At 46.1% G+C, this 51,537-nt stretch carries 48 protein-coding genes and 1 pseudogene; 6 read left to right on the forward strand and 43 right to left on the reverse strand.

Annotation, left to right across the window (positions count from 1 at the left end; all coding sequences use genetic code 11):
• The 10 genes from ABCM67_RS12040 to ABCM67_RS12085 form a co-directional block, all read right to left on the reverse strand.
• The coding region (locus ABCM67_RS12040) for a DNA translocase FtsK 4TM domain-containing protein (RefSeq protein ID WP_342992891.1) at window positions 1–1,690 on the reverse strand (1,690 nt) is incomplete at its 3' end.
• Between the two features lie 23 nt (window positions 1,691–1,713).
• Complete coding sequence (locus tag ABCM67_RS12045; RefSeq protein ID WP_147603006.1) at window positions 1,714–2,589, reverse strand: undecaprenyl-diphosphate phosphatase; 876 nt, start codon at window positions 2,587–2,589, stop codon at window positions 1,714–1,716.
• Between the two features lie 180 nt (window positions 2,590–2,769).
• The gene (gltA, locus tag ABCM67_RS12050) at window positions 2,770–4,164 is read right to left on the reverse strand and encodes an NADPH-dependent glutamate synthase (RefSeq protein WP_021650554.1); all 1,395 of its coding nucleotides are present in this window, start codon (window positions 4,162–4,164) and stop codon (window positions 2,770–2,772) included.
• On the reverse strand, window positions 4,164–5,051 hold the full coding sequence (locus ABCM67_RS12055; RefSeq protein ID WP_015524825.1) for a sulfide/dihydroorotate dehydrogenase-like FAD/NAD-binding protein: 888 nt from the start codon (window positions 5,049–5,051) through the stop codon (window positions 4,164–4,166). The genes gltA and ABCM67_RS12055 overlap by 1 nt, the downstream gene beginning before the upstream one ends.
• A gap of 165 nt (window positions 5,052–5,216) precedes the next feature.
• Window positions 5,217–5,930, reverse strand: coding sequence for an ATP-dependent Clp protease proteolytic subunit (locus ABCM67_RS12060; protein WP_015524824.1), 714 nt, complete (start codon window positions 5,928–5,930; stop codon window positions 5,217–5,219).
• 68 nt (window positions 5,931–5,998) lie between these two features.
• Window positions 5,999–6,742, reverse strand: coding sequence for a YebC/PmpR family DNA-binding transcriptional regulator (locus tag ABCM67_RS12065; protein WP_015524823.1), 744 nt, complete (start codon window positions 6,740–6,742; stop codon window positions 5,999–6,001).
• Between the two features lie 153 nt (window positions 6,743–6,895).
• The gene (locus tag ABCM67_RS12070) at window positions 6,896–7,243 is read right to left on the reverse strand and encodes a type II toxin-antitoxin system PemK/MazF family toxin (RefSeq protein ID WP_021650556.1); all 348 of its coding nucleotides are present in this window, start codon (window positions 7,241–7,243) and stop codon (window positions 6,896–6,898) included.
• Window positions 7,244–7,399: 156 nt separating this feature from the next.
• Window positions 7,400–8,569, reverse strand: a complete 1,170-nt coding sequence (gene alr / locus ABCM67_RS12075; protein WP_110102265.1) for an alanine racemase — start codon at window positions 8,567–8,569, stop codon at window positions 7,400–7,402.
• Window positions 8,566–10,083 carry an NAD(P)H-hydrate dehydratase gene (locus ABCM67_RS12080; RefSeq protein ID WP_114002417.1) on the reverse strand — a complete coding sequence of 506 codons (1,518 nt, stop codon included), beginning with the start codon at window positions 10,081–10,083 and terminating at the stop codon, window positions 8,566–8,568. Before ABCM67_RS12080 ends, alr begins: the two co-directional genes overlap by 4 nt.
• A 61-nt stretch (window positions 10,084–10,144) precedes the next feature.
• A complete protein-coding gene (locus tag ABCM67_RS12085) occupies window positions 10,145–10,792 on the reverse strand; it encodes a redox-sensing transcriptional repressor Rex (RefSeq protein WP_021650558.1) in 648 nt (215 codons plus the stop codon).
• A gap of 214 nt (window positions 10,793–11,006) precedes the next feature.
• Between ABCM67_RS12085 and ABCM67_RS12090 the strand changes: the two genes are divergently transcribed.
• Window positions 11,007–12,923 carry an ABC-F family ATP-binding cassette domain-containing protein gene (locus ABCM67_RS12090; RefSeq protein WP_147603007.1) on the forward strand — a complete coding sequence of 639 codons (1,917 nt, stop codon included), beginning with the start codon at window positions 11,007–11,009 and terminating at the stop codon, window positions 12,921–12,923.
• A gap of 30 nt (window positions 12,924–12,953) precedes the next feature.
• Here ABCM67_RS12090 and ABCM67_RS12095 read toward each other — a convergent pair whose 3' ends face one another.
• Window positions 12,954–13,820, reverse strand: a complete 867-nt coding sequence (locus ABCM67_RS12095) for a pyridoxamine kinase (RefSeq protein ID WP_021650560.1) — start codon at window positions 13,818–13,820, stop codon at window positions 12,954–12,956.
• A 92-nt stretch (window positions 13,821–13,912) separates the two neighbouring features.
• On the opposite strand from ABCM67_RS12095, the gene ABCM67_RS12100 reads away from it, so the two are divergent.
• Window positions 13,913–15,229, forward strand: coding sequence for a PLP-dependent aminotransferase family protein (locus ABCM67_RS12100; protein WP_147603008.1), 1,317 nt, complete (start codon window positions 13,913–13,915; stop codon window positions 15,227–15,229).
• Here ABCM67_RS12100 and ABCM67_RS12105 read toward each other — a convergent pair.
• The 25 genes and pseudogenes from ABCM67_RS12105 to ABCM67_RS12225 form a co-directional block, all read right to left on the reverse strand.
• Window positions 15,226–15,867 carry a precorrin-8X methylmutase gene (locus ABCM67_RS12105; protein ID WP_015524817.1) on the reverse strand — a complete coding sequence of 214 codons (642 nt, stop codon included), beginning with the start codon at window positions 15,865–15,867 and terminating at the stop codon, window positions 15,226–15,228. The genes ABCM67_RS12100 and ABCM67_RS12105 overlap by 4 nt on opposite strands.
• 2 nt (window positions 15,868–15,869) lie before the next feature.
• Complete coding sequence (locus ABCM67_RS12110) at window positions 15,870–17,390, reverse strand: cobyric acid synthase (RefSeq protein ID WP_021650563.1); 1,521 nt, start codon at window positions 17,388–17,390, stop codon at window positions 15,870–15,872.
• A complete protein-coding gene (gene cobD / locus ABCM67_RS12115; protein WP_110102259.1) occupies window positions 17,375–18,427 on the reverse strand; it encodes a threonine-phosphate decarboxylase CobD in 1,053 nt (350 codons plus the stop codon). Before cobD ends, ABCM67_RS12110 begins: the two co-directional genes overlap by 16 nt.
• A 27-nt stretch (window positions 18,428–18,454) precedes the next feature.
• Window positions 18,455–19,432, reverse strand: a complete 978-nt coding sequence (gene cbiB, locus ABCM67_RS12120) for an adenosylcobinamide-phosphate synthase CbiB (RefSeq protein ID WP_015524814.1) — start codon at window positions 19,430–19,432, stop codon at window positions 18,455–18,457.
• Window positions 19,419–20,822, reverse strand: coding sequence for a cobyrinate a,c-diamide synthase (locus tag ABCM67_RS12125; RefSeq protein ID WP_147603009.1), 1,404 nt, complete (start codon window positions 20,820–20,822; stop codon window positions 19,419–19,421). Before ABCM67_RS12125 ends, cbiB begins: the two co-directional genes overlap by 14 nt.
• On the reverse strand, window positions 20,823–22,796 hold the full coding sequence (cobK, locus tag ABCM67_RS12130) for a precorrin-6A reductase (RefSeq protein WP_147603010.1): 1,974 nt from the start codon (window positions 22,794–22,796) through the stop codon (window positions 20,823–20,825).
• Window positions 22,789–23,520, reverse strand: a complete 732-nt coding sequence (gene cobJ / locus ABCM67_RS12135; RefSeq protein ID WP_021650567.1) for a precorrin-3B C(17)-methyltransferase — start codon at window positions 23,518–23,520, stop codon at window positions 22,789–22,791. Before cobJ ends, cobK begins: the two co-directional genes overlap by 8 nt.
• Window positions 23,513–24,601 carry a cobalt-precorrin 5A hydrolase gene (locus ABCM67_RS12140; RefSeq protein ID WP_173745967.1) on the reverse strand — a complete coding sequence of 363 codons (1,089 nt, stop codon included), beginning with the start codon at window positions 24,599–24,601 and terminating at the stop codon, window positions 23,513–23,515. The genes cobJ and ABCM67_RS12140 overlap by 8 nt, the downstream gene beginning before the upstream one ends.
• 3 nt (window positions 24,602–24,604) lie before the next feature.
• Entirely contained in the window at window positions 24,605–25,363 is a 759-nt protein-coding gene (gene cobM / locus ABCM67_RS12145) for a precorrin-4 C(11)-methyltransferase (protein ID WP_173745966.1), read from the reverse strand.
• Window positions 25,364–25,366: 3 nt separating this feature from the next.
• Window positions 25,367–26,068, reverse strand: coding sequence for a precorrin-2 C(20)-methyltransferase (gene cobI / locus ABCM67_RS12150; protein WP_092069119.1), 702 nt, complete (start codon window positions 26,066–26,068; stop codon window positions 25,367–25,369).
• Window positions 26,069–26,176: 108 nt separating this feature from the next.
• On the reverse strand, window positions 26,177–27,394 hold the full coding sequence (gene cbiD, locus ABCM67_RS12155) for a cobalt-precorrin-5B (C(1))-methyltransferase CbiD (protein ID WP_147603012.1): 1,218 nt from the start codon (window positions 27,392–27,394) through the stop codon (window positions 26,177–26,179).
• Window positions 27,395–27,413: 19 nt separating this feature from the next.
• On the reverse strand, window positions 27,414–28,754 hold the full coding sequence (locus ABCM67_RS12160) for an MATE family efflux transporter (protein ID WP_021651731.1): 1,341 nt from the start codon (window positions 28,752–28,754) through the stop codon (window positions 27,414–27,416).
• A gap of 207 nt (window positions 28,755–28,961) precedes the next feature.
• Window positions 28,962–29,258: pseudogene (locus ABCM67_RS12165) on the reverse strand (AAA family ATPase); the annotation flags it as partial.
• A gap of 177 nt (window positions 29,259–29,435) precedes the next feature.
• Window positions 29,436–29,933 carry a hypothetical protein gene (locus tag ABCM67_RS12170; protein WP_173745965.1) on the reverse strand — a complete coding sequence of 166 codons (498 nt, stop codon included), beginning with the start codon at window positions 29,931–29,933 and terminating at the stop codon, window positions 29,436–29,438.
• A gap of 3 nt (window positions 29,934–29,936) precedes the next feature.
• Window positions 29,937–30,155 carry a hypothetical protein gene (locus ABCM67_RS12175; RefSeq protein ID WP_173745964.1) on the reverse strand — a complete coding sequence of 73 codons (219 nt, stop codon included), beginning with the start codon at window positions 30,153–30,155 and terminating at the stop codon, window positions 29,937–29,939.
• A 14-nt stretch (window positions 30,156–30,169) separates the two neighbouring features.
• On the reverse strand, window positions 30,170–30,553 hold the full coding sequence (locus tag ABCM67_RS12180; RefSeq protein WP_173745963.1) for a VOC family protein: 384 nt from the start codon (window positions 30,551–30,553) through the stop codon (window positions 30,170–30,172).
• Between the two features lie 215 nt (window positions 30,554–30,768).
• Entirely contained in the window at window positions 30,769–31,644 is an 876-nt protein-coding gene (locus ABCM67_RS12185) for a beta-1,6-N-acetylglucosaminyltransferase (protein WP_173745962.1), read from the reverse strand.
• A complete protein-coding gene (locus tag ABCM67_RS12190) occupies window positions 31,641–32,570 on the reverse strand; it encodes a glycosyltransferase (protein WP_173745961.1) in 930 nt (309 codons plus the stop codon). Before ABCM67_RS12190 ends, ABCM67_RS12185 begins: the two co-directional genes overlap by 4 nt.
• Before the next feature lie 11 nt (window positions 32,571–32,581).
• Complete coding sequence (locus tag ABCM67_RS12195) at window positions 32,582–33,904, reverse strand: DUF6418 domain-containing protein (RefSeq protein WP_173745960.1); 1,323 nt, start codon at window positions 33,902–33,904, stop codon at window positions 32,582–32,584.
• Between the two features lie 7 nt (window positions 33,905–33,911).
• Entirely contained in the window at window positions 33,912–35,369 is a 1,458-nt protein-coding gene (locus ABCM67_RS12200; protein WP_173745959.1) for a flippase, read from the reverse strand.
• The gene (locus tag ABCM67_RS12205; RefSeq protein WP_173745958.1) at window positions 35,369–36,118 is read right to left on the reverse strand and encodes a glycosyltransferase; all 750 of its coding nucleotides are present in this window, start codon (window positions 36,116–36,118) and stop codon (window positions 35,369–35,371) included. Before ABCM67_RS12205 ends, ABCM67_RS12200 begins: the two co-directional genes overlap by 1 nt.
• An 82-nt stretch (window positions 36,119–36,200) precedes the next feature.
• The gene (locus ABCM67_RS12210) at window positions 36,201–37,190 is read right to left on the reverse strand and encodes a glycosyltransferase family 2 protein (RefSeq protein WP_173745957.1); all 990 of its coding nucleotides are present in this window, start codon (window positions 37,188–37,190) and stop codon (window positions 36,201–36,203) included.
• Window positions 37,191–37,381: 191 nt separating this feature from the next.
• On the reverse strand, window positions 37,382–38,497 hold the full coding sequence (locus tag ABCM67_RS12215; RefSeq protein ID WP_173745956.1) for a glycosyltransferase: 1,116 nt from the start codon (window positions 38,495–38,497) through the stop codon (window positions 37,382–37,384).
• Between the two features lie 24 nt (window positions 38,498–38,521).
• Window positions 38,522–39,460, reverse strand: coding sequence for an NAD-dependent epimerase/dehydratase family protein (locus ABCM67_RS12220; protein WP_173745955.1), 939 nt, complete (start codon window positions 39,458–39,460; stop codon window positions 38,522–38,524).
• Window positions 39,461–39,933: 473 nt separating this feature from the next.
• Window positions 39,934–41,115 carry a zinc ribbon domain-containing protein gene (locus ABCM67_RS12225; protein WP_173745954.1) on the reverse strand — a complete coding sequence of 394 codons (1,182 nt, stop codon included), beginning with the start codon at window positions 41,113–41,115 and terminating at the stop codon, window positions 39,934–39,936.
• 561 nt (window positions 41,116–41,676) lie between these two features.
• On the opposite strand from ABCM67_RS12225, the gene ABCM67_RS12230 reads away from it, so the two are divergent.
• Complete coding sequence (locus tag ABCM67_RS12230; RefSeq protein WP_342992892.1) at window positions 41,677–42,570, forward strand: RluA family pseudouridine synthase; 894 nt, start codon at window positions 41,677–41,679, stop codon at window positions 42,568–42,570.
• A 60-nt stretch (window positions 42,571–42,630) separates the two neighbouring features.
• On the opposite strand, the gene ABCM67_RS12235 is transcribed toward ABCM67_RS12230, so the two are convergent.
• The 4 genes from ABCM67_RS12235 to ABCM67_RS12250 all read right to left on the reverse strand — a co-directional run bounded on the left by ABCM67_RS12235 (window position 42,631) and on the right by ABCM67_RS12250 (window position 46,276).
• Complete coding sequence (locus ABCM67_RS12235) at window positions 42,631–43,395, reverse strand: type III pantothenate kinase (protein WP_021651710.1); 765 nt, start codon at window positions 43,393–43,395, stop codon at window positions 42,631–42,633.
• Window positions 43,396–43,414: 19 nt separating this feature from the next.
• Window positions 43,415–44,053, reverse strand: coding sequence for an ECF transporter S component (locus tag ABCM67_RS12240; RefSeq protein WP_059085617.1), 639 nt, complete (start codon window positions 44,051–44,053; stop codon window positions 43,415–43,417).
• A gap of 154 nt (window positions 44,054–44,207) precedes the next feature.
• Window positions 44,208–45,413: a bifunctional phosphopantothenoylcysteine decarboxylase/phosphopantothenate--cysteine ligase CoaBC gene (gene coaBC / locus ABCM67_RS12245; protein ID WP_147603024.1), complete on the reverse strand. Its 1,206-nt coding sequence runs from the start codon at window positions 45,411–45,413 to the stop codon at window positions 44,208–44,210.
• 14 nt (window positions 45,414–45,427) lie between these two features.
• Window positions 45,428–46,276, reverse strand: a complete 849-nt coding sequence (locus ABCM67_RS12250) for a peptidylprolyl isomerase (RefSeq protein ID WP_342992893.1) — start codon at window positions 46,274–46,276, stop codon at window positions 45,428–45,430.
• 290 nt (window positions 46,277–46,566) lie between these two features.
• On the opposite strand from ABCM67_RS12250, the gene ABCM67_RS12255 reads away from it, so the two are divergent.
• Window positions 46,567–47,046, forward strand: a complete 480-nt coding sequence (locus tag ABCM67_RS12255) for an S-ribosylhomocysteine lyase (RefSeq protein WP_015524777.1) — start codon at window positions 46,567–46,569, stop codon at window positions 47,044–47,046.
• A 192-nt stretch (window positions 47,047–47,238) separates the two neighbouring features.
• Here ABCM67_RS12255 and ABCM67_RS12260 read toward each other — a convergent pair whose 3' ends face one another.
• From ABCM67_RS12260 to ABCM67_RS12270, 3 genes are all read right to left on the reverse strand, one after another.
• Window positions 47,239–47,793, reverse strand: coding sequence for an SH3 domain-containing protein (locus tag ABCM67_RS12260; protein ID WP_129974831.1), 555 nt, complete (start codon window positions 47,791–47,793; stop codon window positions 47,239–47,241).
• 91 nt (window positions 47,794–47,884) lie between these two features.
• Entirely contained in the window at window positions 47,885–48,889 is a 1,005-nt protein-coding gene (locus ABCM67_RS12265) for an XdhC/CoxI family protein (RefSeq protein ID WP_147603026.1), read from the reverse strand.
• Between the two features lie 32 nt (window positions 48,890–48,921).
• The gene (locus ABCM67_RS12270) at window positions 48,922–50,067 is read right to left on the reverse strand and encodes an aminotransferase class V-fold PLP-dependent enzyme (RefSeq protein ID WP_147603027.1); all 1,146 of its coding nucleotides are present in this window, start codon (window positions 50,065–50,067) and stop codon (window positions 48,922–48,924) included.
• A gap of 80 nt (window positions 50,068–50,147) precedes the next feature.
• Between ABCM67_RS12270 and ABCM67_RS12275 the strand changes: the two genes are divergently transcribed.
• A complete protein-coding gene (locus ABCM67_RS12275; RefSeq protein ID WP_147603028.1) occupies window positions 50,148–51,362 on the forward strand; it encodes a dicarboxylate/amino acid:cation symporter in 1,215 nt (404 codons plus the stop codon).
• Between the two features lie 68 nt (window positions 51,363–51,430).
• Window positions 51,431–51,537, forward strand: a 107-nt coding sequence (locus ABCM67_RS12280; RefSeq protein WP_129974604.1) for a MerR family DNA-binding transcriptional regulator, incomplete at its 3' end; no start/stop codon positions are given.

Raw genomic sequence — 51,537 nt, forward strand, 5'->3', positions numbered from 1 at the left:
CCTTACCTGCTGCAAAAGACAGCTTGGATTTTGCATTTTTAAACTCCTCTGACTGAAGAAGATCCCTCAGCATGACCGGGCTGTTCTCCTTGTTCGGAACCTCAATCCCCACGGCTGCCTTTCCCGGTATCGGTGCTTCGATGCGGATATCCGGTGTAGCAAGATTCAGCTTGATATCATCGGAAAGACCAACGATCTTGCTGACCTTCACACCCATTTCCGGCTGCAGCTCATAGCGGGTAACGGTAGGTCCGCAGCTCACATTGGTAACGGTTACATTGACGCCGAAATTATGCAGGGTTTCCTGAAGCTTCTGTGCTGTTTTGCGCAGATGTGCATCGGAATCTCCCTGAGATCTGCCATCTCCGCGCTTCAGAAGCTTCAGCGGCGGATACTGATATGGTTTCTTCTCCGGAGCTTCTCCCTGGCTGATCTCATGCTGGATATTTCTGATCCCATGCTCGATCTCTGTCTGAGATGACTTCGGGTTTCTGGAGGGCTGATGGGATGCCTTCTGTTCAGCTCCCGGCTGAGGATCCTCCTTTATCTCAGCGGGAACGGCTGCCTTTCCTGTTTCCCGGGAAGCTTTTGCTGCTGTCTCAGTTTTTGACGGCAGGACCTGCTGCATCTCGGGAATATCCACATCCTCATAACCGGAATAGGCATCTTCCTCTTCGGCTACCTGCATTTCTCTTTCGAAATCCGGCTCCTCCGACTCTTCCCGGGCCGGCTGGGACTGTGAACGGTGGATCTGGAATTCCAGCGGCTGAGCATGCTCCTCCGGTTTCTCATCAAGCCCTGGATCCTCTTCTGTCAGATCTGTATCTGCCGGAAGTACAGCCTTTTGTTCATCAAGGAAAGAAGGAAGATTAAATTCTCCTTCCCGGTTCGCCTTCACCGCAGCCTGTCTTTCTTTCTGCGATCTTCTTGTTTTTTTCTTTTGTTTTTTTGAGATATTTTCCGGATCTTTCTCTGTAAGGGCAAGTTCTTCTTCCTCCAGCTCTTCTTCCAGCCGGCGGATCTTCTCCGCTCTTTTTTCCGCACGGATCTTTCTGCGAAGCTCCTTCTGCTTTTCTCTGTCCGGCTGTCCCTCAAGATAAGCTTCTCTGCCCTCTCTTGCTGCATCTGTAAAAAAGTCCAGGATCTTATTCATAAATCCGAAGAAGGATCTCTGTGTTATGATGATCAGAGACACCAGAAGCACCAGAACGATGATCACAGTTCCGCCCACAACGCCAAAAGCGGATGCTGTGGAAATACATACTGCACCACCGAATACTCCACCGCCGGTACGGTATTCCGAACTCAGTGAATAATAATCCGAAAACGTGGTGCTTGGCGTATAGCCCTCTGTGATCAGCTGAAGAAAGCCGCAGAGGAACACAAAAAATACCACGCCCGCCAGTACCTTTTTGTAGGCAAGGCGGTTGGTATTGTTCACGATCAGGAACGTAACTCCGGCAAAAAGCAGGATCGGGAAAATATATGCACAAAGTCCCATGATGCCAAAGCATACGGCACTGATGGCATTTCCTACGATCCCTCCCATACCAAATGCACTGATCATCAGGATCAGGCAGGCCGCAAACATCACAAGGATCAGGATCTCTGTCTGAAAGCGGTTACCGACAGGCTGCTGCTTCGCCGCAGGTTTTCTTTTTCTTTTTTTTGTCGTTTTTGAAGCTGCCATTGTCAGACTCCTCCCAGTTGATATCAAATATAATTCGCTGCCAGAATAAGGATTCCGGCTGCAAAAGAATAAAATGCAAAATAACGCAGTCTGACCTGATTCGAAAGCTTAAGCATAAAACGGATCACCAGATAGCCTGTGATCCCGGCCACGATCATTCCAAGAACATAAGTAAATCCCTGGCCAACAGTCATATGAACAGAAGTAAACTCTCCCATCTCCACAAAAAAAGCTCCCAACACAGCCGGAATGCTCATCAGCAGCGAATATTTCACTGCAAACTTTCTTCCGAGGCCGCAGAAAAGTCCTGCGCTCATGGTAAGTCCAAGCCTGGAAAGTCCCGGAAACACAGAAAGGCCCTGGCAGATACCCATCCACATAGCATCTCCGAAGCTGGTTTCTTTTGTTCCCTTGCTGCCATTGACATTACTGTAGTCCACAACAAGGAGGATCACACCTGTAAGAAGGATTCCGATCCCGGAAAACATGTGTGAGGATGCGCTTCGCACAACAAGTCGTTTGCACTGATATCCGATCAGGACTGTAGGAATGGTGGATACCATGATCAGGGCAGTAAGCTTCCGGTAAGTTCCGCTTATGATCTTTGCGTAGGTAAGCTCTTTCCCAGTCCTACGGTTATAGAGAAAAATATTGGCATTTCCGATCAGATCCAGTATCATTCCGATCAGCTCGATCCCGATTTTCTTGATGTCCTTCAGAAAAACAAGGATCAGAGCTATCATAGTTCCCAGATGGAGCATCACTTCAAAAAGCACACCGGAGCCTCTGGTACCGCCCAAAAGATCCTGCACTCCACAGAGATGTCCGAAGCTGCTCACCGGCAGAAATTCGGTGATTCCCTGAATGATTCCCAATATAATCGCATGTATCACTGACATAATGATATTTCCTTTTCTTAAATTTTTTCCAACACATTATAGCATAACTGAGTAAAACTTACAATCTTCACTTGGCAAAAGTTTCAAACAAATGTTCTTTTTTTGATCTGCAAGAAAAAAAATCCTCCGGCTGCATCAGAAAACACAGTCGGAGGATCTGTTTATAAACAGACTTTCTGCTTATTTATTTTTCAGATATTCGTCGATACCTTTTGCACCAGCTTTACCTGCACCCATGGCAAGGATTACGGTAGCTGCACCTGTAACGGCATCACCACCGGCATATACGCCGTCCTTGGATGTCTTACCGGTTTCTTCCTCGGCAACGATACATCTTCTCTTGTTGATGTCAAGGCCCTTGGTTGTGGAAGAGATCAGCGGGTTCGGTGAAGTACCAAGAGACATGATGACAGTATCTACATCCATATCATACTCGGAACCAGGAATCTCTACCGGACGTCTTCTTCCGGATGCATCCGGCTCACCAAGCTCCATCTTGACAACCTTCATACCGTTTACGTGGCCGTTCTCATCAACGAGGATCTCCTTCGGATTTGTAAGAAGATCAAAGATGATGCCCTCTTCCTTAGCGTGATGAACTTCCTCTGCTCGTGCAGGAAGCTCTGCCTCACTTCTTCTGTATACGATATGTACCTCAGCACCAAGTCTCAGCGCTGTTCTTGCAGCATCCATGGCAACGTTACCGCCGCCGACAACTGCAACCTTTTTGCCTGCTGCGATCGGTGTATCATAGGAATCATCGAATGCTTTCATGAGGTTGCTTCTTGTCAGGTACTCGTTTGCAGAGAATACACCGCTTGCATTCTCACCCGGGATACCCATGAACATCGGAAGTCCTGCACCGGAACCGATGAATACAGCCTCAAATCCCTCATCCTCGATCAGCTGATCGATAGTAGTGGATTTACCGATGACAACGTTTGTCTCGAATTTAACGCCAAGCTCTTTGACCTTCTCGATCTCTTTCTTAACAACCTTCTGCTTCGGAAGACGGAACTCCGGAATACCGTAAACAAGAACACCGCCAAGCTCATGAAGAGCCTCGAATACAGTTACATCGTATCCTGCCTTTGCAAGGTCACCTGCACAGGTAAGTCCGGATGGACCGGAACCGATCACTGCAACCTTATGTCCGTTCTTAACCTCTGCTCCTGCAGGTTTGATATCATGCTCCAGAGCATAGTCTGCAACGAATCTCTCCAGCTTACCGATAGAAACAGCCTCGCCCTTCTTACCGCGGATACACTGTCCCTCACACTGGGATTCCTGCGGACATACACGACCACAGATAGCCGGAAGTGCGGAAGATAAACCGATCACCTTGTAAGCCTCTTCCATGTTGCCCTCTTTGATGTGCTCGATAAATCCCGGAATATTGATGGATACCGGACATCCCTCTACACATTTCGGTTTCTTACAGCCAAGGCATCTCTGTGCCTCTTCCATTGCTTCTTCCTGATTATATCCAAGACATACTTCCTCGAAGTTTGTCGCACGTACCTTCGGATCCTGCTCTCTTACAGGAACTTTTTTTAACATTTTTGCATCTGCCATTAGTTGTCACCTCCGCAATGTCCGCATCCACCGTGGTGGGTATCGCCTTCCTGAAGCTTCAGTAATGCACGGCCCTCCTGGGTCTTATACATCTGGCTTCTCTTCATAGCCTGATCGAAATCAACGAGATGTCCGTCGAACTCCGGTCCGTCTACGCAGGCAAATTTGATCTCATCACCGACCTGGAGACGACAAGCGCCGCACATACCGGTTCCGTCAACCATGATCGGGTTCATGCTGACAATTGTGTGGATACCAAGCTTCTTGGTAAGAAGACAGACAAATTTCATCATGATCATCGGTCCGATCGCTACACAGACGTCATAATGCTTGCCCTCGTTTGTCACAAGATCCTCAAGAGTCTTTGTTACCATACCGGAACGGCCATAGGAACCGTCATCTGTTGTAACATAAAGATTGGAAACAGCGCCAAGCTCTTTCTCAAGGATAACCATATCCTTAGTCTTGGAACCAAGGATAACATCCGCTGTGATGCCGTGCTCATGGAGCCATTTAACCTGCGGATAAACAGGTGCGGTACCGACACCACCGGCTACGAATACCATTTTTTTCTTCTTAAGTTCTTCGATATCCTCATGAACGAACTCAGACGGACATCCCAGAGGTCCTACGAAATCACGGAATGAATCTCCCGCCTTCAGTGCGGACATCTTAATGGTAGATGCTCCGATCTCCTGGAATACGATGGTAACTGTACCGGCCTCGCGATCGTAATCGCAGATGGTAAGCGGGATCCTTTCTCCCTTTTCGTCAAGTTTCACAATGATAAATTGTCCTGGCAGACAGTGGCTTGCCACACGTGGTGCATGCACAACCATAAGATGGATCTTAGCTGCCAGCGTTTCAGCTTTTAAAACCTTATACATGGTCTTCCTCCTCGCGCAAATTATAAACCTTTATTAATAATACGCTAAAAATCAGCATATGACAAGAGTAGATTTACAATTTCTGTCAAATTTCTTTACCACAGCACAGCGCAACCATGTTAGTCTTATGCAACTAGTATCATCAAAAGCCACATACAAAACTGGTTATTTCTGTGTTTTTTTCCTTTCGATAAGGGTATACAATCGGTCCAGTGCCTCCCGGATCCCTCCTACTTCATCGATGAGTCCTTCCTTTACCGCTTCCTCACCCTCCAGCATAGTCCCCACATCTTTTACAAGCTGGGAGGTATCCAGCATCAGCTCCTCCATCCGTTCTGCCGTGATATGTGAATGTCCGGATACAAAGGCAATGATCCGGTCCTGGATCTTTTCCATATTGCGGTAGGACTGCGCCACGCCGATGAACATTCCGTTCTGACGAACCGGATGGACCACCATGGTAGCACTTGGCACGATAAAGGAATAATCTGCTGATACCGCCATGGGTACACCTATGGAATGTCCCCCGCCCAGCACCAGGGAAACCGTAGGGATACTCAGAGACGCGATCATCTCCGCAATGGCAAGCCCTGCCTCCACATCTCCTCCTACCGTATTTAAAAGGATCAGAAGCCCCTCGATCTCCTCATCGTCCTCAATGAGAGCCAGCTTTGGCAGTACATGCTCATACTTGGTTGTTTTGCTGTGAGACGGCGCGGATTCATGACCTTCGATTTCCCCGATCACCGTCAGAAGCTCCACTTTATGCTTCCGGGAATTTCCATCGAGCACTGCCTGCCCGGTTTCCCGAATCTGTTCGTTCTGGCTCGCTTCCCGGTCCAGTTCCTTCTGTTTTCTCTCTTCGCTCTGTTTTTCCATAAAAAAATACCTCCGGAATCTGAAATTCTGGAGGTATTATATGCAAAATATTACTTTCTATTCAGAGATCATTCGTCCCAGTTTGTCCATACGTCAGTAACGTCGTCGTCATCATCAAGAAGATCCAGTGTTCTGTGAAGATCTTTGATAGCCTGATCATCCGTCAGCTCCACATAGGTCTGCGGGATCATGGCGATCTGTGCTTCTACAAGCGGGATTCCGGCTTTCTCAAGAGCCTCACGTACAGCACTGAAATCGTCCGGTGCTGTGATGATCTCAAAGCTGTCCTCTTCCTCGTTGAAGTCCTCAGCACCTGCATCCAGAGCTGTCATCATCAGCTCGTCCGCATCCATCTCGCCGCACTCATCCTCAAGCTCTTCCTTATCGATGATGATCTGGCCCTTCTGGTCGAACATAAAGGATACGCATCCCTGTGTTCCGATGCTTCCGTTACCCTTGGTAAACGCGTTACGTACATTACCTGCAGTACGGTTCTTGTTATCTGTAAGAGTCTCTACGATAATAGCAACACCGTTCGGACCATATCCCTCATATACAGCCTTCTCGTAGCTGTCTGCAGAATCCGCACCTGCTGCCTTCTTGATTCCACGATCGATCGTATCGTTCGGCATGTTGTTTGCTTTTGCTTTTGCGATGACATCACGAAGCTTGCTGTTGTTTGCAGGATCCGGGCCGCCGGCCTTTACTGCCATAACGATCTCACGGCCGATGACTGTGAAGATCTTACCCTTCTTGGCATCATTTTTCTCTTTCTTATGTTTGATGTTGGCAAATTTTGAATGTCCTGACATGGTATCTTCCTCTCCTTGTTACCGTATATTTTCTTTCGTGCCCTACTCATTTTGGGTACCGTTTTACATAATTGCAACTCGGTTTAATATAGCACTTATGAAAGATTTCGTCAAGAATCAGAAAACAAACCGGTCAAAATTCCTCATGTTCCCCTAAAAAGTCAGTTCCAGACTGATCTCAAGCGCATGATTCACCTTATCAAGCATAGCACTGTCCAGATGACACACCTTATCCTTCAGACGCCGCTTGTCGATGGTGCGGAGCTGTTCCAGAAGGATCACGGAATCCTTTTCGATCCCGTAGGCGGATGCATCGATCTCAATATGTGTCGGCAGCTTTGCCTTATTCATTTTTGATGTAATTGCCGCACAGATCACTGTGGGACTGTGACGGTTGCCCACATCGTTCTGGATGATCAGCACCGGACGGATGCCGCCCTGTTCACTGCCCACTACAGGTCTTAAGTCCGCGTAAAAAATATCCCCTCTTTTTATAACCACACAATTCACACTCCGATTCTGGTCCGGCTTATTTGCAAGCCGTATTCCTTTTTACAGATAAGTATTTCCACAATTTCTTTGTGTATACCATGCGTGGTACTTTTTTACCGGCCTTATGTCTGACCCGGCGTTTTCCGGATCCGGGTATTTACGGATCTACTGGAAAAAGCTCTCCTCTTCTCCGCATTCCTTACCGTCTTTGATATAAACCCGCGGAACACGTTTACTGATCCCACAGACAAATTCATAGGAAAATCTTCCGGAAAGATCTCCCAGTGTCTCCACACTGATAAATTCCTCTCCATCTCTTCCCATCAGGGTGACCTCGTCCCCGGCCTTCACCTCCGGGATATCTGTGACATCAACCATAAACTGATCCATGCAGACACGTCCGAGGATCGGAGCTTTTTTGCCCCGGATCAGGACCCAGCCCTTATTGGAAAGCTGTCTCGGATAGCCATCTGCATAACCTACGGGGATCGTTGCCATTCTGGTAAAGCGTTCTGTAACAAACGTTCCTCCATAGCTTACCGCTGTTCCACGTTCCACATTTTTCACATAGGATACATGACTTTTCAGCTCCATTGCAGGTGTCAGCTTCACAATATCACGTTCTACCTCCTCTGACGGATAAATACCGTAAATGGTGATACCGGCACGAACGACATTGAGATTTGCTTCCGGAACACGGATGATACCTGCACTGTTGGAGCAGTGACGTACCGGAATATGAACACCTCTTTTTTCCAGAAGCTCTGCAAAACGGAGATAACGGTCCAGCTGCACCAATGCAGGAGAACGGTCGGTCTCATCCGCCCTGGCAAAATGGGTAAACATTCCCTCGATCACCAGATTCGGGATTTTTGAGATTTTTTCGATCTTTATCGCATTTTCCGGAATATCCGCATATCCGATCCTTGTCATTCCCGTATCCAGAGCCAGATGAATATGTACATTTTTTCCAATGCGTGCACCTGCTTTTGCATATTCTGCCGCTGTATTAAGATCCGATATGGTGATTCGGATATCATTGGCTGCAAGCTCCTCATAATATTCCTCAAATACAAGGCCAAGGATCAGGACAGGCTTGGTGATCCCTGCATGCCGAAGCTCCAGTGCCTCCTCTGCAGTAGCTGTTGCAAATCCCCAGATATAGTCATAGTCCTGGATCAGACGGGCAATAGCTCTGGCACCATGGCCATAACCGTCTGCCTTGATCACAGCGATAATCTTTGTCCCTTCTTTGACATTTTTATGCATTTCCTCAAAATTGTGGGCAATGGCATCCAGTGATACCAGTGCTTTTACTCTCTCGTATTTTTTCATAATCCCGACTCCTCTTCACCTATAGCTAATGCCTTGGGCAGATATTCTATGATATCTCCTGCCAGCATACTGCGCTTTCCTTTTTCAGCGGCTGCAAGATCACCGCAAAGTCCGTGAAGATAAACACCTAACGCGGCCTTTAAAACCATGGGAGGCTGTTCCTCCGTTTTCAGATACATACATAACACTGCTGCCAGGATCCCGGAAAGCACATCTCCGCTTCCTGCAGTTGCCATTCCGGAATTACCGGAAAGATTCAGATACATCTGGCCTTTTTCATCTGCGATCACCGTACATGCATCCTTCAATACGCACACAGAGCCTGTTTCCGCAGCACATTTCAGTGCAGTATCTGCGATCTCATGCTGGATCTCCTGGATCGTTCTGCCACTGAGCCGGCTCATTTCTCCGATATGCGGTGTCAGGACTACATGCTCTCCCAGATACTGATACCACTGTGGATGTGCAGCCAGAAGGTTCAGGCCGTCCGCATCCAGGATCAGCGGCTTTTTCTCCCGGGCAGCCGCCGTGAGAAACCACTGTTCTCTCTCACGGCTGGCCACTGATGTTCCAAGTCCCGGTCCGATCACGATCACATCACACCAGGATAGAAGCTGTTCATTGGATTCCTGATCAAAGCGGCTGCAGACCATAGCCTCCGGAAGGAGTATCTGCAGTGGGATCCTGTTGGCTTCCACAGTCTGGATCTTTACCATTCCCGCACCGGCACGAAGTGCTGCACTGGCGCTTAAATAAGCGGCTCCACACATTCCCTCACTTCCGGTCACAAAGAGCACTTTTCCGAAGGTACCCTTGTTTCCGCCGGGATCACGTTCCGGAAACAGCTTCAGATCTTTATTTTCCAGACAGGCGGCAGATGCAGTCACAGCTTCCTGCTCATAGATCCCGATATCGGCGGTAACGATCCTTCCTGCATACAGTCTTCCCGGATAAAAGCAAAGACCTCTTTTCCGGTAGGCAAATGTGACAGTCAGATCGGCGCTGAAGGCAATTCCCATTTCCAGGCCAGTATCTCCGTTCACTCCTGACGGGATGTCAACTGCGATCTTTTTGGCCCTCGCACTGTTCATCTCATGGATGATATCAGCATAATGCCCCTCGATCGGACGCGTCAGGCCTACCCCAAACACGGCATCTACTATAGTAGTATATTCACTCCACTGCGGGTTATTCACCTCCGGGACACGATAACCGGAAGCGATCTTATACTGAAGAGCTGTCTCTCTGGTCATTTTATCTTTGTTTCCGACCATATAAAACTCTACCCGGATTCCCTTCAGATGGAACAATCTGGCAACAGCGATACCGTCACCGCCATTATTTCCGCTTCCGCAGACTACCAGGATCCTTTCGTCCTTCTGGAGATACTTTTCTGTTTCCTCTACCACCTTCAGTGCCGCCCGCTCCATCAGAACCTCGGAGGGAACTCCGATCTCACGGATCGTTGTGGAGTCCAGATCCTTCATTTCTTTGCAGGTAACAAGCTTCTTCATTCTGTCTTCTGCCTCCCCTCTGTCATAGAGAAAGCTGCCGTTTCCGGCAGCTTAACAATTCTTACTTATCCACATGTTCCTGCCTGTATTTGCTGAGATTATAAGACAGTGTCATCAGACTCTCGGAAAGATGAACGTTCTCTACGATCACATCATCCGGTGTCTCAAGATCGAGATGTGCAAAATTCCAGATTGCCTTGATCCCGTTCTCCACCAGGATATCTGCCATTTCCTTGGCTTTATTCTTGGGAAGTGTCAGGATCGCGATCTCCACGTTATTCTCTCTCAGGAAAAACGGAAGCTCACTGAGCATCTGGATCTCAAGTCCACGGACTGCGATGCCCTCAAGCACAGGATTTACGTCAAAGATACCAACCAGCCTGAAGCCACGCTTCTCAAAATCCACATAATTGGCAAGTGCCTGTCCCAGATTACCAGCACCCAGAATGATCATCGGATGAACGGTATCCAGTCCCAGGATCTTACCAATCTCTGTATAAAGATAATGTACATTATAGCCATACCCCTGCTGCCCAAAACCGCCGAAATTATTAAGATCCTGACGGATCTGAGAAGCTGTGGTATGCATCTTCTTACTTAACTCATTGGAAGAAATACGTTCTACATTGTCTTCCATCAGCTCTCCTAAGTAGCGGTAATAGCGTGGCAGACGCTTAATCACCGCTTTCGAGATTTGTTTTGTCTCCACGATAGTTTTCCTCCTTACCTTACACTAGGTTAATTATAACGAATTGACATTTTCCTGTCAATTAAAGTTGTCTATTCTGTACAAATTTCTTTTTATTTTTTCTAATAATTGATTTTTTCTTTGAAATCCCGGCAGTTTCCGTTATAATAGGTGGAGGATTTTTCCCTGTTCAGACATAAACAGGGGTGATTCTTTATACAGGAGGACAGTTTTTATGATTTTATCATGTCAGAATATATGCAAGGCCTTTGGCGAAAAAGTAATTTTAAATGATGCATCCTTTCACATTGAAGACCGTGAAAAGGCTGCTCTGATCGGATGCAACGGTGCAGGAAAGACCACACTGCTGCGTATCATCATGCAGGAGCTTTCTGCTGATTCCGGTACCGTGGTGCTTGCCCGGGATAAAAATATCGGCTATCTTGCCCAGTACCAGGATATCCACGGACATCATACCATCTACGAGGAGCTTCTTACCACCAAGCAGCACATCATCGATATGGAACGCCGTATCCGCAACATGGAACAGGAAATGAACACGGTGACCGGTGATGAGCTGAACCGTCTGATGGAAACCTATACCCGCCTGACCCATCAGTTTGAGCTGGAGAACGGATACGCTTACAAAAGTGAGCTGACCGGTGTCTTAAAGGGTCTCGGCTTCACGGAGGAAGATTATGACAAGCAGATCGAAACTCTTTCCGGCGGTCAGAAAACCCGCGTGGCGCTGGGCAAGATGCTTCTTTCCAAGCCGGATATCCTGCTTCTGGATGAGCCAACCAATCACCTGGATATGGAAAGCATCTCCTGGCTGGAAACTTATCTTCTGAATTATCCGGGAGCTGTTTTTATCGTCTCCCATGACCGTTATTTTCTGGATAAGGTGGTCACCAAGGTCATTGAGATCGAAGCCGGACAGACCCGCGTATACAGCGGCAACTACTCTGCCTATGCTCTCAAGAAGGCTCAGCTTCGTGACGCACAGTACAAGGCATACTTAAATCAGCAGCGGGATATCAAGCATCAGGAAGCCGTTATCGCCAAGCTGAAATCCTTTAACCGTGAAAAATCCATCAAGCGTGCGGAAAGCCGTGAAAAAATGCTGGACCGTGTACAGAGGATCGAAAAGCCTCTTGAGCTCCAGGACCGGATGCGTATCTCGCTGGAACCACGGGTGTTAAGCGGAAACGATGTGCTCCACGTGGAAGCGCTTTCCAAGGCCTTTCCGGGACAGACCCTGTTCTCCGATATCTCCTTTGATATCAAACGCGGCGAGCGTGTGGCACTGATCGGAAACAACGGAACCGGAAAGACCACCATGCTGAAGATCATCAACGGTCTTATTGAGGCAGATGCCGGCAAATTTTCCCTTGGTTCCAAGGTGCAGATCGGTTATTACGATCAGGAACATCATGTTCTGCATATGGACAAGACGATTTTCCAAGAGATCTCCGATACTTATCCGACTCTCACAGAGACCGAGATCCGAAATATGCTTGCCGCATTTCTCTTTACCGGAGATGATGTTTTCAAGGAGATCTCCGCACTTTCCGGTGGAGAAAGAGGCCGTGTTTCCCTTGCAAAGCTGATGCTTTCCGAAGCCAACTTCCTGATCCTTGACGAGCCTACCAACCATCTGGATATTGCCTCCAAGGAGATCCTGGAGGAAGCACTGGTCAGCTACACCGGTACAGTCCTTTATGTCTCCCATGACCGTTACTTTATCAATCAGACTGCGACCAGGATCATGGAGCTGACAAACCAGGCAGTGGTAAATTACATCGGTGATTATGATTACTATCTGGAAAAGAAGGAGGAGCTGACCAGTACCTATGCACCGGGAAGCACTTCTCCGGAGGCACCTGCCGAAGAAAAAGCGGTTTCCGAGAACAAGCTTTCCTGGCAGCAGATGAAGGAAGAACAGGCAAAGAAACGAAAACGGGAAGCCGAGCTGAAAAAAGTCGAAGCCCGTATCGAAGAGCTGGAAACAAGAGACAGCGAGATCGACGAAACCATGGTCCTTCCGGATGTCTGCACCAATGTAGCGGAATGTACAAAGCTGAGCCGCGAAAAAGCAGCCATCACTGAAGAACTGGAAGAGCTTTATGAAAAATGGGAAGAGCTGGCCTGACGGTCAGCTCTTTTTTATCCCCTTATGTTTTTACGGAAGCAGCATGCCGAGATGCTGTTCAAAGCATACACCATCGTTACGGTCTGTTCCTTCCTCCACCGCATCCCGGATCGATGCCGAGATAAAGTCCACGGCCAGCTCTGCACAGGTTTTCATGGAATATCTTTTTACCAGCCCTGCACTGAGCACGGATGCAAAAAGATCTCCTGTCCCGGAATAGCTTCCGCCGGATTTCTCTGCAAATACCCAGGAGCTGTTTCCGTTTTCCAGGACAAGATTCCCCATTTTCAGAGGCTGCCCCTCCTCCCTGTGATCCACTCCGGTGATCACAACGGCAGGAAGTGAAAATTTCCGGGCAAGTCCGCACCCGATCTCCCGGATCTCTTCCATCCGCCGGGCCTCTGATACCTTTTGCAGTTTATTCCAGATCTCCTCCATTTTTTCTTTTCCGTAGAGAAGAAGGAGGGCCTCCGTAAGGTTCGGTGTGATCACATAGGAACGACGTGTCAGTTCGCAGAACCGGCTGCGGAGCTCTTCTGTATAGATCGGATAAACCGCGCCGTCATCCCCCATCACCGGATCTGTAAGGATCAGAGTATCCTTCCCTGCAAACGCATCCATAAATTTCAGGATCCTGTCTGCCTGCTTATCGTCAGAAAGAAATCCTGTATAGATCCCATCCGGGAAAAATCCTCTTTTTTTCCACTGCTCCATATATGGTTCCATATGCTCTGTGAAATCCTCACAAAAATAACTTTCATAACCGGTCTGGTTGCTTAAAACAGCGGTGGGAAGTGGACACGCCTGGACTCCCATCACCGAGATCACCGGGATCGCTGCTGTCAGTGAACATTTCCCCAGCCCGGAAAGATCATTGATCACTGCTATTTTTTTCATGGTAATTCTCCAGTCTTGAGTTTTTTTCTGTAATATTATAGAATGAACTGTCAGGTTTACGCAATCATTTTTGGAAGGAAATCATCATACTTATGTTAAATATATCTGCAGAACACAAAAAAGAACACCTTTATCTGGAGGTTTACCACTATTATCGGAAGCTGATCCTGGAAGGCCGTCTCCTTCCCGGAAGCAAAATGCCCTCCCTCCGCAAATGCGCCCAGGAGCTGAAGCTGAGCCGTACCACCATTGAAAATGCCTATCTTCTGCTGGCAGCAGACGGCTATATCATCGCCAGGGCACAAAGCGGCTATTATGTCACCGGCATTGCTTCCAAGCAGCATCTGCTTACCCCCGAAAAACAGGATAAGGACATCACGCCCTGCCTTTATGATTTTGCCTCTTCCGGTGTTGACCGGGAAAGCTTCCGTTTTGATCTGTGGCAGCGTTACATCAAAAGCGCCCTCCGCCAGGGCGACCGTATGCTTTCTTATGGCGAACCCCAGGGCGAAAGCGATTTCCGGGAGGTTCTCGCAGACTATATCCGGGAACGCAGAAATGTGATCTGCTCCCCGGATGACATTGTAGTAGGGGCCGGTCTCCAGCCCCTTCTCCAGATCCTCTGCCCTCTGATCCATGAACGGAAAACCGTTTCGTTCCCCACACCGTCCTTCACCACATGCAGCACCATCTTTCAGGATTACGGCTTTGATGTCCATTACCGGGACAAAAGCTGCGATGTGATCTATGTTTCTCCTGCTCACATGACGAAATGGGGCGAGATCATGCCGGTAAAACGACGCCTGGAGCTGATCCGTCATGCGGAGATCAATGACCATCTGATCATTGAGGATGATTTCGAAAACGAATTTGTTTATTTCCAGAAGCCGACGCCTTCACTTTTCGGTCTTGCAGGTGGTGAAAACGTTGTCTATATCGGTTCCTTTTCCAGGCTGCTGCTGCCCTCCATCCGTGTCAGCTTCATGGTACTGCCGCGCTCTCTCCGGGAAAAATATACAAAAAAAGCAGCCTTTTATAATCAGACTGCTTCCAAGGCAGAACAGATCGCGCTCTGCCAGTTTATCCGCGACGGGCATCTGGCTTCTCAGACAAGAAAGCTCCGCCGCCTTTATTCCCAGAAGCTGAAGGCTCTTTCCCAGGCTGTCCGGGGAACCTTCGGCCAGGACTGCCAGATCCAAACAGGAGCCGCAGGAACCAGCCTTGCCCTTACTCTTCCCTGTTCTCTCACAGGCAGTGAACTGACAGACAGAGCCCGGAACCGTGGTCTGGGACTGGAGGTTCTCAGAGAAAACGGAGCCGAGGTCACCCTGGTCCTCTCCTGCTCCTCCATTCCATCCAAGGATTTTCTGCCTGCCTGTCAGCTTCTGAAGGAGGTTACCGGCTCCTAATCTCTCCGGTTATCGATCATGTAGAGCAGGGCATTTACAATGCACGCAGCGATGTTGCTTCCACCCTTGCGTCCTTTTGCCACAATATAAGGCACATCTGCGTGCATGATCAGCTCCTTGGACTGCACAACATTCACAAAGCCTACCGGCACACCGATGATCAGCTCAGGAGAAAGCTTTCCGTTCTCAATAAGCTCATAAAGACGTACCAGTGCGGTAGGTGCGTTTCCAATGGCAAAGATCAGCTTTTTATCCATCTCTGCTGCCTTGTCCATGCTGGCTGTGGCTCTGGTAGTCCCGTTCTTTTTTGCAAGGGCAGCCACATCCTCATCGGACATGAAGCAGTAAGCCTCACCGCCGTAGCGGGCAAGTGCACGCTTGTTGATCCCGGCCTTTGCCATCTGGGTATCTGTGACGATACAGGCACCGTTGCGGATGGCGTCCATGGCCATCTCCACTGCCCCCTCCGAGAAGCAGAGATTTTTTGCATAATCAAAATCTGCGCTTGTGTGGATGCAGCGTTTTACGATCAGCTCTGTTCCCGGGATCAGGGGAGTATCCCCCAGCTCTTCTGTGATGATCTCAAAGCTTCTTTTTTCGATCTCCATGGGTTTTACATTTTCAAGCTCAACTTTCATTTCTATTCTTCCTCCGTAATCCCGTTTTCCAGTATCTCATAGATTTTTTTCATATCCAGATGCTTCCGCAGCTCTGCAGCCAGGATATCATACTGCTGTTCCTTAAATGCCGCAAAATCCACGCCTGTCATATTTTCCACATCAATCCCTTTTTTCTCGCCGATCACGCGGATGATCGCCTCTGCAGATGCTTCCTTATCGAAAACGCCATGGATATAGGTTCCGCACACATTTCCCGCAAAAGCACCCTCTTCTTTTTTCTTACCGCTGACGCTGTCTGTAATCTTCGTGGCTGTTCCTGCATTGTCCTTCAGGATGCTTTCGCCCATATGAATCTCATAGCCCTCGATCTCCGCACCGGAAAGAGGAGCAAACACACCGGACAGCTGACCGAAATGCCCCTGCACCCTGGTCCTGGTTTTCTTTTCGGCAAATACCGTTTCCATGGGAAGAAGTCCCATTCCTTTCATGGAACCGCCATTTTCAACGCCATGAGGATCGCTTAAGGTTTCACCCAGCATCTGATAGCCGCCGCAGACACCAAAGATCAGCTTGCCTCTGGAGGCTTCCTTAAGAACTGCTGCCTCCATTCCGCTTTCCCGCATCCAGATCAGATCGCCCATGGTATTCTTGGTTCCAGGAAGGATGATCATATCCGGAGAGTGAAGATCTCTCGGGTGTTTTACATAGCGGAGAGAAACTCCGGGAATGCTCTCAAAAGGATTAAAATCCGTAAAGTTGGAGATCCTTGGTGTACGGACCACTGCGATATCAATGACACCGGCTTCCTGCTTCCGGTCAAAACGCTCCGTCAGGCTGTCCTCATCCTCCACCTGGATATCCAGATAAGGCGCCACCCCCACCACCGGGATCCCGCTTCTTTCCTCAAGCATGACAACACCAGGGTCCAGAATAGTCTTATCTCCGCGGAATTTGTTGATGATCAGCCCCTTTACCATAGCCTTCTCATCGTCCTCCAGAAGCTCCACCGTACCGATCAGCTGGGCAAAAACACCTCCACGGTCAATATCTCCCACAAGAAGGACCGGTGCCTTGGCCATCTTTGCCATACCCATATTTACAATATCCTCATCCTTGAGATTGATCTCGGCAGGACTTCCCGCACCTTCGATGACAATGATATCGTTTTCCGCTGCAAGAGCGTTGTACGCCTTCATCACATCCGGGACCAGGGTCTTCTTATATTTGAAATAATCCCTGGCACTCATGGTTCCAAGAACCTCTCCGTTTACGATCACCTGGGAGCCTACATCATTGGTAGGCTTCAGAAGGATGGGATTCATCAGGACAGACGGCCGGATCCCGGCTGCCTCTGCCTGCATGACCTGGGCCCGTCCCATCTCAAGACCATCCTCTGTGATAAAGGAATTCAGTGCCATATTTTGTGATTTAAAAGGAGCCACACGATATCCATCCTGCTTAAAGATTCTGCAAAGTCCCGCAGCCAGCAGGCTTTTTCCGGCATTGGACATGGTTCCCTGTACCATTATTGCTTTTGCCATAATATACCTCCCTCAAGTACTTCGATCAGTTTTACATTTTCTTCATGGCGCTTTACCGCGATCCGGTAATACCCCTTTGTAAGTCCCGGATAATTGCTGCAGTCACGGATCAGGATCCGCTTGCGCAGACAGAAGTCAAAGAGCTCCTCCGGTCCTTTAAAGAAAATATAATTTGCTTCCGACGGAAATACTTTATACCCAATGCGGACCAGCTCATCCTTCAGCCACTGTGCCTCCCGAAAAACAAGCTGTCTTCCCTCCTCTACATATTCCGTCTCTGTAAGTGCCTGGAGCCCGGCTGCCTGGGCCATGGTGGAAACATTCCATGGCTGAACGCAGAGCTCCATCCTTTCCATCAGCTTTCTGTCAGAACAGAGGCCATAGCCCAGCCGCACACCGGCCATGGCATATCTTTTTGTAAATGCCTTCAGGATAAAAAGATTATTGAACCCGGAAAGAGAACGCTTCAGAGAATACTCTTCCGGTTCCTTTACAAAATCAAGGAAACATTCATCTACCACCAGCAGGATATCCAGCTTTCTGCATTTTTCCAGGATCCTTTTCAGAAGCCTGTGGGGGATCAGCATGCCGGTAGGATTGTTGGGGTTACATAAGAAAGCCATATCCAATCCCTTATGAAGGATATCCAGATATGCTTCACTGAGCACAAAACCGTCATTTTCCGTCAGCATGTAATATTCCAGCTCACAGCCAGTGCTGGCCAGAGCCTGTCCGTATTCCGCAAAAGTAGGCGCCGGGATCAGAGCCCGCTTTGGCTTTACTGCATGACAGAGAGTAAAGATCACTTCTGCTGCTCCGTTACCGCATATTACCTCTTCCGCTTTTACCCCTTCCGATTCTGCGATCCTTTCCCTGAGAACGCCACATCCCACCTGGGGATACTGTGCAATATGATCCAGACTGTGGATAATGGCCTGCTTCACACTTTCCGGTGTTCCCAAAGGATTCAGATTTGCCGAAAAATCCAGGCAGTCTTTATGTTTATATACGTCTCCTCCATGTATGTGTTTTGTCATTGGTCATTCTCCTGTCTGTATTTATTGTTACCTTAATAACCCGAACCGGATCCCCGCACTGAGCAGTCCAAATACAACCACACCCAGTATGGATGCCGCGTACATCAGCCGGTTAGCTCTTTTGATATCCTCCGGCTCCACCGGGCGGATCGGATCCCCGATCGTGGGTTTTTCATATAATTTCCCGAAATAATATGCATTTCCCGCAAGCTGTACATCCAGCGCTCCGGCCATGGCAGCCTCTGTCTGAGCAGAGTTGGGGCTTGCATGATTTCTCCGGTCACGTTTGTAGATCTTTGCCGCGTTTTTTGTATCCATTCCTGTAAAAACAGTTCCTGCCACCATCAGCCATCCGGAGATCCTCGCAGGGATATAATTGGCCACATCATCCAGCTTTGCCGCAATACGGCCGAAATAAAGATATTTGTCATTTTTATATCCAAGCATGGAATCCATGGTATTGATACCCTTATACAAAAACATCAGCGGCACCCCGCCGATAGCCATATAAAGCATGGGGGCGATCACGCCGTCGGATGCATTTTCCGCAACGGTTTCCACAGCAGCCTTTGTCACGCCGGTTTCCGTAAGCTCTCTGGTATCACGGCCTACGATCATGGACACCGCATAGCGTGCCTCGTCCAGAGTTCCGTTTTTCAGCCGGTCATAAACCTTCATACTCTCATCTTTCAGGGAACGAGTGGCAAGAAGCTGATAGCACCAGAAAACCTCCAGCACAAATCCGGCCACCGGCAGATACCGGTAAAGATAATAAAGCACCAGAAGCGGCACCCCGCCGCTGAACAGACAGACAAGCACTACGATCAGAAAGCCTCCTGTCAGCTCACCGCCGTGATTTTTCGGAAAGATCTTCCGGATCACCTTTTCCAGCACTGCGATCAGATTGCCGATGACACAGATCGGATGATAAAGCCATCTGGGATCCCCGATCAGAAGATCCAGCACAAATCCTATGACCAGTGCAGGAAGACTATATTTCAGCATCTTTTTTCTGCCTCCGTTCTTTCTTATATTCCAGTGCGTTCTTCAGGAAGCGTGCCGGAACCCTGGGATTTCCGTAATAATAAAGATGCGGAAATCCTGCCATCAGCCTGCCCCGGTCATGGATACAATCCCATCCTCTTTTAGATGCCGGCTTTGCCGCATGAAAATCCTCTCCGCAATCTGTGGAATCAAAATAATGGAATTCATGAGCCGGGATCTCACCAAGTCCGGTATCCTGTTTTTCCGTAAGGGTGATATAGCCGAACCGGTTCAGCTTCGGTGTCCGGTAAGCCCTTCCAGGGATCACCCCGCAGACTCTGCGCTGCTTTCCTTCCATATCCTCCATCTCCTGATGAAGATACATGAATCCGCCACATTCTGCCAGACAGGGCATTCCGTCCAGGATGACTTCCCGGATCTGGGTGCACATTTCCTGATTTTCTTCCAGCGCCTCCCCGTTTAATTCCGGGTAACCGCCGCTTAAAAGAAGCCCGTCCAGATCCTCTGGAAGCTCTCTGTCATGAATGGGTGAAAAACGTACCAGCTCCGCTCCCATCTGCTCCAGAAGATTTAAATTATCCGCATAGAAAAAGCAGAAGGCTTCATCATCCGCCACACCAATCCGCACCTTTTCCTCTGTACGGTATCCGAAGGCAGTATCCTTCTGTATCAGCATTTCCGTCTCCGGTGCCGCAAGCTCCGGTGCTTCCCCTGCAAGCTCCAGGATCCCATCGATATCCAATGTTTTCTCCAGTACCTCGGAAAGCTTCTGCAGACGGCTTTTCAGCTCCGGGATCTCCTCCGGAAGCACCAGCCCCAGATGACGGCTTTCGATCACACAGTCCTCCACCTTCGGAACATATCCCAGCACCTTTACGGAAAGCTCCTCTTCCAGAAGCTTCTTCATCCTAGGATACAGCATGGGAGACATCTGGTTAAAGATCACGCCGCAGATATGACTGTCCTTTTTGTATTCCAGAAAGCCCTTTACATAGGCAGCCAGGGAAACACTCATACCACGACTGTTTACGATCAGGATCACCGGTGTATCTGTGGTGGAGGCCAGATCATAGGCGCTGGCTCTGGAGGTGATCCCTCCTACACCGTCATAATACCCCATAACTCCCTCCATCACTGCGATCTCACAGTCCGATGCGTTCTTTGCCAGAAGATACCGGGTTCTGTCTCCATCTGTAAAAAACGTATCCAGGTTTCGGGATCTTGTACCGATCACACGGCTGTGGAACATAGGATCTATGTAATCCGGGCCGCATTTAAAAGAAGCCACCTTAAGGCCACGATTCACCAGCGCCTGAAGCAGCCCGCAGGTGATCAGGGTTTTTCCGCTTCCGCTGGCACCTGCCGCAAGAAGTATTCTCGGGATCTTCACCTAAATCTCCTCCCCTCTTCCGCTGCAGGAAATGATATAGATCGGATTCTCACCCATCATCATATGATACCTTCCGATAGATTTTGATCTTGCCGCAGACAGCTGTACGATATCCACATCCGTCAGGCTGAAATCTCGTATGGCATTCATGGCTTCCGTCACCGTCTCCAGCGTGATGCAGTTGATCACGATCCGTACTTTTGGATTTTTGTCCAGAAGAAGCCGGATGATCTCATTCATATTTCCGGAAGACCCGCCGATAAAGGCATGTGTCGGAACAGGCAGTTCCACCATCGCTTCCGGCGCAGTACCTGGCACGATCTCCAGATTGTCTGTGGCAAATTTCCGCCTGTTCTCCTTCAGAAGAGCAAGGGCATCTTCCTTTTTCTCGATGGCATAGACCTGCCCCTTCCAGGCACGAAGCGCCATCTCAACGGAAACCGAGCCTGTGCCCGCTCCCACATCATAGCAGACAGAATCCTCCTGAAGACGAAGCTTGGACAGAGAAACCGTACGCACCTCTTCCTTTGTCATAGGCGCCTTCCCACGGAGAAATTCCTCATCACAGATCCCGTGAACTGCGGGCAAAGGTACTGCCTTTTCATTGCACGCAGTTACCACGCTTAACGCATCACCCCGGTATTCTGTAAGCTCTGCCGCACTGGCATGAAAGATCTTTTCATTTTCGTAGGAAAGATTTTCTCCCACATAGAGGGTCACATCACCCATTCCATACGCAACCAGACGAGAAGCCAGACGAGCTACCCCATCCTCTGTTCCCAGAATGGAAAAAACCTTGGGGTTATGCCGAATCAGGGCGATCAGATTACAGTCTCTTCCATGAGCGCTGACGATTCTGGCATCATCCCAGGAAAGACCGATCTTCGCCATAAAATAAACAACGGAAGAAATCCCGCAGATCACCTGGACATCGCCATCCAGAAGATCCATCAGCTTCCTTGCACCGCTGTAGAAGCCCACATCGCCGGAAAGGGCAATGGCTACGGTACGGTACTGTGGATGTGTCTTGATATACTCCACGATCTTATCACTGCGATACTCATGGAGAACCATCTGCCCCGGCCTCTGTACGGCATCTGTCATACGCTTTGCACCGATCAGAAGCTCCGCCTCATCAAAGGCCTTCTTTCCTTCCAGGGTCAGGGTTTTTTCCGCACCCATGCCGATGCCTACAAGAGAAACCCTCTGTGACAGGGTAAGGCCGAACAGCTTTGCCAGAAATACCCTTGCTTCCGGCAGGGACAGCCCCTCCTCCTGCAATGGTCTTCCGATGATCACAGGTGTGACGCCGCAGCGCTGACAGGCCTCCATCTTTTCCGGGAATCCACCTGCCAGACCGGTATCCTTGGTGACCAGATAGCTGCACTGAAACTGTCGAAGCATGGCTTCGTTGATCTCTGTAGAAAATGGCCCCTGCATACCGATGAGATGCTTTCCTTCGATTCCCAGCTCCGCACAGGAGCTGATCACGGAAGGGATGGACAGCACCCGGGCAAAAAGCCGCTCCTGGTAATCCGGAATCACTGTAAATTTAGACAGCTCCTTGCTTCCTGTGGTAAGAAAAATGTTCCCCTCTGTACCGGAAAGAAGCTCTGCCGCCTTCTCCGTGCTTTCCACATAGATGGCTTCCCTGTTCTTCTCCCCCTCCGGGCGAAGGACACGCTGATAGCGGATGCTTCCGTTCTCACAGGCAGTCCGGATATTTTTTGTCACCTCTGCTGCATAGGGATGAGTGGCGTCCAGAACGATCTCCGGCGCTTCCCTCCGGAAAAGCTCCTCCATATCTTCGGTTTTCAGCCTTCCGGCGCTGACATGGAGAAATTCATTTTCCTTCAGAAGGGAGCCGCCATATTCCGTGGCTGCACAGGCATAGACCGGAACATGATTTTCCGCAAGGAACTCACAGAGTGCATAGCCCTCGGTGGTCCCTGCAAAAACAATGGCTTTATACATTCTTATATCCCCTTGGTGTTACCATCTTGCCGTTTACATTCTTAGTCTGTGAATTTCCCACAAAAACGGTAGTAAACATATCCACTTCTGTATCACGGAGTTCCTTCAGTGTCATAACCTGTGCAGTCTCGCCGTCACGTGCGATCTGGGCAACCGTGCCGCAGACAGTATCCGGGGACTTGTATTTCATCATCAGATCACAGGCCTTCTGAAGATAATCCTTACGTTTTCTGCTGGACGGATTGTAAAGGCATACCACAAAATCCGCCTGTGCTGCTGCCAGAAGCCTTGCCTCGATCTTCTCCCACGGAGTCAGAAGATCACTTAAGCTGATCAGGCAGAAGTCATGGATCAGCGGTGCACCCAGCACTGCGGCGCCGCCTGTGGCTGCTGTCACACCCGGGATAATGGTCAGCTCCACATCCGGATAGTTTTCTCCCACCTCATACATCAGACCTGCCATGCCATAGACACCGGCGTCACCACTGCAGATCATGGAAACGGTTTTTCCTTTTTTTGCCTCGTCAAAAGCAAGTACACAGCGGTCTACCTCTTTTTTCATCGGTGTGGTCATGAACTCTTTGCCTGCAAAATACTCCTTTACAAGATCCACATACACCGTGTAACCGATGATCACATCACTTTCATTTAATGCACGGATCGCTCTTCCAGTCATCTGGTCATACGCACCCGGGCCAATTCCTACAACATAAATCTTACTCAAAACGTATCCTCCGATTTCCGGCTGCAAGGGCGGTGGTCACACCGTCCCGGCCTGTTTTTTTTCTGATCAGTGTACCCTGTCCGCAACCCAGAACCGCGCTTCTCTCACAGACATTCTCTACACCTGTTATCTTTTTTACAAATTGTGACGGGGTAAATTCACCCTGCACTGCCTTCAGCTCTTCCTCTGTAAAGGTCAGAAACGGAAGCTGCCAGGCTTCTGCCAGAGAAAGAAGTCCCACCTCTTCCTTCTTCAGATCGATACTGGCAATGGCTCTCAGTGCTTCTCTGTAAACATCCGATTCTCTCAGACATTCCTCTGCCGCCTTCCGGATGGAGGCTGCATCCTTTCCCCTGCGGCAGCCCATTCCCAGAACTGCAGAGGGCGGCACCACATGGACTGTATTTTTAAAGGGCAGGCAACCTCTGTGGATCGTCACCGCAATACCTGTTTCCGGTGCCTCACCGGCTTTCTCACCATTCTCCGGATCCGCTGCAGCTGAGGGCCTTCCGTCTTTCCCGCAAAGCACCAGACCCTCCGGCAGCTCTCCATCCCATGGAAACTCACTGTAAAAGCCAACGCTCTCTCCCGCAAGAAGGGCTGCAGAAGCCTCCTTTGCAGCCTTCATATGAAAAATAGCACAGCCATTCTTTTTTGCAAAAACATCCACTGCAAAACGGCTGTGAAGATCTGTGGCTGTTGTCACAACCGGCACCGCCTTAAGATATCCGGCACAGCGAAGAGCCAGCTCATTGGCTCCGCCCAGATGTCCGGAAAGAAGAGCAATGACAAATTTTCCACACTCATCGATCACCAGCACAGCCGGATCCGTCTTTTTTCCGGCAATGTAAGGTGCGATACTGCGCACTGCGATCCCGCAGGCGCCAATAAAGATCACACCCTCTTTTCCTGTCCGGAACTGTTCCCCTGCCCACTGGGAGGTGGAAACAGAGATCGGATCCGGAAGGTAACGGCTCTTTTTTGCAAGGGTGACACTCTCACCCTCTTTTTCCAGAGCCCTCTGAAGCCTTTCCCCTGTCTCCAGCCCTGTCATACTGAAGCAAATGATGGAAATGTTCATATTTTATTTCGTAGCCTCACGGAACTCTGTGGTAAAGCTCGGATCATACAGCTTGGATCTGTCATAGCTTGCAGCATTGACCGCATCGCCTACCAGCATAAGCGCTGTTTTTGTGATCTTGTTCTCTTTTGCTGTCTGCGCCAGAGTACCCACTGTACAGATAAACTTCTTCTCATCGGGCCAGGTTGCCTTGTAGACGATGGCAGCCGGTGTATCCTCACGGTATCCGCCCTCCACCAGTCTGCGGCTCAGCTCCTCCAGCATACCTGTACTGAGGAAAATAACCATAGTCGCATTATGAGCGGCAAAGGACTGAATACTCTCTTTTGCCGGCACCGGTGTCCTTCCTTCCATTCTTGTGATGATCACACTCTGGGAAATATCCGGAAGTGTATACTCCAGGTTCAGTGCAGATGCAGCTCCGCAGAAGGCACTGACACCCGGGCAGGAATCATAGGGGATTCCCTTTTCATCCAGGATATCCATCTGCTCACGGATCGCACCATAGATACATGGATCGCCGGTGTGGAGACGAACGGTCATCTTACCCTCAGCCTCTGCTCTCTCCATAACAGAGATCACTTCCTCAAGGGTCATCTTTGCACTGTTATGGATGGTGCACACATCCTTGGAATACTCCAGAAGCTGGGGATTTACAAGAGATCCCGCATAGATGATCACATCTGCCTCTTCCAGATACTGTTTACCTCTTACTGTGATAAGATCCGGTGCTCCCGGACCTGCTCCTACAAAATGTACCATAATCTATTCCTCTCTTCTGTCTTTGTTTTCTTTGATAATGATCAGGGAATAATATCCTGCATCCTCAGGGATCTCCTCCACGGTCCGGTAGATCTTTTCATCCGGCATTCCGCAGTTTTCGATCATCATGGCCTCTGCCCCCTGAGAAAGAAGCTCCGCCTTCACATCCTTCATTTTCTTTCCGGCCTTCATAAGGACCTTGGTACCGGAAAGCTTCAGCGCATCCTCGATCTGATAGGAAGCCGGGATCACGTGAAGAGGCTCTGCCTTCTCCACAAGTCCGGTGTTCAGACGGGCGGAAACTGCACAGAAGGATGTGATGCCACAGACGATCTCCGTCTCATAGCCCTGAGCCACAAGTCTGTGATGGATATAGAGATATGTGGAATACACGGTAGGATCTCCCAGTGTGAGAAATACCACATCTTTCCCCTGGTCCAGGACAGCCTTGACTTTTTCTGCTCCTGCATCGTGATAGCTCTTCAGCACCTCAGGATCCTTGGACATCGGAAAAGGAACTGCAAGAAGCTCCTTCTTTCCAAGCTCCGGATAAGCCCCCTCCACGATCTTAAACGCTACCGTATCCTCCGGAACCTGTCCCGGAAGTGCGATCACCTCTGCCTCCTTTACAAGACGAAGTGCTTTTAAGGTAAGAAGCTCCGGATCTCCCGGTCCTACACCTACACCATATAATTTACCTGCCATATTTCTTTCCTCCTAACTATATTTTCCAGACAGGATAAAACCTGTCTGTTATTTATATCAAATTTTGTCTTGAAATTAAAAAAATTCCATCCGGACCGGGGTTTCCTGTCATGAAATATCATCCACCCCGACTGCCTGCTCCTGTATCTTATGGATCAGCTCCTCTGCATCCCGGGTCTGCCCCAGCAGTCCGTATACATTGGAAAACACCACAGCACCCAGAAGGATCTGCTCATAGGATCTGTGGTCCAGATAAAACTGGATCTTCTCCATGACCACAGCCATAGTCTCTTTCAGGATACCATAGCTGTCAAGAACAGCCAGCGCCTCATCCGTAGTCCCCGCCTCCAGGATCTCTCTGGCACATTCCAGAGAGCCCCCTGCACGGATGGCACTTGCACAGAGAACCTCCATCCTTCCGTCAGCACAGTGGGAATGGGTATTCATGATCCCGGCGGCAACCTTTACAAACTTACCGATATGAGCCACAAAAAGAATGCCCTTTACGCCCATATCAATGGCCATGTCAATGGTCTCTCCTACATAATTGCTGCACTTGATATTGTTCTCAAAGGGAATGGACATATGCTCCCTGAGATAATCCGCACCGTAATTCCCCGGTGTCACCAGGATAAAATCTTCTCCCTGGCAGAAATGCTGCTTCATCTCCACATGGATGCTTTCGATCAGAGCCTTCTCACTCATGGGCTCTACGATCCCGCTGGTTCCAAGTATGGAGATCCCGCCAAGAATGCCAAGACGGGGATTAAAAGTTTTCTTCGCGATCTCCTCCCCCTGAGGGACGGATACGGTAAGCTTCAGACCGCCCTCGTAGTCATATTCCTGGGCCGCCTCTTCGGCTTCCCGCAGGATCATGGCTCTGGGAACCGGATTGATTGCCGCCTCGCCCACGTTCTGGGAAAGTCCCGGCTTGGTGACACGCCCCACACCGACCCCTCCGTCCAGGATGATCTGAGGCCGGGATCTCTCTGTTTTCCGTTCCTCCCCGTCCTGTTCTGCCGCTGAAACAGAAAACTTCTCCGCTTTTACATAGACCAGGATCCCATTGGTGGTATCCGGATCATCCCCTGCATCCTTCTGTACCGCACAGGAGACATAGGTTTCGCCCCGGGTAATATCGTGAAGCTGTAACGTGAGAGTGATCCCCTTTGGGGTATCAAGCTCTACCTCGGAAAGAGTCTCTCCCGAAAGCAGCATCCGGACTGCACCCCTGGCTGCCCCGGCTGCACAGGAACCTGTTGTGTAGCCATAACGGAGGCGCTTGTTGTTTTTTATGACATACTGGTCTTCCAGTCCATTCTTCATATATACGATGCCCTCCTTTTCAGATTACCTTGTGCTCCAGCCATTTACGGCTGTGGAAACGCCAGGTAAAAATGATCCCACGAACAGTCCAGTCTGCAAACATTCCGATCCAGACACCCATAGGCCCGAAGCCCAGGACACGGATCAGGAAAACACAGAGACAGAACCTGCATGCCCACATGGTACAGCAGGAGGTGATCATGGAAAACTTCACATCACCGGCTGCACGAAGACCATACCCCGGCACGAACGCCATTGTCCATACCACAGGCTTTACGATGGTGATCCATGTGATCATGTGGATGCACATTTCTGCACTGGTACTCTCCATTCCGCCAAGGATCGTCACCGGTCTGACCAAAATATACACGATCAGACAGCTTACGATAATAACTGCCTCTGCAATGACGCAGAGTTTTTTTATGTAATAGACCGCCTCATCCTTGCGACCGGCACCAAGACACTGGCCTACGATGGTCATCAGGCCCACACCTACTCCGATGGCTGCGATACCATTCAGGTTCTCAAGGATATTGGTCATTGCCTGCGCTGCAATGGCTGCTGTTCCCAGTGTGGAAACCGTAGACTGGATGGCAAGCTTTCCAAGCTGAAACATACTGTTCTCAATTCCCGAAGGGATCCCAAGTCCCAGGATCCGTCCGATCATGCTCCAGTCCGGTCGGATCTTCAGGTAATCCTTCACAACGACAGGCTGACGATCCTTACGCAGCTGCCAGAGAACAACCACTGCACAGAAAATACGGGAAACCAGTGTGGAGATCGCCGCTCCTGCAACACCAAGGTGGAAAACCCAGATCAGAACCGCGTTTCCGCCAATGTTCATGATATTGGAGATCATGGAGATGGCCATAGGCCCCTTGGTATTCTCCTGGGCACGAAAGATCGAAGCCGCAGAATCATAAGCCGCAATAAAGGGGAATGACAGTGCCGTGAAAAAGAAATAGGTTTCCGATGCACGCATAACATCCGCATCCACCGCACCGAAGATCAGCCTCAAAAGCGGCTTCTGGAAGATCAGACAGACTGCAGACACCACTACAGAGATCGCTGTGATGATAAAAAGCACCTGCCTGGCAGACATATTCGCCTTCTCATAATTCCTCTGTCCGATATACTGGGCGCAGACAATGGCGCCTCCCGCTGCCAGCGCCGAAAAAGCCTGGATCAGAAGCACATTGATGGAATCCACCAACGATACCGCAGAAAGAGCCGCAGATCCCACATTGCTGACCATCATGGTATCTGCGGTTCCCATTATCGAATTCAAAATCTGTTCCAGCACTACCGGCACCAGAAGATTACGGATCATCCGGTTGGTAAACATATGCTGCTGTTCCATTGTTACATCCTCCGCCTCACTTATTTATGACCTGACAAAGCAGAAAAAAACGTCTGTATTTTATCAATCACACTTTCTCTGACATTATACCCTTTTCCCGCTCTTTTTCCAATATATTTTCTGTGTTTTTTGTACAAACTGGAAAATGCCGCAGGCGCGAAACCTGCGGCAGTCTTTGTATTTTGTGTTTTTTATTATACAATTATGTTCCAAAGTCACTCGGATCACATCATACTTGTTAAGATGCTTTTTAAAGTCGGCCTCCCTGCTTATCTGCAATCCAGAAAACATCTGCTCAGAATCTGCGCCTTTGCTATAATACGCAGCCAACATATTAGCTGCATAAGATTTTCCGAACCGGCGCGGCCGACTATTGCAGATATAAGCATTTGTTGTATCAAGAACACTGTTTGTGTACTCGATCAGGCCAGTCTTATCCACATATATTCTGGAGTTAAGAGCAACCTGAAATGCACTGTTGTCCGGGTTCACAAATCTTCCCATGCTATTCAGACTCCTTTCTGAAGCTGTTCCTCAAGCACGAGGTTACAACTCACCTGTTTTATTTTGATTTTATCATTTCACAGAGCAAATAACAAGTTGATGGCTGTTTTACTTCATGCAACATATGCAAGCCCTGCTCGAACAGTACGTTCTTTCCCAGTTCTGTCAACCATTATTTCATTTTGATCTCGCTGTTATACGAACATCTGCTGATCCTTCTTCTGTTGGGGCATTCCTCCAACGCTTCATCGCTCTGTACCTCCGCTGCCGCTCGGCTCCAACACTGATCTTATCTGCCGGTGCTGTACCTGGAAAATACACACCCTTTTTGTACGGAAGATATGAAGTAACAGAGGACCTGGACAGGCCAAGAGCATTTGCAGTTGAAAGGACAGCAGCTTTATGATCCTGTGTTTTTCTGAAATCATCAAAGGTCACCTGCACCTTCTCCGCCATATCCGATACATACACACCAGCCGTGATAAGCAGCTTCCGAACCTTGATCGGGTTCAGACCCAGCTCATCAGCAATGGCCTGCAAAGACATCCCGGCATCATAAAGCACAACAGCAGAATCCATCAGCTCCTTAAGGATCTTCTCGGCATCATACTCCGGCTTTGATTTCCTGCGGCCACCTCCGGGCTTTCTTGGTTTATACGCTCTTTTCTCACCCATAGATCACAAAACCAGCGCATACATTTTGAAGGTCATCTCGCCGCCATCTGTCAGAACATACAGTTCTTTCTTATCAATACTGTTATGCAGCATTTCATCAGAAGGATGGATACCCTTCTTCCAATGTGGAAACGATGGATCCCCCTGCTCCTGGTCGATCAGCTCCCAGTACAGAGATTTTATGTTGTCAAAATCATCTTTTACTGCCTTACGAAATATCATTTGTTCCAATCCTCTTACTCATGCAGCTCCAGCGGCAATCCGTCCGGGTCATGAAAAAATGTCATCTTCTTGCCGGTAAAATCATCCACACGGATCGGCTCACATTCGATTCCGACCTCCGCCAACTCTTTCACCGTCTGCTCCACACTCTCCACACAGAAAGCAAGATGACGCAGACCACAAGCCTCCGGACGGTTCACCCGCTTCGGTGGATTTGGTTCTGCAAAAATCTCCAGCTCCGTGTGTTCATCCACACGCAGATCCAGCTTCCAGTCCCTGCGCTCTGAACGATAGTTTTCTCTGATGATGGAAAAGCCAAGCTTGTTTACGTAGAAATCCTTTGCGGATTCGTAGTTGGATACGATGATTGCGATGTGGTGTATTTTTGATAGGTTCATTTTTCTTGTACTCCTTTTTTTGTTTGTCTTATTTTCGTTATAAACTATATATTAGCATTTAAAATATGCCGTGTAAACTTTCAATTCTCTCTGGAATTCAGTCTACACGGAACTATTTTTTATTTCAGCTATTCTCTCATAATGATATTTATTTTTTCAATCGTAGTAGAAAGTATTCCTTACTTAATTTTACTTTGAATAAAATAGATTCGGTGCTATTTGTACATGTCAAATATCTTATCAACCAATTCTTTTTCTTCTGGTAATGATGTTCCAAATTTCCTGGCAAAAATACAATTAGAATTAACTAATACATTATAGTCCGCGATATTTAAAACAAATGGTGAAGGCCCATTAAATCTAGCATATCTTAAACATTCAGCATACGAATCTCCACTTTCTTTATTAAAGATATTCTCAGCAAAAGCACTATTTCCAATAATTGTCTGTATAAAGATTTCATCGCCACATATTGTTTCTTTAAAGCGATTTTTTGCCCATTCTCCATGATTCAATATATAAGTTGCCGCTTTTCCAGTTATACTAAACCATCCTGGCCCACCATAAAAATGAATTTTCTCATTCTTATATCTTTTATACCTAAACATCATTTCAATTTTTGTGATAATTCTTGATAGCACCCAAAGAATATTTTTCTTTTTCCCAATTTTATCTTGAAAAAACCAATGTAACTCATATCTTTTAGCAATGGAAGGGCTTTCTGCCCAATTCGGTGTAATACCTATAAATTCTTTTCCGTTGTTATTCTCAAAGAATGCCACCATATCTGAATGCTTTTTCAAAGGAAGGTCTACACCAGAAATCAAGTGATAATAATCATGTTGAGTTTTAAGTGCTTCTGCAAGAAGATCTAAAACAATATTTACTTGACTTACTCCTCCCCACGTCACATTTCGAGACGGTATTACTACCAAATGTGCCGAATTTGTGTAAAGAGCATCTTTGTTGATCAACTGCGATTTTTCATCTATATGAATGTATATGTCATTATCCGGATAATCTAACATTCGAATAAGCTTTTCCAATACATATGGCTCATTATGGGCCATAATCAAATAAGCAAATTTCATTCTTTCATCCCCAATCTGACAAGATAGTAATACAAATCACCTAAATACTTTTTAGGTTTCAAATAATATTTTTTCAAAGGCCACAATCTAATCCAGTAAACCAATTTCTTGTCAACAATAAGTTTTTTTCTAAAAGTACACCACTTTGTACAACATTCAATTGTTTTTCTTTTTTGCAAATCCCCATCATATGTACTTAAATACCATTCATTCACTAATGCAGTACGTTCTATCTCATTAACTTTATATTTATATCCATGTGATATATTCTTTGACGCATTAGAATCATGTCTTCTATATTCTATAAATGTCCCTTGATATAAATATAATCTCTGCTGTATCGAGGCAATCGTCCAAAGTAATGCATCATGCGGAGTACCTTCCTTCCATAAAGTTTTAAAAGCAGGCATGATTTCTTTTCGAAAAGCCATTGTACAACCTGGCCTGAGTATTTGATAGTATTTCTCGTCAAATACAATCTTACTTACTATATCTTCCGATTCCGTCCGTACATTTTGTTGAGTAGCCATTTTCCCGCCGTTTTCACTGAAGGCATGATATCCAGATACCAAAAGAAGAATGTCATCATTATTTTCAAACGCAGTTGACATTTTTTCAATTTTATCAAGATGCCATATATCATCCTGATCACATGGGAATATGATATCTCCTGTAGCTGTACTTATTCCATCTGTAAAATTTTTTTCCCATCCTTTGTTTTCTTTATTTACAACTAGTTTCCAATTATTCAACCTATATTTAGAAATATAAGTCTTTATTATCATTTGGCTTGAATCAGTTGAACGATCATCAAATATGAGAAGTTCATCAATAGCTCTAGTTTGTTTTCTCAATGATTCAAGCATCTCCAATAAATATTTAGAGCCATTATAGACTGTCATTATGACAGATGTTTTCATTTGCATATTCTTTCTCCTTAAATCGTTGTTTCTACTTGAGTTCGCCGTCCCAAAACTATTTTTGTGCTTCCAAAAAGAATTATAAAGAGTATCACCATTTTCCAACTCAAAATAATTGAAAGATTTCCAACTCTAAAATATTCATACATTCTTCTATATAATAAAAAACAGAAAAAAAGCATGACTAAATCTTTTCCTTTTAAATAGGTATAAAAAACTGCACATATACTTGCAGTAATATATCCAATGATAAAAGAATATGCAAAAGTAGCAATATACCCCGCATAGCTAAGAGATACTGTTAAAAAGCTTCCTGCAAATTGCACACCACTTCTTAACATATCATAAGCATATGTTGATTTAGTTACCAAATACATCACTCGCCCAATTCCAAAATCACCATTTGTTAACGAGGTTCCGGAAATACCAGCTAAAACTTCTTTACAAATCCAATCAAAGTCAAATGATAATTTTCCTTTTTGAGCTAAAAGATCAATTCCCCAAAAAGTGTGCGATTGAAGTGAAAAAATTCTGTTTAAAAGTGCAGCAAAAGGATCTGTGTTTAATCGTGCATATTGTTTATAACATATTCCTAATAGAATCCCTAAAATCACCAAAGTAATGAGAATATATTTAAAAGGGATTTTTGCTACACGTTTTTCATCAATTTTTTTCTTTATATACGTTCCAATTACAGGAATCGAAAACCAAATTGCATAATCGTATAATCCATAAAATTTATTATCCATTAAAATTTGAATAACCATAATTGAACCAGCTACAGCTAATGATTTATAGTATTCTTTACTTTTTCGCATACTTCTTGAAAATCTTATACCTGACAACAACATTGCAAATGGCATAATAAAATTATGTAATGTACTCGCCAATGGAAGTTTTGAAAATTTAGTATAATAGTCTATTTTATTAACACTACTACTTAATAATGGTATACCAGAAATCATTAAATCAAGGAAAATATATCCGACAGAAATTAAGCATAAATTCCAAATAATACTATCCAATGAGACTCCTGGAATTTCAAATTTAACAGTTTTGTACTGTTTACGTAATATTTTCTTTTGCAAAGTATATGGAAATACCAATGCAAATGGCAACATAAGTAATATGTATCTTATTGCAGCTCCAGTGGTATAAGAATCTCTTAATTGTTCTGTAATATATATACCACTATCAATCCATATAATTGATAATATCCCCCATGCAATTTCAATCAAAAAAATTATCGTGAATGGAAAGGCCAATGAGCACTTATTCCATATCCAGTAGGCATATATGATTAATCCCAATATCGCCAAAGGTATTGTTACAGCCACCATTTTCAATTTATCTCCTTCCCAATATTTTCCTAACTATCAAATTTTTCGCTTCAATCAGCAATTTATTTCTTGTCAAAATCAAAGTTACACCATATATTAAAACAGCTACTAGAATAATTTCTATAAACTGAAAAACAATCGAATTTGTAAATAGAAAATATTTTTTCACCCCTGCGATTCCTATTATCATCAATAAAATACTTAATCCAATACTTCCAACAAAAGATTTATCTTTTGAAATAGAGAAATTTTTCCTAGAATAAAAAATAAGTACAGAAGTAACCGTTACCTCTGACATCACAGATGCAATAATCGCACCATTTTCTGCATACTTCGGAATAAGGCATGTATTAAGTATTGCATTAAGTATTGCTCCAATTATTGTCGCTTTAAGAATATACTTTTCCTGCCCAGATGCCATAAGGATAACATGTCCGAGCAAATACGCTACTGAAAAAACAAAAACCAAACCACTAGAAACTTTCAAAACAGGAATAGAATTCATGTATTGATTTCCAAACAAAATTAGTATAATATACTTTGCAGTCGACATTAAACCAAACGCACATGGCAAGGCTATCAGCAAAATAATATCGAACCCCTTTTCAACAAGCTTATCACTTTCATTTCTCTTATCGTTTTGAATATAATATGCTATTCTAGGATAAAATGTTGCTACAAAAGCAATTACCATTGTATAAATCATTCTGACAATTTTAGTTGCATTAGAATAATATGCAACATTGGAACTACCATGGAAATACTCCAACATGACCGTATCCAGAGCCATATATAGTTCTGTAGCAATCGTAGAAGCTAGTAAGATAAATACTGGTTTGAGATGATGTCTAACATTTAAAATATATCTTTTGAATACAACAAATTTTCTAAGGATTACCATATTAAAAATATAGTTTCCAGCTGTTGCCATACAAAGAATTAGAGCATACTTTAGATAATCTTCTGGTTTTTTAACAAACAAAAGCATGGCTATAAAAGAAACTATCTTTACAACCATACCTCTAGTAGCTATAATTCCATATTCCTCAATTCCTTGATAGAACCAATCAACATTAAAAAAATTAAATACTAGCATTAATCCCATTGTATTAAGTGCTGGTTTCTGGTTTTGAAAATATGGGAACAGATTTACAAAAACATAATACAAAAATATACAAATAGCTGTAGAAACAAAATTTATAGAAAATAACTCAGAAAATGTTTTACTTCGTTTTTCAATGTTTTCTCCGCATTTTGAAATTTCTTTTACACCATAGTTAGGAATTCCAAGTGATGCAATGGTCGTAAAGTAAACAACTATAGTATTAGCATACGATACAAGACCCACTTTTTCAGGTAATAATGTTCGAGCAATATATGTGGTAGTTAAAAGTGGAAAAAGCGCTGTAAATCCTTTGTATGCCGTATTAAATATTGAATTTAACGCAATAGATTTTCTTGCCATTATCTTATACCTCTTGCTTGCAAAAAATCCCTTTTTAATACATGAAGTTCTCTCTTAATATAGTATAGCTCTCGAAGTCCCATTGTTGTTGGCGCACCTTCACAAGTCGTTGCCAGATACTTTACGGTCGCTTTATATCTCTTACTTATTCTATAAAATGTTACATTATAAGAGTGATCTGTTTTTCCTCCAGATAAATGTGTCAAATCAGCATCTACAACATATACTTTATTACCGCGTTCTAATGCTGCCAAGCATCTTTCGACTGCATACATATGCCATCCATTGCACAGTTTCTCTGAAAATGGATACCTTTTAAAGCACTCCGTATAACCACCAAAAAAGCATTCATCAACGGTATCACATTTTTCAATACCTTCTACTTTTCCACTAACTGCTCGTCTCTTGTCCCTTCCCTGTTTTATATTTCCAATTCTCTCTTTAGTTAATGAGCTTCGCCCTACTACGCCTACTATATCGTATAAATCAATTTTCCCAAAGTAATCAATTATGCGTGATAAACTATCATCTGTATTATATATTATATCTTGATGTGAAAAAATTACATATTTTGTGTGGATTTGATCCATGACTGAATTAAATGCCGCACTGCAAGACGAAAATCTTCCATCAGAATTATTAATCCCAATAATTTTCACTTTTTCCGACTGTTCGTTTAATGAGCGAATCATTTCGTTAAAAATTGATTTTTGATTATAACAACATACAATTGTCGCCCTTATTTCCATTAAGCAAACTTCTCCTTCTACTTTTTGATACATTACTTATTATTTAGATTTCGTTTATATTATCATCAAGTGTGAATATACATCAAATAACAGACTTCTGTGTACTTACATAAATTTTATACAAAAATTTATATCCCCCATATGAAAGAAGGGCCGCCACTCTTGCTTTCTTTCTTCCGTATCTATTTTTCAAAACACTATATCTATATTTTTTTATTTCATTCCATAACTCTTCTTGTTGCTGTTTAAATTCGGGACTTTGAATTTGAAATAAAATATTACATAAAACGCTAAAATATCTACATTCTGCCGCCTTTTTTAGCAATGGGTAGTTTACAGTAATAAAATTTCTAAAATCATTCATGTGATTTATAGCATCCATTTTCTGCAAGGAAAAATTTGCCTGAGCAATGCTTGTTTTTCTTTGAAAATAAAAGTAATCAATATTAGGGATAACTGCTATTTTTGTTACCTTTTCCACAAGCAAATATGTAGTAGGAATATCTTCATAAAGCTTTCCGGTAGGATATTCAACCCCTTTGAACAACTCTGCCTTGTATAGCTTTCCCCAAGCTGAAATTTCAACGCCATCCTGGTAAAGAAGTTTTTTATAGAACTCCTCTTTATTTAAAACTTGTACATCATTTATATCAAGTTTTTTTGACTCTGTGATATCATCACCTTCATAATAATCAACAAACCAGCTTGTAGCTATCTCACATTTACTTTCTTGTATTGCAGTCCATAAATTATCTATGAAAAATGGCGAAATAAAATCATCACTATCAATACAAGTGATGTATTCTCCCTGAGCTATTTTTATGCCAACATTCCTTGCATCCGAAAGTCCTCCATTTTTTTTGTGAATAACTTTTATTCGATTATCAGTATTCCTGTAAGCATCACAGATTTTCCCACAACTATCTGGGGATCCATCATCCACTAATATAATCTCCAAATTAGAGTAAGTCTGACATCTTATGCTCTCAACACATCTTCTTAAATATTTTTCAACATTGTATATTGGTACAACAACACTAATCAATGGATTATTATTCAATTTTAAAACCATACCTTTCCTCTGCGTAACAAAGCATAAATATAGAATTTAACTGTTTTATATTGTAGAAATCTCGTGATTTGTCATCAATTGAAGCAATCAACACTACCAACTTGCTGCATAAAAACATTTTATAGCAATACAATTTCGTCAATAACACACTCGAATTTCTTCAATCCTAAATTTACAACACCAACAAAAATTCAATTCATCGAAGCAATTAAACCTTCATAATACTTCAACAGTTCATTTGCCTCAACACTAGAATCGAATCCGGCCGCTTTTACTTCTTCGGTTTTTCCTTTTCTGATAGGTATATTCTTCTTTACAACTTGAAGAATTTCATCAGCCCACTCATCTGGGCTCTTTTCTAGCGAGATAAAGACACCCAAATCATCACACGCACTAGATTCCTTTGGAATTTCTGTTGAAAAAAACATAGGGAGTCCGCAATTTTCTGCTTCTACACCCACAACTGGCAAACCTTCATATAAACTTGGAAGCAGAAAACAATCCATCGCATTATAAAACTGAGGAATGTCTTCTCTTCTTCCCAAGTAAAGGACTTTATCCTTTATCCCATATTCATCGATTTTTGCAATCATTGCTTCACGAAGATTTCCATCGCCAATTATTAATAACTTTGCTTTTGGTTCTTTATTTACCAGTGCATTAAAGATATCAATAATGAAAAGTGTATTCTTTTGTTCTGTCAAACGACCAATATGTCCAATTACAATGTTATCCTCAACACCATATTTTTCCCGAGTTGCATTTCTGAGTTCCTCGTTATACTTATTAGCTTCGGTATTAATAACCGTTTTGAATACTCTAACTTTTCCTTCATCAAATAGCTTATCACCAAACTGCCAACGTCCACAAACTTCACCATTCGCCATGAAGTTAGTTGCGAATAATTTTGAAAATGGTTTCAAAATATTTTTGAGTATTGTTTTCTTATCAGCACTGTGCGCCATAGATATACTTTCACTAATACGAATTGGAATTCCACATTGCCAACCAACAAACATTGAGAACAAATTCATTGTTCCGTTATACGCATGCATGATCTTATAATTATTCTTTTTGCAAATAGTTTTCATCTGGCTCATATTTTTCAAAATGTTCTGATATGGTGCAATTTGATACACTCTGCCCCCCAACTTAGTAATCTCATCTTTTGGAATAGCATTCGAGTCTGTGTCACAGAAAAAATCAAACTGTATTTTTGTTTTATCAATATTTCTATAATACTCCATAACAAGATTCTTTTTCCCGCCGGAATGCATTTTACCCATTATAACTGCAACTCGTTCCATCTTATATCCTCTTAACTCTTATTTTTATAAACCATATTCTTTTTTCATAAAATCCGAAATTCTTTTAATTCCCTCTTCCAACGGAATTGGATTAAGTGCACCATAATATTTTTCATACCGACTAATATCGAGATAATTAACAGGCACATCCACTTTACGTCCCTCTACATAAGAAACGTTCACTTTTATTCCCAACGCTTTCTCAATTGTATCGAGAACTTTCTTGATACTTGTTCCATATCCACAACCAAGATTAAACGTTCTATGCTTACTTTCACCTTTAACAATTTTCATAATTGCTCTAATTGCATCATCTATATAGATGAAGTCACGTACTACAGAACCATCTCCATAAACTGTAATTTCATCTCCTTTAAGCGCCTTATATGTAAAAGTTGTCACTGCTCCCAAAACGCCATTTGGCCTTTGATATGGCCCATACGGATTTGCAAGTCGGATAATACGATAATCTAATCCGTACATATATCTATAAAGATATAGTAATTTTTCTATTGTAATTTTTTGAATTCCATACGAAGATATCGGATTCGTTGCTGTTTTTTCCTTCAGAGGACAATCAGCTTCTCTGCCATATACTGTTCCTCCAGAAGAAATAAACACAACCTTTTTAACACCACATCGAATACATGCCTCAAACAAATTTGCAGAGAAGATAACATTGGATACTAGTTCCTGGGATATATGCTGATTCGAAGTTGTTGGTACTGTCGTGCTCACCAAATGATAAACTATCTCTTGATTTTTAAGAATTGAATCAAAATCCATGTCTACCGTCAAACTCGCTTCTTCAATATGAACATTGTTTAAATTCATATTAATAATCGGATTAAAAAAATCTATATTTCTATCTATTAGTGTTATTTCATCTTTCGTATTCTTAGCTAACTCAATTGTAAGATTAGTTCCAATAAAGCCGGCTGCTCCTAAAAGCAAAATTTTCATACCCCAAACTCCTCTATAACCGAATAATATTCCTTAATAGGCATGAGTCATCAATTTATTTAATTTCATAGTAATAAAAAAGCTACTTGTCTCTTTATGAATTCATTTCCGTATACATTGAGAATTATCACATCGATAACATATATCTTGTACCTATTTCAAATTCATTCCTCTATACCATCCTTACTCTATGGTTCTTATATGAACACAAAAGTAAAATCAAATCTCAGTTTGGCCCAATTATTCATACCTATTTTTTTATTGCCACTGCAAGCACCGCTATCCGTAGCGATTCTTCCACACATTTCACATTTTTATAACTTCGAATACACCCCGCACCACAAAGGCACAGTTCTTCGGCGACGCCTGCGTTGGGCCGCCTGGCGGTATTCAACCGGAAAGGAGGCGTCACTGGCGCTTCCTCTCTTGCTGATTGCTCAGCATTTATATATAAGAGGCATTCCTGCCGCTTATTAACTTGGTTTATTGTTTTTCCGGAAGCTTTCCTGGCATTTGCGGCCCAGGTTTCGGGCGCCGTTCAGGAAGCGGTTGACCTGATGGCCGTTCTGGCAAATGAATACGCTACCCTGTTTTTTTCCGGTGGCTCCGCAGATGGAACATTGCTTTTCTGTTCCGTCGGCGCGCAGCTCAAGTACCAGGATTCCTTCTGCCCAGGCTTTGTATTTCAGATAATTCCGGATGCGGATACTTAAGTGAAGGGGCGAATAATTGCCGCTTCTGTACATGGATATCCTGGAAAAATCTTCATTATACTCCGGCAGTACCAGTATCCCGGTGTGATTTTCCTTGCAGAAATCCATGATCTCCTTGCTGACCTGATGTGCATAATGTTCATTCAGGTGCTTGAGATGCATGTAATATTTCCTGTTTGGCTGACTGACGTTGTCTTTATCGGTAAATGCCCTGGATGCTTCTACTTTTTTCATCAAAGCTTTGCAATGATGTCGGTATGCATTTCCACCTCTGCAGTTTTTTACAGCCAGCTGCCTGGATTCTTCATCCAGAACTGTGCATACTGCAAAGCTGTCCGTATTGGTAAAGCGGACGCTGCATACTCTAGCGCCTTCCTGCATTCGTTCCTTTGCTGTCCGGGCATCGGAGTTCTCCTGCTTGACAGGTACATGGAACATGAGCCATTTTTCCTCATGGACCAGTGTTGGTGAAAGGATCGCCGCTTCCTTGGGGAAGGGACGTCCTGTAAGTCCACAGGATACCCAGATCCATTTCTTTCCGTTCCAGAGCTTCAGCACTACGGAGGTGTCTGTCAGGTCTCTGTACATTCCCTTGAAAAAGGTGATATTGGCATCGATCTTTTCGGGGAAGCTTTCAGCGCTTGCAGCGGTCTTTACTGCCATTGCAGCTTTGTTCATGGCAGATCTCCGAAAGTAAACGGGGAGCTTTCCGCCTGGCGGGATGTACTTTGGTTCTCTTCCGTCTCTTCCGGGAACAGTGAGTTTTTCCAGATGTCCCTGGATGGTCAGCAGATTTTCGGCCCAGAGCTCTTCTCTTTCTTTCAGGAGCTCATAGTAAAAGGCTACGGCTTCCCGATACAGGGCTTCGGTTGTTTCGATCATCTGCTTTTCCGGACAAAAGAGCCGCATTTTCCATGTTTTGATACTGTATCCTGTTTTCATGGCATCTCTTTCTGCTGTCAGGTATCGCTTAATATCTTCATTAGCGAAAAAGAGCTTGAAACACTGTTAAATGCTGTTTTTTTCGGCACAGTTGACCACGATTTTGACCACTAATAATTGGAAAGAAAAAGGAAAAAAGCTTGAAAAGTATTGATTTTACGCGGATTTACGCAAGAAAAAAGTGACCACTTTTTGTGACCACTAATGTTAGATTTCGATGATTATCAGACTGTTTATTTACTTTTTGATAGAAAACTGCTGCATATGATGCTTAAAAAACGACATTATTAGCATGCTTCATGTCTTTGGCACGCCTTGACAAAGGAAAATATCAATGGTATTCTTACATATGGCTGTAAAATATATCTTTTTTGGTCTGTGACTAATGAAGATAATAAGCGACACAAATCCCATAATCCACGAGCTGTCCAAGTATGTTTCCTCTTGTACCAGCTCTTTTTTTATGCCTATTCGACATTTCCCTCCCCAAATGCTATACTATACCCGCAGGCCGCGTGATCTGGCTTTTGGCCTGCTAAATTTCAGAAAAGGATTTTTTCTATGGAGAGAATTATTACCTATACGATCTCAACCGGGGATTCCGGGGAAAATGTTCTTGGATTTCTTCGGAAGAAGGGGTTTTCCAAACATATATTGACTACTATGAAGCGGGCGGAGCAGGCAATCCTGCTGAACGGGCAGCCGGCTTTTGGCAGAACGGTCCTGAGGGAGGGGGATGTTCTTCGGATCCTTGTTCCGGAAGAGACCGGGGACGGAGCGGAGCCTTCTATTATTCCGGTGCCGCTGCCTTTGGATATCCTGTATGAGGATGAGGATATCCTTGTGCTGAACAAGCCTGCTGATATGCCTGTGCATCCCTCTGCCGGGAACTACGAGAATACGCTTGCCAACGGTGTTGCCTGGTATTATAAGCAGCAGGGGAAGGCTTTTGTCTACCGCTGCATCAACCGGCTGGACAGGGATACCACCGGGGTGCTGGTGCTGGCCAAGAATCCTCTGAGCGGGGCTCTTCTCTCCGCCCAGATGAAGCAACGCCAGATCCGGCGTACCTATCTTGCACTTACTGACGGGATCCCGCCGGAAAGGGGGACGATCTCCGCTCCTGTTGCCAGAATGGATGCTTCTGTGATCACAAGGGAGGTTAATTTTGAGCGAGGGGAGGCTGCCGTGACTCATTATGAGCGTCTTGCGGTCAGCAACGGATATGCTCTTGTGGAGCTGCATCTGGATACGGGGCGGACTCATCAGATCCGGGTGCATATGAAGTATATCGGCTGTCCGCTGCCGGGGGATTTTCTGTATCATCCGGTTTTTGACCGGATCGGACGCCAGGCCCTGCATTCCTTCCAGCTGGAATTTGCACACCCCATCACCGGGGAGCCTATGTGTTTCCTGGCACCTGTGCCTGAGGATTTCCGCAGAGCATTTGCGTAATAAAAAAATCAGCTGTCCGGTAGGTATTTCCTGCACCGGCAGCTGATTTTTTTGTTGTTTTTATTTATTTTTTTTGTAGATCACAAGGAGTCCCTTGAGCAGAAGATCCTCATCCAGAATAATTTCTTTCTTACAGTGAGAAATGATTTTTTTTGCAAGACCGCCTGTTGCAATCACGGTTGTTTTCTCACCAAGCTCTTCTTCCACCCGGTCTATGATCCCGTCGATGGCTGCTGCGTTGCTGTAGAGCACGCCGCTTTTCATGCATTCGATGGTATTGCGCCCGATCACATGCTTCGGGGCATCGATGCTGATCCCGCTGAGCTGGGATGCTCTGGCTGTCAGTGCATCCAGGGATATTCCGATGCCAGGAAGGATCATTCCGCCAATGTATTGCTTTTTGCTGTTGACAACCGACACTGTAGTGGCAGTTCCCATATCGATCACAATAAACGGAACCGGATATTCATTTAATCCTGCCACAGCGTCTGCCACAAGATCCGCGCCCAGCTGTCCGGGGTTGTCCATCATGATGTTCAGACCTGTTTTTACTCCTGGTCCCAGGACCATGACTTCTTTTTTGAGGATCTTTTCTGCTGCCAGCTTGGCAATGTTGGTGATCTGCGGGACTACAGATGAAATGATACAGCCTTCTATGTCTGCCTTTTTGATGTGGTAGATTTCCAGTAAGGTTTTCAGATCTACGGCATATTCCAGTTCTGTTTTTGTTCTTACGGTAGCAAGTCTCTCGATGAAATATGTTTTTTGGTCATCGATGCAGCCCACAACTATGTTGGTATTTCCAATATCAATTGCTAATATCATAATTTTATTTTCCCTGTCTTTATGCTTTTGTCTTCTCACGGCTGATCTGTGCGGATGGGATCAGATGTGCCTTGGAAAGTGCAGCTCCCACTGCTCCTGTGATCACTGTGGAGGAAATCATTTCGCATACTGCATTGATCCCTACCATGAGACAGCAGCCGATGATGATGTTATGACCGCCCATCAGATTTTTTACATAATCGGTATTTCCGAACAGTCCTACAAGTGCTGCCATGAAGAACAGGGTATTCAGGAATGCGGAAAAGAATCCGGTTACTGCACATGCCACATAGGTATTGCTGACTTTTCGCATGCCTTTAAAAATATATCCGAGGCAGATACCGTCCAGAAGACGTGGGATGAAGCGCTGGATAAAGGCAAATACCGGATTGATACCGAAAAGCACAACTCCCATTGCGCTGGAGCCGCCTACTCCGATGCACTGGAGAAAGCTGGTCAGGCCGAAGATCGCACCTGCCACGGCTCCTCCTACGGGTCCGAGGACGACTGCACTGATGGCTACCGGGATCACGTTAAAGGAAATGGCCAGTGGCCCGATGTTCAGATATCCCAGTGGTGTGTAGGCCATCAGCAGAAGGATCGCTGCCATCAGGCCCAGTAACGTAAGCTGCGCTGTTGTAAATCTGTTGTTTTTCATTTCTTCTCCTCCTTGTTACCGTTCCGCTCTGTGAATATTTCCGGAAATACAGCATTTCCCGGCGTTTTCTGCGGATACAATACGGTGATGGAAAGCGGTGATCTTTTTGTTCCGCTTTTCGTTGTTAAAACCGGTTCCCTGACCGGCTCTGTAGCTATGCTTCTGCCTTTGTGGTAAGCAGAAGGATCTTATCCAGGATCTTTAACGCTGCATCCTCCTTGCTCATAAGCGGGAGGGACACTTCTTCATCCTGTGTGATAAGAGTCAGGACATTGGTATCTCCCTGGAATCCGGCGCCCTCTACCTTCAGGTTGTTGGCTGCCACCATATCCAGGTTTTTCTTCTCAAGCTTGGCTCTGGAATTACGGAGCATGTCTCTGGTCTCCATGGAAAATCCGCAGAGGAACTGACCCTGCTTCTTGTGCTGGCCCAGATATTTCAGAATGTCGTCTGTCCTCTCAAGCTCTATGGAAGCCTGATCGTCTTTTTTCTTAACCTTGTCTTCGCTGACCTGCTTCGGACGGTAGTCTGCCACTGCGGCAGCCTTGATGATGATATCCTGTTCATCACTTAAGCCGGTCACTGCCTCGAACATATCTCTGGCGGATGTCACAGGTACGACCTTCACAAAAAGGGGCGGCTCAATGGCAGTAGGTCCGCTTACCAGCGTAACCTCCGCTCCTCTGAGCATAGCCATTTTTGCAATGGCGTATCCCATCTTTCCGGATGAATGGTTGGTGAGACAGCGGACCGGGTCGATGGCCTCCTGGGTAGGTCCTGCCGTTACCAGGAGCTTTTTGCCGGCAAGGTCTTTCTGGAAGGCGGCTTCCTTCAGGATATATTCCAGAAGGGTTTCCGGCTCCGGCATTTTTCCGGCTCCGGTGTCCCCGCATGCCAGGTAGCCACTGGCCGGTGTGATCACCTCATATCCGTAGTTTTTCAGCTTCCGGATATTGTCCTGCACCACGGGATTCTCATACATGGCGGTATTCATGGCCGGTGCAAGGATCTTCTGACACCTGCAGGCCATTACCGTAGTGGTGAGCATATCGTCCGCAAGGCCGTTGGCCAGCTTTCCGATCACGTTTGCACTGGCTGGTGCGATCATCACAACATCTGCCTTCTTGGCAATGGATACGTGCTCTACCTGGAACTGAAAGTTCCGGTCAAAGGTATCCACCAGGCATTTATTCCCGGTCAGTGTTTCAAATGTGATCGGATTGATAAAGTTCGTTGCATTCTCTGTCATCAGTACATGGACATCTGCATGAAGCTTATGTAATGCACTTGCCAGATATGCGATCTTGTATGCAGCAATACTTCCTGTGATGCCAAGAAGCACTGTTTTCCCTTTCAGCATCCTTCTCCCTCCTGTCAGTCAACCATACGGATACTCTCGATCACCGGCTGCTGATCCTTTGCAATGGTTCCGTTGCCGTCTGTCGGCTTGGCATCCTTGCAGATCTGATCTACAATGTCCATCCCGGAGGTCACGTGTCCGAATGCAGCATAGTCGCCATCCAGATGTGTGGAATCGGACTGTACGATAAAAAACTGAGAGCTTGCGCTGTCCGGATCTGTGCTGCGGGCCATGGAAATGGTTCCTCTTACATGAGAAATATCGTTCTTCACTCCATTGCTGGAAAATTCGCCCTTGATGGTATCCTCTGCTCCGCCGGTTCCGTCTCCGTTTGGATCTCCGCCCTGGATCATAAATCCGTCAATGATCCGGTGGAAGGTCAGACCGTCATAAAAATTGTCCTGTACCAGCTTTACAAAATTTGTGACTGTGATGGGTGCGGTGTCTGCATCCAGCTCTACATCGATCTCGCCATAATCCTTTACGATGATGGCAGCATGATGGGTTCCTGTCAGCTGCTGGCTGGTATCGATCACAGTTGTTCCTGCCATTTGTGCATCCTCGGAACCATCGGAAAATTCTCCGTCTGCGCTGTCTGTATCCTCTGTACTGTCTGCGGAGCTGTCTGCAGAAGCTTCGGTTTCATGTGAGGTGTCCTCTGCATCACCGGAAGCCTCCTGATCATCGGCGCTTTCTTCATGGTCTGAAAAGCCTGCCGCCTCAGCCTCCTCCTCGGATACTGCATTGGCTGCTGTCTCTTCATCTACGCCTGTCTGTCCTTCTGAGGTTTCTTTCTCCAGAGATTCTTCCTTCTGGTCTGCTTTGTCAGAAGTACTGTCTGTGCTTCCGCATCCGGAAAGCATTCCTGCGGTAAGAGCTGTCGCAAATAATACGGCTAAAACCTTACGTTTCATATTTATAAGTCCTCCTTATCAGATCCCGAAAACGCCTGTTCCGGCATTTTCAGGTGAGCTTTTCACTCTCCCCCTGTAAGCTTTTCTCAGTTTAACATCATCTTTTCATAAAGTCAACTTTGCACGGAACCAGGTGCAGGATTCCCTTTGTTTTGCCTTGTATCTCTTCCGGTTCTCTGCTAAAATCATGTATGGAGCTTATTATGGGCTCCGTACATATAAGAAAGTGAGGAATCAACATGGAAAAGATCACAAGTTTTACCATTGACCATATCAAGCTTCAGCCTGGCGTATACGTTTCACGTAAGGATCCGGTTGGAGATCAGGTGATCACTACCTTCGATATCCGTATGACTTCTCCCAATGAGGAGCCTGTTATGAACACAGCCGAGCTTCACGCCATGGAGCATCTGGCAGCTACCTTCCTGCGGAACCATAAGGAGTTTGGCCCGAAGGTCATTTACTGGGGTCCTATGGGCTGCCGTACCGGAAATTATCTTCTTCTTAACGGGGATTATGAATCCAGAGATATCGTTCCGCTGATGATCGAGATGTTTGAATTTATCCGCGATTTTGAGGGTGAGATCCCGGGAGCTTCTCCCAAGGACTGCGGAAATTATCTGGATATGAACCTTGGCATGGCAAAATATCTGGCAAAGAAATTCCTGAACGAGGTTCTCTACGATATCAAGCCGGACCGTCTTGTTTATCCGGAATGATCTGCGGGTACGATCCGCTGGCATGATCCTTGTGTTCTGAACGGACTATATGCCGAAACAAAAAAACAGGCTACCTGTATCGATGTTCTTTCATCGGATACAGTTGCCTGTTTTTTATTATATCAAGGAGATATCTGCAATTAAAGCAGGATCAGGATTTCCCTGATCTGGTCAAAGCCTGTAGTCTGTGCTCTACTGTGCTGCTTCTGTGGTAGTATCTTCTGCGGTAGTATCTGCTGCCACTGCGCCCACCGGCGGTGTTGTGCTGACATAATCACCGGATGCGTAGCAGGTCTGGCCATTATAATCCACACGAATCCATCCATTGTCACAGACACCGGTACACTTCAGGGATTCTCCGGAAAGGACACCTGCCACAAATTCTGCCTCTGCGTTGGCGTCAGAACGTAAATTCACACCCTCCACTGCATAGTAAGTAGCATCCTGTGCCTGTACGTTAATGCCGCTTGGGGTCTGCTCCGTAGCTGCTGTCTGTGCTGCGGGATCTGTTGCCGCTGCTGCTCCGTCTGCCGTGGAATCCGCTGCCGCTGCTGTTCCGTCTGCTGTGGAATCTGCTGCCGCTGCTTCTGGTGTAGGTGTTGCAGTTGCCTTCGGCTTCTCTGTGGGCTCCGGCGTCGGTGTGGAATCTACTACTGTTACCACTGCATCGGTTCCTTCCTCATATCCACAGCCCTGTGCAAGGAAAGCCGCGCCTATTATCAAAGCCATAATACATTTTTTCTTCATGTTATCTGATTCCTCCTTATACGCCGGTAAAAAATTCTCTGCGTCCAATATACACGATTCTGCAATATTATGCAAGTCCTGGCCGGTTCTTTCACATATTTACCGGCTCAAAAAGCACCCGGACAGTTCCGCCGCAGATCATTCCCAGATCTCCTGCCCCCTGTCCCAGCTCGTAAACCTTTGTTTCCGTATTTCGGATATTTACTGCGTGTTTTCCGGCTTCAAACTCCACTTTTCCGCCGCCGATGCTTCCTGCCGTGCTTCCGTCCCGGAATACGAACATCTTGCTCCCAGTTCCTCTTGGTGAGGAGCCCTTCTTCTCGATGATCGTGACCATGGTTCCCGGTGTCCTGCGGCGTACTGCTGCCTCCACCTCCTCATCACAGTAGGTGCGGAAATGCCGGTTCTTTTCCTGCACGATCTCTGCCATGATGCTCACGGCGATCTCAGCCGGCATCTGTCCTCCGATGGGAAGTCCGATGGGGGCATGGATCTGATCCAGCTGTTCCTCCATAAAGCCCTCTTTCAGGAGCTTTTCCCTGGTGATCCGCACCTTTGTCCTGCTTCCGATCATTCCGAAATATGCAAAGGGTCTCTTAAGGATCGCTCTTGCACAGGCGGAATCTCCCAGATGGCCTCGTGTCACCACTACATAGTAGGCATTTTCATAGGGAGGGATCCTGTCGGACAGGGTATCAAAATCTCCAAAGATTCTCTCATCTACCATGGGAAATCTTTCCTCCGTCACAAATTCCTCCCGGTCATCCATGACTGTTACATGAAAGCCCAGCATCCTGCCGATCTCTGCTACCGGAAGAGAAACATGGCCGCCACCCAGTATGATCAGCCTGGGATTCTTCTCGTAGGTTTCCACAAATATCTCCCGGTCTCCGTTTTTCACAACGCCGGTTTCCACAGCTGCTTCCACGGAAGCCTTCAGGAATTCTTCTGCTTCTTTATTTCTTTCTGCTCCCTCCGGATAAAAAAAGCTGTTTTCTTCCAAAAGATATTTCAGCCCGGCATCCTTTCCGTTCAGAAGGATTCCTGTTTTTACACGCCCTCTTTTTTCTACCACATCATATATTGTCTGATACATTCTCTGTGTCCTTTCTGTCCGTCTTTCGCTGTTTATTCCGCGGCAAGCTCCTTTACCGCCCCGACAGCAGTGTCCACCTCTTCTTCCGTATTAAAATAAGAAAAGCTGAAGCGGACGGCTCCTGTTTTTTCGGTTCCCAGTGCTTTGTGCATCAGCGGTGCACAGTGGCCGCCGGCTCTTACACTGATCCCGTACTCTTCATCAAGGACCATGGCCACCTCTGCCGAGTCCATCCCTGCAATATTCAGAGTCACCACAGGGGAGCGTTCTTCCCTGGAAAAATCCCCGTACAGGGTGACTCCCGGAATTTCCTTTACCTGGTCATAAAAACGCCACATCAGCTGCTGCTCTCTTTTTCGGATCTGTTCTGTTCCAATTTCGGTAATCCAGCTGATGGCTGCGCCAAGACCTGCGATCCCGTGACTGTTCAGGGTGCCTGCCTCCAGTGTCTCCGGCATATCCTGCGGATGCTCTCTCTGAAAGGTGAGGACGCCGCTTCCGCCTACCTTCAGAGGCTCCACAGATACCCCCGGCCGGACACAGATGGCGCCTGTGCCCTGTGGGCCCATAAGGCCCTTATGTCCGGAAAAGCAAAGAATATCTATATGATCTTTTTTCATAGAAATCGGAAATACTCCTGCTGTCTGAGCAGCATCCACAATAAAAAGCTTCTGGTGCTTCTGTGCGATCTCACCGATGGCATGGATATCATTGAGATTTCCTGTCAGATTGGAAGCGTGGGTACAGACGATCACCTTCGTCTCCGGACGGATGGCTGCTTCAAGCTCCGTAAGGGAGATCCGTCCCTTGCGGTCTGCCGGCAGGATCGTAAGCTTCATGCCCTTTTTTTCCAGGCGGTACAGCGGACGGAGCACACTGTTGTGATCCATCTCCGTACAGATCGCATGGATAGTTCCCTCCTCTGGATGAAGTGTTCCCTGCAGGGCGATATTGAGCGCTTCCGTGTCATTGGATGTAAAGGCCACACATTCCGGTCCCCATACGTCAAACATCTCTGCGATCTGGCATCTTGTATTAAAAATAAGCCTTGAGGCTGCCATTGCTTCGCCGCTGCTGCCCCTTCCGCTGTTTCCTGCATGCTGCATTGCTTCCACCACAGCACGCAGCACACAGTCCGGCTTATGAAAGCTTGTAGCCGCGTTATCCAGATAAATCATTTGACCCTCCTTGTGATTTTTATCAAATACCTTTATAATAAACTCTGGCTTTATTTTATACTATCCGAGGAGGTTTTCCAATGAAAAAAACATCTTTTTTCAACAGTCTGCCATTTAAGCTGTTGGTCGCCGTGATCCTGGGGATCATAGCCGGGCTTATCCTGAACCGGTACAGCACCAACGGAATCTCCATGGCAGTTCTTAATATCACAGTTACTATCAAGTACATTCTGGGCCAGCTCATTACCTTCTGCGTGCCGCTGATCGTGCTGGGATTTATCGCTCCGTCCATTACCAGGCTTGGCAAAAATGCTTCGCTGATGCTGGGTGTTGCGGTTGTCCTCGCTTACGGCTCCTCTGTTGGCGCAGCGCTTTTTTCCACAGCCTCTGGCTTTCTCATCATTCCACATCTGTCCATCCATTCCTATGCTGCAGGACTGAAGCGGCTGCCGGAGGTGATCTTTGAGCTGGAGATCCCGCAGATCATGTCCGTTATGAGTGCTCTTGTTTTTGCAATGATGCTGGGACTTGCTGCCACCTGGACAAAGGCAAAGCTGATCACTGGGCTCCTGGATGAATTTCAGAAAATCGTTCTTTCTCTGGTGGCTCGGATTATCATCCCCATTCTTCCGTTATTTATCGGCACTACCTTCTGCGGCCTTGCCTACGAGGGAACCATCACCAGACAGCTGCCTGTTTTTCTGAAGATCATCGTACTGGTGCTTGCCGGGCATTTTCTCTGGATGGCTCTTCTTTACATCCTTGCAGGAATCTATTCTGGAGAAAATCCTCTGGAGGTTGTCCGCCATTATGGTCCTGCCTATCTGACTGCCGTAGGGACCATGTCATCTGCAGCCACACTGGCCGTTGCACTGCAGTGTGCCTCCAAGGCAAAACCTCTCCGCAAGGATCTGGTCAGCTTCGGGATCCCTCTGTTTGCAAACATCCATCTCTGTGGTTCCGTTCTGACAGAGGTTTTCTTCTGTATGGCGATTTCGAAGATCCTGTACGGTTCCGTTCCAACGCCGGGTACCATGGTTCTGTTCTGCCTTCTTCTGGGTATCTTTGCCATCGGAGCTCCCGGTGTTCCCGGCGGAACCGTCATGGCATCCCTTGGCATCATCACCGGGATACTGAAATTCGACAGCTCCGGCACTGCACTGATGCTTACCATCTTTGCACTGCAGGACAGCTTCGGAACTGCATGCAACGTGACCGGCGACGGTGCACTGACACTGATGCTTACCGGCTATGCAAAGCGCCATCATATTGAGGAGGATGATATAAGTAACTAAATATATTGCAAAAAGATATTAAATGTGTTTAAATATACTTATGGAGGTATATTATGGACACATCAAATATCACAAATTATAAACCAAAAGATTTTGCGGAATTATTAGGTGTTTCTGTAAAAACGCTTCAGAGATGGGACAGAGAGGGAATCTTAAAAGCAAACCGAACTCCAAC

Origin of the sequence: Blautia sp. 2227st1_G12_2227SCRN_220401, from assembly GCF_039062885.1 — a bacterium.
In the GTDB taxonomy this organism is placed as follows: Bacteria; Bacillota; Clostridia; order Lachnospirales; family Lachnospiraceae; genus Blautia_A; species Blautia_A fusiformis.

Excerpts from the sequence above, each read along its gene's own strand:
- coaBC (WP_147603024.1), bottom strand. The coding sequence starts at position 45,413 with ATGCTGAAAGGGAAAACAGTGCTTCTTGGCATCACAGGAAGTATTGCT.
- ABCM67_RS12250 (WP_342992893.1), bottom strand. The coding sequence starts at position 46,276 with ATGCTTTCCGGATGCGGAAGCACAGACAGTACTTCTGACAAAGCAGAC.
- ABCM67_RS12160 (WP_021651731.1), bottom strand. The coding sequence starts at position 28,754 with ATGGAACAGCAGCATATGTTTACCAACCGGATGATCCGTAATCTTCTG.
- ABCM67_RS12190 (WP_173745961.1), bottom strand. The coding sequence starts at position 32,570 with ATGCAAATGAAAACATCTGTCATAATGACAGTCTATAATGGCTCTAAA.
- ABCM67_RS12100 (WP_147603008.1), top strand. The coding sequence starts at position 13,913 with ATGTTAAATATATCTGCAGAACACAAAAAAGAACACCTTTATCTGGAG.
- cobD (WP_110102259.1), bottom strand. The coding sequence starts at position 18,427 with ATGACAAAACACATACATGGAGGAGACGTATATAAACATAAAGACTGC.
- ABCM67_RS12095 (WP_021650560.1), bottom strand. The coding sequence starts at position 13,820 with ATGAAAAAAATAGCAGTGATCAATGATCTTTCCGGGCTGGGGAAATGT.
- ABCM67_RS12255 (WP_015524777.1), top strand. The coding sequence starts at position 46,567 with ATGGAAAAGATCACAAGTTTTACCATTGACCATATCAAGCTTCAGCCT.
- ABCM67_RS12210 (WP_173745957.1), bottom strand. The coding sequence starts at position 37,190 with ATGGTTTTAAAATTGAATAATAATCCATTGATTAGTGTTGTTGTACCA.
- ABCM67_RS12240 (WP_059085617.1), bottom strand. The coding sequence starts at position 44,053 with ATGAAAAACAACAGATTTACAACAGCGCAGCTTACGTTACTGGGCCTG.
- alr (WP_110102265.1), bottom strand. The coding sequence starts at position 8,569 with ATGAAAAAATACGAGAGAGTAAAAGCACTGGTATCACTGGATGCCATT.
- ABCM67_RS12220 (WP_173745955.1), bottom strand. The coding sequence starts at position 39,460 with ATGAAAATTTTGCTTTTAGGAGCAGCCGGCTTTATTGGAACTAATCTT.
- ABCM67_RS12180 (WP_173745963.1), bottom strand. The coding sequence starts at position 30,553 with ATGAACCTATCAAAAATACACCACATCGCAATCATCGTATCCAACTAC.
- ABCM67_RS12260 (WP_129974831.1), bottom strand. The coding sequence starts at position 47,793 with ATGAAGAAAAAATGTATTATGGCTTTGATAATAGGCGCGGCTTTCCTT.
- ABCM67_RS12270 (WP_147603027.1), bottom strand. The coding sequence starts at position 50,067 with ATGATTTATCTGGATAACGCGGCTACAAGCTTTCATAAGCCGGACTGT.
- ABCM67_RS12185 (WP_173745962.1), bottom strand. The coding sequence starts at position 31,644 with ATGAAATTTGCTTATTTGATTATGGCCCATAATGAGCCATATGTATTG.
- cobM (WP_173745966.1), bottom strand. The coding sequence starts at position 25,363 with ATGGTACATTTTGTAGGAGCAGGTCCGGGAGCACCGGATCTTATCACA.
- ABCM67_RS12080 (WP_114002417.1), bottom strand. The coding sequence starts at position 10,083 with ATGAAGAAGCTTGTTACCTGCAAAGAAATGAAGGATCTGGACTCCACA.
- ABCM67_RS12195 (WP_173745960.1), bottom strand. The coding sequence starts at position 33,904 with ATGGTGGCTGTAACAATACCTTTGGCGATATTGGGATTAATCATATAT.
- ABCM67_RS12170 (WP_173745965.1), bottom strand. The coding sequence starts at position 29,933 with ATGGGTGAGAAAAGAGCGTATAAACCAAGAAAGCCCGGAGGTGGCCGC.
- cbiB (WP_015524814.1), bottom strand. The coding sequence starts at position 19,432 with ATGCTGAAATATAGTCTTCCTGCACTGGTCATAGGATTTGTGCTGGAT.
- ABCM67_RS12205 (WP_173745958.1), bottom strand. The coding sequence starts at position 36,118 with ATGGAAATAAGGGCGACAATTGTATGTTGTTATAATCAAAAATCAATT.
- cbiD (WP_147603012.1), bottom strand. The coding sequence starts at position 27,394 with ATGAAGAATGGACTGGAAGACCAGTATGTCATAAAAAACAACAAGCGC.
- ABCM67_RS12230 (WP_342992892.1), top strand. The coding sequence starts at position 41,677 with ATGGAGAGAATTATTACCTATACGATCTCAACCGGGGATTCCGGGGAA.
- ABCM67_RS12200 (WP_173745959.1), bottom strand. The coding sequence starts at position 35,369 with ATGGCAAGAAAATCTATTGCGTTAAATTCAATATTTAATACGGCATAC.
- ABCM67_RS12140 (WP_173745967.1), bottom strand. The coding sequence starts at position 24,601 with ATGAACATTTCCATCATTTGCTTCAGTATGACAGGGCTGGAGACAGGG.
- ABCM67_RS12225 (WP_173745954.1), bottom strand. The coding sequence starts at position 41,115 with ATGAAAACAGGATACAGTATCAAAACATGGAAAATGCGGCTCTTTTGT.
- ABCM67_RS12275 (WP_147603028.1), top strand. The coding sequence starts at position 50,148 with ATGAAAAAAACATCTTTTTTCAACAGTCTGCCATTTAAGCTGTTGGTC.
- ABCM67_RS12235 (WP_021651710.1), bottom strand. The coding sequence starts at position 43,395 with ATGATATTAGCAATTGATATTGGAAATACCAACATAGTTGTGGGCTGC.
- ABCM67_RS12265 (WP_147603026.1), bottom strand. The coding sequence starts at position 48,889 with ATGTATCAGACAATATATGATGTGGTAGAAAAAAGAGGGCGTGTAAAA.
- ABCM67_RS12175 (WP_173745964.1), bottom strand. The coding sequence starts at position 30,155 with ATGATATTTCGTAAGGCAGTAAAAGATGATTTTGACAACATAAAATCT.
- cobI (WP_092069119.1), bottom strand. The coding sequence starts at position 26,068 with ATGGCAGGTAAATTATATGGTGTAGGTGTAGGACCGGGAGATCCGGAG.
- ABCM67_RS12060 (WP_015524824.1), bottom strand. The coding sequence starts at position 5,930 with ATGGAAAAACAGAGCGAAGAGAGAAAACAGAAGGAACTGGACCGGGAA.
- gltA (WP_021650554.1), bottom strand. The coding sequence starts at position 4,164 with ATGGCAGATGCAAAAATGTTAAAAAAAGTTCCTGTAAGAGAGCAGGAT.
- ABCM67_RS12065 (WP_015524823.1), bottom strand. The coding sequence starts at position 6,742 with ATGTCAGGACATTCAAAATTTGCCAACATCAAACATAAGAAAGAGAAA.
- ABCM67_RS12045 (WP_147603006.1), bottom strand. The coding sequence starts at position 2,589 with ATGTCAGTGATACATGCGATTATATTGGGAATCATTCAGGGAATCACC.
- cobK (WP_147603010.1), bottom strand. The coding sequence starts at position 22,796 with ATGTATAAAGCCATTGTTTTTGCAGGGACCACCGAGGGCTATGCACTC.
- ABCM67_RS12110 (WP_021650563.1), bottom strand. The coding sequence starts at position 17,390 with ATGGCAAAAGCAATAATGGTACAGGGAACCATGTCCAATGCCGGAAAA.
- ABCM67_RS12105 (WP_015524817.1), bottom strand. The coding sequence starts at position 15,867 with ATGAAAGTTGAGCTTGAAAATGTAAAACCCATGGAGATCGAAAAAAGA.
- ABCM67_RS12090 (WP_147603007.1), top strand. The coding sequence starts at position 11,007 with ATGATTTTATCATGTCAGAATATATGCAAGGCCTTTGGCGAAAAAGTA.
- ABCM67_RS12215 (WP_173745956.1), bottom strand. The coding sequence starts at position 38,497 with ATGGAACGAGTTGCAGTTATAATGGGTAAAATGCATTCCGGCGGGAAA.
- ABCM67_RS12055 (WP_015524825.1), bottom strand. The coding sequence starts at position 5,051 with ATGTATAAGGTTTTAAAAGCTGAAACGCTGGCAGCTAAGATCCATCTT.